The sequence below is a fragment of the Burkholderia puraquae genome (genome assembly GCF_002099195.1).
Taxonomy (GTDB): domain Bacteria; phylum Pseudomonadota; class Gammaproteobacteria; order Burkholderiales; family Burkholderiaceae; genus Burkholderia; species Burkholderia puraquae.
On sequence record NZ_NBYX01000008.1, the window covers coordinates 1 to 56613 of the forward strand.

56 protein-coding genes and 2 pseudogenes are annotated in these 56613 nt (G+C 65.7%); 34 read left to right on the forward strand and 24 right to left on the reverse strand.

The genetic code is table 11. The annotated features are described in order from the left end of the window. Window positions 1–505: ferritin family protein (locus B7G54_RS16905; RefSeq protein WP_482764049.1), on the reverse strand; the 505-nt coding region annotated here is incomplete at its 3' end. A gap of 55 nt (window positions 506–560) precedes the next feature. Further along, complete coding sequence (locus tag B7G54_RS16910) at window positions 561–1508, reverse strand: fatty acid desaturase family protein (protein ID WP_085040103.1); 948 nt, start codon at window positions 1506–1508, stop codon at window positions 561–563. A gap of 410 nt (window positions 1509–1918) precedes the next feature. Here B7G54_RS16910 and B7G54_RS16920 point away from each other — a divergent pair, with 410 nt between their 5' ends. Genes B7G54_RS16920 through B7G54_RS17030 form a run of 23 tightly spaced genes read left to right on the forward strand, consistent with a single transcriptional unit; the run spans window position 1919 to window position 25666 of the window. Beyond that, on the forward strand, window positions 1919–3682 hold the full coding sequence (locus B7G54_RS16920) for a fatty acyl-AMP ligase (RefSeq protein ID WP_244289358.1): 1764 nt from the start codon (window positions 1919–1921) through the stop codon (window positions 3680–3682). Beyond that, entirely contained in the window at window positions 3679–4389 is a 711-nt protein-coding gene (locus B7G54_RS16925) for an ABC transporter ATP-binding protein (RefSeq protein WP_085040105.1), read from the forward strand. The genes B7G54_RS16920 and B7G54_RS16925 overlap by 4 nt, the downstream gene beginning before the upstream one ends. Beyond that, window positions 4361–5578, forward strand: coding sequence for an ABC transporter permease (locus B7G54_RS16930; protein WP_085040106.1), 1218 nt, complete (start codon window positions 4361–4363; stop codon window positions 5576–5578). Before B7G54_RS16925 ends, B7G54_RS16930 begins: the two co-directional genes overlap by 29 nt. Beyond that, the gene (locus B7G54_RS16935; RefSeq protein ID WP_085040107.1) at window positions 5575–6315 is read left to right on the forward strand and encodes an outer membrane lipoprotein-sorting protein; all 741 of its coding nucleotides are present in this window, start codon (window positions 5575–5577) and stop codon (window positions 6313–6315) included. The genes B7G54_RS16930 and B7G54_RS16935 overlap by 4 nt, the downstream gene beginning before the upstream one ends. After that, the gene (locus B7G54_RS16940; protein ID WP_085040108.1) at window positions 6305–7624 is read left to right on the forward strand and encodes a hypothetical protein; all 1320 of its coding nucleotides are present in this window, start codon (window positions 6305–6307) and stop codon (window positions 7622–7624) included. Before B7G54_RS16935 ends, B7G54_RS16940 begins: the two co-directional genes overlap by 11 nt. A 14-nt stretch (window positions 7625–7638) precedes the next feature. Then, on the forward strand, window positions 7639–8748 hold the full coding sequence (locus B7G54_RS16945) for a hypothetical protein (protein WP_085040109.1): 1110 nt from the start codon (window positions 7639–7641) through the stop codon (window positions 8746–8748). Window positions 8749–8806: 58 nt separating this feature from the next. Further along, entirely contained in the window at window positions 8807–9061 is a 255-nt protein-coding gene (locus B7G54_RS16950) for an acyl carrier protein (RefSeq protein ID WP_011350104.1), read from the forward strand. Window positions 9062–9068: 7 nt separating this feature from the next. After that, the gene (locus B7G54_RS16955) at window positions 9069–9953 is read left to right on the forward strand and encodes a hypothetical protein (RefSeq protein ID WP_085040110.1); all 885 of its coding nucleotides are present in this window, start codon (window positions 9069–9071) and stop codon (window positions 9951–9953) included. 1 nt (window position 9954) lies between these two features. Then, window positions 9955–10578: a hypothetical protein gene (locus tag B7G54_RS16960; protein WP_085040111.1), complete on the forward strand. Its 624-nt coding sequence runs from the start codon at window positions 9955–9957 to the stop codon at window positions 10576–10578. Between the two features lies 1 nt (window position 10579). Continuing rightward, the gene (locus B7G54_RS16965; RefSeq protein ID WP_085040112.1) at window positions 10580–11563 is read left to right on the forward strand and encodes a ferritin-like domain-containing protein; all 984 of its coding nucleotides are present in this window, start codon (window positions 10580–10582) and stop codon (window positions 11561–11563) included. Between the two features lie 3 nt (window positions 11564–11566). Further along, window positions 11567–12550, forward strand: a complete 984-nt coding sequence (locus tag B7G54_RS16970; RefSeq protein ID WP_085040113.1) for a ketoacyl-ACP synthase III family protein — start codon at window positions 11567–11569, stop codon at window positions 12548–12550. Then, window positions 12540–13715: a type III PLP-dependent enzyme domain-containing protein gene (locus tag B7G54_RS16975; protein ID WP_085040114.1), complete on the forward strand. Its 1176-nt coding sequence runs from the start codon at window positions 12540–12542 to the stop codon at window positions 13713–13715. The genes B7G54_RS16970 and B7G54_RS16975 overlap by 11 nt, the downstream gene beginning before the upstream one ends. 24 nt (window positions 13716–13739) lie before the next feature. Then, on the forward strand, window positions 13740–15314 hold the full coding sequence (locus B7G54_RS16980) for an acyl-CoA ligase (AMP-forming), exosortase A system-associated (protein WP_085040115.1): 1575 nt from the start codon (window positions 13740–13742) through the stop codon (window positions 15312–15314). Next, on the forward strand, window positions 15311–16402 hold the full coding sequence (locus tag B7G54_RS16985) for a hypothetical protein (protein ID WP_085040116.1): 1092 nt from the start codon (window positions 15311–15313) through the stop codon (window positions 16400–16402). The genes B7G54_RS16980 and B7G54_RS16985 overlap by 4 nt, the downstream gene beginning before the upstream one ends. Then, window positions 16402–18252 carry an acyl-CoA dehydrogenase gene (locus tag B7G54_RS16990; protein WP_085040117.1) on the forward strand — a complete coding sequence of 617 codons (1851 nt, stop codon included), beginning with the start codon at window positions 16402–16404 and terminating at the stop codon, window positions 18250–18252. The genes B7G54_RS16985 and B7G54_RS16990 overlap by 1 nt, the downstream gene beginning before the upstream one ends. Window position 18253: 1 nt before the next feature. Further along, window positions 18254–19510, forward strand: coding sequence for a citrate/2-methylcitrate synthase (locus B7G54_RS16995; protein ID WP_085040118.1), 1257 nt, complete (start codon window positions 18254–18256; stop codon window positions 19508–19510). A 35-nt stretch (window positions 19511–19545) separates the two neighbouring features. Continuing rightward, window positions 19546–20208, forward strand: a complete 663-nt coding sequence (locus B7G54_RS17000) for a class I SAM-dependent methyltransferase (protein WP_085040119.1) — start codon at window positions 19546–19548, stop codon at window positions 20206–20208. 3 nt (window positions 20209–20211) lie between these two features. After that, entirely contained in the window at window positions 20212–21285 is a 1074-nt protein-coding gene (locus B7G54_RS17005) for a TauD/TfdA family dioxygenase (protein ID WP_085040120.1), read from the forward strand. Between the two features lie 13 nt (window positions 21286–21298). Beyond that, on the forward strand, window positions 21299–22312 hold the full coding sequence (locus B7G54_RS17010; RefSeq protein ID WP_085040121.1) for an ATP-binding cassette domain-containing protein: 1014 nt from the start codon (window positions 21299–21301) through the stop codon (window positions 22310–22312). Further along, window positions 22305–23384 (forward strand): ABC transporter permease, encoded by a 1080-nt coding sequence (locus tag B7G54_RS17015; RefSeq protein ID WP_085040122.1) that lies wholly within the window; start codon window positions 22305–22307, stop codon window positions 23382–23384. Before B7G54_RS17010 ends, B7G54_RS17015 begins: the two co-directional genes overlap by 8 nt. A gap of 45 nt (window positions 23385–23429) precedes the next feature. Beyond that, window positions 23430–23972: a permease gene (locus tag B7G54_RS17020; RefSeq protein ID WP_085040123.1), complete on the forward strand. Its 543-nt coding sequence runs from the start codon at window positions 23430–23432 to the stop codon at window positions 23970–23972. Between the two features lie 2 nt (window positions 23973–23974). Continuing rightward, on the forward strand, window positions 23975–25393 hold the full coding sequence (locus B7G54_RS17025) for an FAD-binding oxidoreductase (RefSeq protein ID WP_085040124.1): 1419 nt from the start codon (window positions 23975–23977) through the stop codon (window positions 25391–25393). Between the two features lie 30 nt (window positions 25394–25423). Then, complete coding sequence (locus B7G54_RS17030; RefSeq protein ID WP_085040125.1) at window positions 25424–25666, forward strand: hypothetical protein; 243 nt, start codon at window positions 25424–25426, stop codon at window positions 25664–25666. A 1-nt stretch (window position 25667) separates the two neighbouring features. Here B7G54_RS17030 and B7G54_RS17035 read toward each other — a convergent pair whose 3' ends face one another. The 4 genes from B7G54_RS17035 to B7G54_RS17050 all read right to left on the reverse strand — a co-directional run bounded on the left by B7G54_RS17035 (window position 25668) and on the right by B7G54_RS17050 (window position 29768). Further along, the gene (locus tag B7G54_RS17035) at window positions 25668–26762 is read right to left on the reverse strand and encodes a lactonase family protein (protein ID WP_085040126.1); all 1095 of its coding nucleotides are present in this window, start codon (window positions 26760–26762) and stop codon (window positions 25668–25670) included. Between the two features lie 90 nt (window positions 26763–26852). Further along, on the reverse strand, window positions 26853–28205 hold the full coding sequence (locus tag B7G54_RS17040) for a TRAP transporter large permease (RefSeq protein WP_085040127.1): 1353 nt from the start codon (window positions 28203–28205) through the stop codon (window positions 26853–26855). Between the two features lie 4 nt (window positions 28206–28209). Further along, the gene (locus B7G54_RS17045; protein ID WP_085040128.1) at window positions 28210–28785 is read right to left on the reverse strand and encodes a TRAP transporter small permease; all 576 of its coding nucleotides are present in this window, start codon (window positions 28783–28785) and stop codon (window positions 28210–28212) included. Continuing rightward, a complete protein-coding gene (locus tag B7G54_RS17050) occupies window positions 28782–29768 on the reverse strand; it encodes a TRAP transporter substrate-binding protein (RefSeq protein WP_085040129.1) in 987 nt (328 codons plus the stop codon). Before B7G54_RS17050 ends, B7G54_RS17045 begins: the two co-directional genes overlap by 4 nt. An 832-nt stretch (window positions 29769–30600) precedes the next feature. On the opposite strand from B7G54_RS17050, the gene B7G54_RS38630 reads away from it, so the two are divergent. Then, the gene (locus B7G54_RS38630) at window positions 30601–31809 is read left to right on the forward strand and encodes a hypothetical protein (RefSeq protein WP_133059178.1); all 1209 of its coding nucleotides are present in this window, start codon (window positions 30601–30603) and stop codon (window positions 31807–31809) included. A 663-nt stretch (window positions 31810–32472) separates the two neighbouring features. Here B7G54_RS38630 and B7G54_RS17060 read toward each other — a convergent pair. Further along, window positions 32473–33558, reverse strand: a complete 1086-nt coding sequence (locus B7G54_RS17060) for a helix-turn-helix transcriptional regulator (RefSeq protein ID WP_244289359.1) — start codon at window positions 33556–33558, stop codon at window positions 32473–32475. Between the two features lie 433 nt (window positions 33559–33991). Here B7G54_RS17060 and B7G54_RS17065 point away from each other — a divergent pair, with 433 nt between their 5' ends. Then, complete coding sequence (locus tag B7G54_RS17065; RefSeq protein WP_085040132.1) at window positions 33992–35104, forward strand: histidinol-phosphate transaminase; 1113 nt, start codon at window positions 33992–33994, stop codon at window positions 35102–35104. Between the two features lie 63 nt (window positions 35105–35167). Here B7G54_RS17065 and B7G54_RS17070 read toward each other — a convergent pair whose 3' ends face one another. Both B7G54_RS17070 and B7G54_RS17075 read right to left on the reverse strand, forming a co-directional pair. Beyond that, complete coding sequence (locus tag B7G54_RS17070) at window positions 35168–35419, reverse strand: hypothetical protein (protein ID WP_085040133.1); 252 nt, start codon at window positions 35417–35419, stop codon at window positions 35168–35170. 799 nt (window positions 35420–36218) lie between these two features. Continuing rightward, window positions 36219–36707, reverse strand: coding sequence for a RidA family protein (locus B7G54_RS17075; protein WP_085040134.1), 489 nt, complete (start codon window positions 36705–36707; stop codon window positions 36219–36221). Window positions 36708–36988: 281 nt separating this feature from the next. Between B7G54_RS17075 and B7G54_RS17080 the strand changes: the two genes are divergently transcribed. Then, window positions 36989–37288 (forward strand): H-NS histone family protein, encoded by a 300-nt coding sequence (locus B7G54_RS17080; protein WP_011350136.1) that lies wholly within the window; start codon window positions 36989–36991, stop codon window positions 37286–37288. A 160-nt stretch (window positions 37289–37448) separates the two neighbouring features. Here B7G54_RS17080 and B7G54_RS17085 read toward each other — a convergent pair whose 3' ends face one another. The 4 genes from B7G54_RS17085 to B7G54_RS17100 form a co-directional block, all read right to left on the reverse strand. Next, window positions 37449–37781, reverse strand: coding sequence for a cupin domain-containing protein (locus tag B7G54_RS17085; RefSeq protein WP_085040135.1), 333 nt, complete (start codon window positions 37779–37781; stop codon window positions 37449–37451). Beyond that, on the reverse strand, window positions 37726–38433 hold the full coding sequence (locus B7G54_RS17090) for a nucleotidyltransferase domain-containing protein (protein WP_208864961.1): 708 nt from the start codon (window positions 38431–38433) through the stop codon (window positions 37726–37728). Before B7G54_RS17090 ends, B7G54_RS17085 begins: the two co-directional genes overlap by 56 nt. Window positions 38434–38784: 351 nt before the next feature. Then, the gene (locus tag B7G54_RS17095; protein ID WP_085040136.1) at window positions 38785–39564 is read right to left on the reverse strand and encodes an SDR family oxidoreductase; all 780 of its coding nucleotides are present in this window, start codon (window positions 39562–39564) and stop codon (window positions 38785–38787) included. Beyond that, window positions 39564–39890: a nuclear transport factor 2 family protein gene (locus B7G54_RS17100; RefSeq protein WP_085040137.1), complete on the reverse strand. Its 327-nt coding sequence runs from the start codon at window positions 39888–39890 to the stop codon at window positions 39564–39566. The genes B7G54_RS17095 and B7G54_RS17100 overlap by 1 nt, the downstream gene beginning before the upstream one ends. Window positions 39891–39981: 91 nt before the next feature. Here B7G54_RS17100 and B7G54_RS17105 point away from each other — a divergent pair, with 91 nt between their 5' ends. Together B7G54_RS17105 and B7G54_RS40235 are read left to right on the forward strand one after the other, a co-directional pair. Then, on the forward strand, window positions 39982–40347 hold the full coding sequence (locus B7G54_RS17105; RefSeq protein WP_085040138.1) for a winged helix-turn-helix transcriptional regulator: 366 nt from the start codon (window positions 39982–39984) through the stop codon (window positions 40345–40347). A gap of 57 nt (window positions 40348–40404) precedes the next feature. Further along, a pseudogene (locus tag B7G54_RS40235) lies at window positions 40405–40491 on the forward strand (transposase domain-containing protein); the annotation flags it as partial. A 292-nt stretch (window positions 40492–40783) separates the two neighbouring features. Here B7G54_RS40235 and B7G54_RS17110 read toward each other — a convergent pair. From B7G54_RS17110 to B7G54_RS17145, 7 genes are all read right to left on the reverse strand, one after another. Then, window positions 40784–41950 (reverse strand): porin, encoded by a 1167-nt coding sequence (locus B7G54_RS17110; protein WP_085040139.1) that lies wholly within the window; start codon window positions 41948–41950, stop codon window positions 40784–40786. A gap of 1261 nt (window positions 41951–43211) precedes the next feature. Next, on the reverse strand, window positions 43212–43655 hold the full coding sequence (aroQ, locus tag B7G54_RS17120) for a type II 3-dehydroquinate dehydratase (protein WP_085040140.1): 444 nt from the start codon (window positions 43653–43655) through the stop codon (window positions 43212–43214). Between the two features lie 12 nt (window positions 43656–43667). After that, window positions 43668–44507, reverse strand: a complete 840-nt coding sequence (aroE, locus tag B7G54_RS17125; RefSeq protein WP_085040141.1) for a shikimate dehydrogenase — start codon at window positions 44505–44507, stop codon at window positions 43668–43670. Between the two features lie 7 nt (window positions 44508–44514). Then, the gene (locus tag B7G54_RS17130) at window positions 44515–45729 is read right to left on the reverse strand and encodes a CaiB/BaiF CoA transferase family protein (protein WP_085040142.1); all 1215 of its coding nucleotides are present in this window, start codon (window positions 45727–45729) and stop codon (window positions 44515–44517) included. Then, window positions 45726–46187, reverse strand: coding sequence for a MaoC family dehydratase (locus B7G54_RS17135; protein ID WP_085040143.1), 462 nt, complete (start codon window positions 46185–46187; stop codon window positions 45726–45728). The genes B7G54_RS17130 and B7G54_RS17135 overlap by 4 nt, the downstream gene beginning before the upstream one ends. A 1-nt stretch (window position 46188) precedes the next feature. Then, window positions 46189–46581 carry a VOC family protein gene (locus B7G54_RS17140; protein ID WP_085040144.1) on the reverse strand — a complete coding sequence of 131 codons (393 nt, stop codon included), beginning with the start codon at window positions 46579–46581 and terminating at the stop codon, window positions 46189–46191. Next, window positions 46578–47528 carry a ketopantoate reductase family protein gene (locus B7G54_RS17145; protein WP_085040145.1) on the reverse strand — a complete coding sequence of 317 codons (951 nt, stop codon included), beginning with the start codon at window positions 47526–47528 and terminating at the stop codon, window positions 46578–46580. The genes B7G54_RS17140 and B7G54_RS17145 overlap by 4 nt, the downstream gene beginning before the upstream one ends. Window positions 47529–47632: 104 nt before the next feature. On the opposite strand from B7G54_RS17145, the gene B7G54_RS17150 reads away from it, so the two are divergent. After that, entirely contained in the window at window positions 47633–48553 is a 921-nt protein-coding gene (locus B7G54_RS17150) for a LysR family transcriptional regulator (RefSeq protein ID WP_085040146.1), read from the forward strand. 62 nt (window positions 48554–48615) lie between these two features. Here B7G54_RS17150 and B7G54_RS17155 read toward each other — a convergent pair whose 3' ends face one another. Continuing rightward, a complete protein-coding gene (locus tag B7G54_RS17155; protein ID WP_085040147.1) occupies window positions 48616–49116 on the reverse strand; it encodes a LysR substrate-binding domain-containing protein in 501 nt (166 codons plus the stop codon). Between the two features lie 133 nt (window positions 49117–49249). On the opposite strand from B7G54_RS17155, the gene B7G54_RS38640 reads away from it, so the two are divergent. Continuing rightward, on the forward strand, window positions 49250–50275 hold the full coding sequence (locus B7G54_RS38640) for a hypothetical protein (RefSeq protein ID WP_133059179.1): 1026 nt from the start codon (window positions 49250–49252) through the stop codon (window positions 50273–50275). An 87-nt stretch (window positions 50276–50362) separates the two neighbouring features. On the opposite strand, the gene B7G54_RS17165 is transcribed toward B7G54_RS38640, so the two are convergent. Beyond that, window positions 50363–51286, reverse strand: coding sequence for a LysR family transcriptional regulator (locus B7G54_RS17165; RefSeq protein WP_085040149.1), 924 nt, complete (start codon window positions 51284–51286; stop codon window positions 50363–50365). Between the two features lie 67 nt (window positions 51287–51353). Between B7G54_RS17165 and B7G54_RS17170 the strand changes: the two genes are divergently transcribed. After that, window positions 51354–51971 (forward strand): LysE family translocator, encoded by a 618-nt coding sequence (locus B7G54_RS17170; RefSeq protein WP_085040150.1) that lies wholly within the window; start codon window positions 51354–51356, stop codon window positions 51969–51971. 77 nt (window positions 51972–52048) lie between these two features. On the opposite strand, the gene B7G54_RS17175 is transcribed toward B7G54_RS17170, so the two are convergent. Continuing rightward, a complete protein-coding gene (locus B7G54_RS17175; protein ID WP_085040151.1) occupies window positions 52049–52681 on the reverse strand; it encodes an FMN-dependent NADH-azoreductase in 633 nt (210 codons plus the stop codon). A 132-nt stretch (window positions 52682–52813) separates the two neighbouring features. On the opposite strand from B7G54_RS17175, the gene B7G54_RS17180 reads away from it, so the two are divergent. Beyond that, entirely contained in the window at window positions 52814–53692 is an 879-nt protein-coding gene (locus B7G54_RS17180) for a LysR substrate-binding domain-containing protein (RefSeq protein ID WP_085040152.1), read from the forward strand. A 122-nt stretch (window positions 53693–53814) separates the two neighbouring features. On the opposite strand, the gene B7G54_RS17185 is transcribed toward B7G54_RS17180, so the two are convergent. Beyond that, entirely contained in the window at window positions 53815–55290 is a 1476-nt protein-coding gene (locus tag B7G54_RS17185; protein WP_085040153.1) for a coniferyl aldehyde dehydrogenase, read from the reverse strand. A gap of 99 nt (window positions 55291–55389) precedes the next feature. Here B7G54_RS17185 and B7G54_RS17190 point away from each other — a divergent pair, with 99 nt between their 5' ends. Next, entirely contained in the window at window positions 55390–56043 is a 654-nt protein-coding gene (locus B7G54_RS17190; RefSeq protein ID WP_085040154.1) for a TetR/AcrR family transcriptional regulator, read from the forward strand. Window positions 56044–56174: 131 nt separating this feature from the next. Beyond that, a pseudogene (locus B7G54_RS40125) lies at window positions 56175–56537 on the forward strand (type 1 glutamine amidotransferase family protein); the annotation flags it as partial. Window positions 56538–56613: the final 76 nt, after the last annotated feature.

Genomic DNA, 56613 nt, shown 5'->3' on the forward strand with positions numbered 1-56613 from the left:
TGTAGCGCAGGTACGCGCCGCCGTGGCGTGCCTCATCGCGCGAGATCGTTTCGTAGATCTGCTTGATGACGGGCTCGGTGTGCCAGTCGGCCGCGCAGCGGTACCAGTGGTTCAGGCGGATCTCGCCGCAGAAGTGCAGCATCAGCGTCTCGAGCGGGGGCGCCGGGTCGAACTGGAAACGCACCGCGTGCAGTTCCTCCTCGGTCGGCACCATTTCCGGCCTGAAGCGGCGCAGGTATTCCATCAGCACGAGCGAATGCTTCTGCTCCTCGAAGAACCACACGCTCATGAACGCGGAAAAGTCGCTGTCGTGCTGGTTGTCGCGCAGGAACATTTCCGTCGCGGGCAGCGCCGACCATTCGGTGATCGCGTTCATCTTGATCGTCTTCGCCTGCTCGTCGGTGAGCAGCGAAGCGTCGAACCGGTTCCATGGAATGTCCGTCTCCATGTTCCAGCGCACCGCCTCCAGCGATCTGAAAAGTTCCGGATAGAGCATCGTCGTCACCATCGTTGAGCACGTTCGGGCGCGGCAAGCACACGGGCGCACGGTACCGTCGCGTTCATGCCGATTGCGTGGACGCCGGCACGGCTGCTTCGGCATCAGGCGCGCGGTCGTCCGCCTCGTCTTCCACCGTGCGCGGCGACAGCCTGCCGCGCAGCAGCGCGTAATAGAACTGCCGGTACGTGCGGTGGTAATAGCGGATGCGCGGCCCGATCGCGCCATGCAGATCGTGCAGCCGCTCGATCGGCAGGTTCGGCATCATGTGGTGCTCGACGTGATAGTTGTTGCCGTTCGTGAACCACGTCATGAACGCATTGCTCTCGATCGTCCGCGTATTGCTGAACGGGTCGGTGCTCGTCAGGTCGCAGCGGTAATGCTCGGGCATCTCGACCAGCGCATGCACGGGCGCGGCCACGAACACGAGCGGCACGACCCACACCCACACGACGAACCACGTGTGCAGCGCGAACGACACGCCGGCCAGCAGCGCGATCGCTGCCACCATCAGCAGGTGATCGCGGCGGATCGCGCGCGACACCAACGGGTTGTCGCCGAAACTCGCGCCCGGCACGACGAGCTTCGCGACGTTCTTCGCGAACTGGATATAGTGCGCGGCCATCGACAGCCGCCAGGCCCACAGGCCGAGATTGACGACGGGGCTCGCTCCGTACTGGTCACCGTAATCGAAGAACTCCTTGTTCTCGGGCGTGCCGAGCAGCCGGTGATGACGCAGGTGGCTGTCCTGATATGCATGGAACGACACCAGCATCGGCATGCCGAGCAGCACGCCGAACACCATGTTGAGCCGCTTGCTCCTGAACCCCTGGTAGTGCAGCGCCTGGTGCTGCAGCTCGACGCCGTGCGCGTACATCGCGCCGATCAGCAGGATGCCGACGATCTTCAGGATCACGTACGTCGACAGCGCGAACAGCATGCCGTGCGCAACGAGTGCGACGTAGACCGCCAGCTTCAGCGAGAAGACGACGCCGCTCGGGCGGCTCTTCATGTCTGCAACCGGTTTCGGACGGGCGACAAGCGATGAGGTAACGGACAAAACGCTCTCCTTGGCCGGACCCTGCCCGGCGCCATGACACGGCGACGCTGGCGCGCTGCCGGGTTGCAATTCTTCTGTGAGTCGATGCTTCGGACAAACGAATTTTCCGAACGCATTGCATGCCCCCGGCGCATGAGCGCACCACATCGTGAACTAGACGACCGGTCGAATGCGTACCGACCATTCACCTCGCACGGGTTCACGTGCATGGCAGGCCCGAGTGGATGCGTGCCGCTCATGCATAGCCTGCAAATATTCCGTTTGTCGTGTCATGTCGATCCGGCAAGAATCCTCCTCACTCGACGAACGGCGCCGCCGGCACCGTGGCACGAGCGGCCGTGTTCCTCAAGGGGAGAATCCTCGTGACGAAGTGCGCATCCACCATTCATCGCCTGATCGAATCGCTCGAGGACGTTGCGGGCGCCATGCATCGCATGACGTTCGTCGACGACGCCGGCAACGAGGCGAGCATCACGTACCGGCGCTTCGCGGAAGAGGTGTTTCGCCAGGCCGGCGCGCTGCGCGAACTCGATGTACGCGAGAACGACTTGGTGATGCTTGCATTGCCCGCGTCGGTCGACCACGCGGCCGCGATGATGGCCTGCGTGATGACGGGCGCACTGCCCTGCACCGTGCCCGTTCCCGCGCGGCGCGCCACCGCCGGCCGGCAGGTGATCGACGTCGCATGCGAGCTGTACCGGCCGCGCCTCGTCATCGCCGCGGATGCGCAGTCCGCCGCGTGGCGCGACGATGCGTTTCCCGCCTCGTCCACGCGCGTCGTCGATCTCGAGACGCTGTCGATCGTCGCGGATGCCGGCGCACGCGCGTTGATCAGCGCGAAGCACGGCCGCGATCCGCATCATGTCCAGCTCACGTCCGGCTCGACGTCGCATCCGAAGGCCGCGGTGCTCAGCCACGAGAACGTGATCGCGAACGTGCTCGGCATCGGCGGGTCGGTGCGTTTCGACCTCGCGGCCGGCGACGGCACCGCGTCGTGGCTGCCGCTCTATCACGACATGGGACTGCTCACGCTGCTGTCGAACATGCATTACCGCGCGCCGCTGCTGATGATGCAGCCGAACAGTTTCATCCGGAATCCGCTCGGCTGGTTGAAGCGCATCGCGTCGGCGCGCGCGACGACGACGTCGGTACCGACCTTCGCGTTGCGCTACTGCGTGCGCCGTTTCAATGCCGCCGCGATGGAAGGTGTGGATCTTTCCGCGTGCCGCAACATCTTCATCGGCGGCGAACGCGTGGACGACGCAACGCTGCGCGACTTCGCCGCGACGTTCGCGCCGTACGGTCTCGCGGCATCGGCGCTGCAGCCGTGTTACGGAATGGCCGAATCGACGCTCGCGGTATCGATGCATCGCGCATGGCACGAAGGCACGGTCGACGGCGCGCCGTACGTGATCGCCGACACGCTTGACCGGCGTGCGCTGATCGAGCGCCGCGACGCGCAACCGGCCGCCGCGAACGACAGCGCCGAGACCGACACCGAAACCGTGCTCGCGATGGGCACGCCGATCGAGGGCATGGCGTTCCGGATCCTCGACGACGGCGACCACGCGCTGGCGAATCGCGCGGTGGGCGAAGTCGCGATCCGCGGCACGTCGGTGATGCTCGGCTACCTGAATCCGGACGACGGCTCGATCGCCGCGCCGCTGACGGCCGACGGCTGGTTCCGCACCGGCGACATCGGCTACGTCGCGGACGGCCAGCTCCATATCCTCGGGCGCAAGAAGGAAGTCATCATCATTCGCGGCAGCAACTACTTCCCGCACGAAATCGAGGAGGCGCTTGCTTCGCATCGCACGCTGCGCAAGAGCACGTGCATCGCGTTCGGGCTGCCCGATCCCGAGACCGGCACCGAGCGGCTGGTCGTCGCGATCGAGGCGCGGCCGGTCGATGCGACGCCGCAGACGCGCGCCGAGTGCCAGCAGCTGCTCGCGTCGCGCATCGGCTTCGCCGCGCAGGACCTCTGTTTCGTCGAACCCGGCTCGCTGCCGCGCACCACGAGCGGCAAGCTGCAGCGCCTGAAGTGCCGCGACCTCTATGCGAACGGCGCGCTGTCAGTCATCCACGCGTCGGCGGCAGCCGAAGCCGGCCAGGGAGCGTACGCATGACGACCGCCACGCTCACGCCGGTGCTCGAGCTGCGCGACGTCACACGTGTCTACGAGGGCGCGGGCCGCGTCGTCGCGGTGCGCGGCGCGACGATCTCGATCGGCCGGCGCGACGTCGTCGCGCTCGTCGGCCCGTCGGGCAGCGGCAAGAGCACGCTGCTCAACCTGGCCGGTTTTCTCGACGTGCCGAGCACCGGCGAACGCTGGCTCGAAGGCCGCCGGATCGACGATGCGCCGGACACGCTCGAACGGATTCGCCGCGAGCGCATCGGCTTCGTGTTCCAGCAGTTCAACCTGATTCCGGTGATGTCGGCGCTCGAGAACGTCGAGCTCGGCTGCTTCGCGTGGGGCACGCCGCGCACGCGCCGCGAGCGCGCCCGCGCGATGCTCGACGCGGTGGGGCTCGCCGCGCGCGAACGCCACCGCCCCGGCGAGCTGTCCGGCGGCGAGCAGCAGCGGGTCGCGCTGGCCCGCGCGCTCGCCAAGGAGCCGGCGATCGTGATCGCGGACGAGCCGACCGCCAGCCTCGACAGCACCAACGCACGGGCGGTGGCCGAGCTGATCCTCGACACCAATCGCACGCTGGGCACCGCCTTTCTGATTGCGTCGCACGACGATCGTCTGTGCGCACACCTGCCGCGCCGCATCGAGATGCGCGACGGCATACCGGGAGTGAATCGTGAACTGGTCGACGTTTGCGTGGCGTAACCTCTGGCGCAACAAGCGCCGTACCGTGCTCACGATGGCAATGATCGGCGTCGCCGCGTTCGCGTCGAGCCTCGCGCTCGGCTATGTGATCGCGACCTTCGACGCGGTGCGCGAAGGGTCGATCGACAGCGGCGTCGGCCACGTCCAGGTGCTGCACCACGGCTATCTCGACCTGATCGGCGAGCGGCCGCTGCAGTACGGGCTGACCGCCGACGAGCAGGCCACCGCGACGCACGCGATCGCGGCCCTGCCCGGTGTCGCGACTACCGCACGCGGCGTCGACTTCGACGGGCTGATCTCCAACGGCGATCTCAGCTACGGCTTCGTCGGCGAAGGCATCGAGCCGAACCGCGAGCCGCCGGGCTTCTTCGACTATCACACGGTGCTGTCGGGCCGCTACCTGTCGCCGACGAATGCCGGCACCGAAGTCGTCGTCGGCGCCGAACTCGCGCGCAAGCTCGGCGTGCATGTCGGTTCGGTCGTGCAACTGATGGCGTCGACCGCGCACGGCGGCATCAACGCGACCGACGCGCAGATCGTCGGCGTGATGAGCACCGGCAACAAGGACGTCGACGAGCGGATCGTCAACGTGACGTTCACCGCCGCGCAGGCACTGCTGCGCACCGACCGCGCGTCGCGCATCGCGGTGTTCCTGTCGGATACGGCGCACACGCCGGCCGCCGCCGCGACGCTGCGTGCCGCGCTGCCGGCGCTCGACGTGAAGACCTGGGACCAGCTCGTGTCGCTCTATCACCAGGTCGTCGCGCTGTACAAGAATCAGTTCTCGGTGTTCGGCGCCATTCTCTGCGTAACGATCCTGCTGTCGATGAGCAACTGGATCCTGATGAGCATCGTCGAGCGCCGCCGCGAGATCTCGACGCTGCGTGCCCTGGGCGTGCCGGCTGCAACGGTGCGCGGCGTGCTGATCCAGGAGACCGCCTTCCTCGGCCTGCTAGGGGCTGCCGCCGGCATCGCGGTGGCGCTGCTGACGATGGTCGCGCTCAATCACGCACAGATCCACCTGCCCGCGCCGCCGGGCCGCGTGAAGCCGATCCTGCTCGAATTCACGGTCTCGCCGGCCGCCGTGGCCGCCGTCGAAGGCGCGTTCGTCGTGCTCGGCGTGGCCGCCGCGCTGCTCGCGACACTCGGGCTCGCCAAACGCAACATCCTCGAAGGACTCGCCCCATGATTCGCATTCGCCATCTGGTCGCCGTGCTCGTCGCGTGCGCGCCGCTCGTTCATGCCGCCGACGCACCGACGGCCCAGACCATGCTCGCCCGCGCAGACGCATACCGCAGCACGGCTGCCGATACGCAGACGAACATCCAGATCACGAACGAAGTCGGCGGACAATCCGGCGACGCGACGCGCTATCTCGTCTATACGCGCGGCAACGGCGACACGCTCGCGCTGACGCGCAGCGGCGAGAACGACGGCCAGAAGTATCTCGCGACCACGCGCGGCCACTGGTTCTACGTGCCGAACACGCGCAGCGCGGTACGCATCAACGGAATGCAGCGGCTGCAGGGCGAGGTCGTGATCAGCGACATCACGCGCACGCACTGGGCCGACAGCTATCGCGCATCGGCCGCGCCCGGCGCGACGTCGATCGCCGGCAAGCCCGCGACCGAGCTCGACCTGACCGCGACCGATCCCGACAACGTCTACCCGACGATCAAGCTGTGGGTCACGCCCGACACCGACGTGCCGGTGCGTGCGCAGTTCTTCCTGGCGAGCGGCCTGCTGTTCCGCAGCGCCGACTTCTCCGCGCCGGTCGATGCGAACGGGCGCAAGGTGATCCGCAAGATCACGTATCGCAACGAGATCGAGAAGCAGCGCGCAAGCGTCGTCGACATCCTCGACGGCCAGCCGCACAAGATTCCGTCGGGCTGGTTCAATCCCGACACGCTTGCCGATGGCCAGTGACAACGACGCCCATGTCGACGCCCGTCGTGACCGCCTCCGCCCATCATCCGGCCGAATCTGGCCCGCCGTCGCGCTCGCCGTCCCGCTTGCGCTCGGCTGCACGCTCGCGCACGGAGAATCGCTGATGGAACAGTTGAGCACGCTGAACGGCATCGCGTACGCACGCTCGGTCGACAGCATGGACGGTCATGCGCTGCTCGGCGCCCTGATCGGCGACGAGCCGCGCAACCAGCAGGAAGCGGGCCTGCTCGCGCGCATCGACGGCGAGAACCTGTTCATGAACGTGCGCGCCGTCGCAAGCAGCCACTCGCTCGGCGCGCAGGCCACCCGCTTCAACGAGGCCGGCGTGCGCTACGCATTCGACAACGGCATCACGCTCACGGCCGGCAAGCGGATCGATCCGCTCGACACGTCGCAGGCGTTCTTTCCGCTGGGCTTCTTCCAGAAGCGCGCCGCGACGGCCGACATCTACGACCGCTACGGCGATGTCGAGGGCACGCCGCTCGTCGAAGCGAAATGGACCGGCGAGCAGACCACGCTGCAGTTCATCGCCGGAGAAAACCGCACGCTGCGCAACGACGTCGACAACCGCGACGTGCAGGGCGCGACGCAGCTCGTGCGCGGCGCGTACAACTGGTCGGGCGGCTCGGCCGCGTTGCTCGCCGGCCGTCATGCGGGCCGTGGCGGCGCCGGCGCGACGCTGTCGTTCGACGTCGCGCGCTCGAACACCGTCTATGTGAGCGCGTGGCTCGAGCGCGGCACGACGCGGCCGCTGCCCGCCTTTATCGCGAACGGCACGCCGGTCGATTCGCCGGCCGCGTACGACGCCGTCGATCGCCGCAACGATCGCCAAGTCATGTGGCGCAGCGCGGTCGGCATGCAGAGCGCACTGCCCGGCAACCTGTCGCTGATCGTCGAGTGGTCGCACGATGAAGCGCGTTACGACGCGAACCAGTGGCGCCAGATGGTCGGCGCGGCCCGCGCGAACAACGCGCTGCTGCCCGTCGCGCCCGGCGCCGCACTGGCCGGCCTCGGCGGCACGGCCGATTTCGTGAGCGTCGACGGCAACCTGCGCGACTACCTGTTCGCGCGGCTCGGCAAGAAGATCGGCCGCGTCGAGTATTCGCTGCGCGGCGTCTATTCGCCGCAGGACAAGGGCCTGCTCGCGATCGCGCAGGTCGTCGCCGACCTGAACAAGCGCGTAAGCGTCGATGTCGCGGTCACCCGCGCGTTCTCCGACAGCAACTCCGAGTACCGGATGGTCGGTCTCGGCACCCGCATCGACGCCGCCGTGCGCGTGCGTTTCTGACAGGAACCCTGCCCATGTCCACGCTTTCCGTCCCTGCTTCGTCCGCCGACCCGCTCGCGACTCCACCGCTGCTGCTGCGCGTGGCCGACCAGGCCGCGTATCCGGTGCTGCGCCACTTCGACACGATCGAGTCGCTCGGCACGCCGCCGCGCGCGGCCGCCCGGCTCGTCGAAGCCGCTGCCGTGCGGTTGCTCGACAGCGAGATGGTGATCGCGCTGCATGCCGCCACGTTGGGCGTGCTGCCCGACTCGTCCGCGTCGGCACCGCTTCGGCACGACGAGGCGCCGCTCACCGAAGCGCTGCTCGACCAGATCGAGCGCGAAGGGTTTCATCACCTGTTCAAGCCGTTCATGCGTGCGTTCATCCGCATCATGTTCGGGCTGTTCTTCTCCGACGACCAGAACCGCCGTGCGTGCGACTGCATCGACAGCGGCCACAACTTCGCGTTCCTGATGAGCGACGGCGGCGGCCCGACGCTCGCCGCCTGGCGCACGGTCGTGCGCAGCGACGACAACGGCCTCGCGCTCACCGTCGACAAGGTATGGGGCATCGAAGCGCATCGCGACTGCATGGCGGTCGTCGCCGCGCGGTTGCCCGGCGTGATGTTTCCGGCGGCCTACCTCGTGTGGCCCGACGAGTACCGGAAGCTGAAGCGCACGACCTGCGGCGCGCCGTTCCTCGCGGGCAACCTGCAGCTCGCGAACGTCGGCGGCCAGGTGCGCGCAAGCGCCGAGGATCGCCTGCGGATCGGCGGCCCGACCGTGTTCAACAAGTACCTGACCGTCGTGCGGCCCTACTTCGTCCGCGCGCTGATGGCGCACGTCGGCTGGCTCGAACGCACCGGCCGCGTCGAATTCGATGCCGACGCGCGCGCCGTGCACAGCTTCATCGCCGACGCCGCGCGCAGCCAGACCGACGACGCGCACTACAGCTTCGGCAAGGTGCAGCGCGTGCTCGCGATCAAGCTGCTGTCGAACGAGTTCCTGACGGCACTCGTGCGCGACGGCAAGGTGGCGGCCTTCGACGACCAGCGCGACCTGCTGGCGTTTTCGAAGATGGAAGGCAGTTCGTACCGTTGTTATCACGAGCTTCGCAAGAGCCTGCGCTGCGAAGCCGGCAGTTGACCCACGCGACAGGCCGATCGATCCCGATCAACCCACTTCATTACCAGGAGCTCCTCTCATGACGACCCAGAACGTTCCGGCCGACGCGCTCGACATCCTGTCCCGCGAAGTCGCGAAGATCCTCAACGTCGAGACCGTCGACACCGACGCCGGCATCGGCGAACTCGGCATCGATTCGCTGAACATCGTCGAGCTGATCGTGTTCTGCGAACAGCTCTACGGTTCGATCGACCCGGAAGCGCTGAACATCACGCAGTACACGACGCTGCAGCAGCTCGACGCGCAACTGCGCCGCCAGCAGCACGCCGCCTGATACGACGATGCTCGCGCCCCTTGCGACCGTGGCGGCCCCCGCCGCCCAGCCGGCCCCGGCGACCGCGCTGACCGTGCAGGCGCTCGCGTACCGGCGCGTCGCGCCGTCGCGCGACGGCGCGGCCGTGCCGCTCGACGACACGGCCCGCGCGATCGGCACGCTCGCGTGTGCCGAACGCGAGCGGCTGTGCGGCGCGGTCGGCGCGGACGACTACGTGGTCAGCTCGACGATCCTGTCGATGCTGCTGATGAACGATTCGCCGCAGCATCGCGTGTTCGCGCAGGCACTCGCCGGCGCGAACGACTACACGCCCGACTGGATGACCTGCTCGTACGAATGCGCGGGCTGGGGCTACGTGCTGCGCCGCACGCTGGCAACCGCGGCCGAAACCGGGCCGCGCACGCTGCTACTGCAAATCGTCGACATCGACGTGCACGGCTTTACGTACTGGCACGGCAACCCCGCCTGGGGGCGTTCGGGCTTCGGCGTGTGCACGCTGCTCATCGACGTCGGCCGCGAAGCGTCACCATCAGCACCATCGGTGCTCGCGGACGCCGCGCCGCCGGCCAGCGCGGTCGTGCGGCTGGGCCGCGACATCCGCACCTTCTGCGCCGCCCGCCCCGGCGTTCACGCGGCGCTGCCGTTCTTTCCGGCGACGTCGCGCCGCGCGCTGCTCGCGTCCGTCGGCAAGACGCCGCTGCTGCCGGACGGCCACGGGCTGTTCGGTCATGCGTTCGGCAGCGATCCGTGGCTGTCGGTGCTGCTGGCACATCGCGACGGCGACACGCCGCGCCGCGCGGCCGTCTGCTCGCTCGCGCTGAACGGCTACTACGCGGTCGCCGATGTCGCATTCGCGCCGGACGCGACCTTCTCTCTCGACGGCGAGGCGTGACATGGTGCGACCCGTTCACTTCACCTACCGGATCGAGCGCGATGCGCGGCAGCCGCTCGCGATCGCCGCGAGCGCGTACCGGATGCCGCTCGACACGCCGGCCGACTACGCGCGCGCCGCGCTCGCGGAAGCGGCCGGCGATGCGTACGACGCCGGCGATGCATGCGGCGGCGAGCGCCGCGTGCTGCTCGACCACGTCCAGTACTTCGCATTCCTCGCGGAAATCACTGCTCGAATCCGCGACACCGTGCATCCCGACGTACGCGTGTTCATCGAAGTCTGCGCGCCGTACTTCGGTGCGCTGCCGGCCGAACTGCTCGCGCCGCACGTGCTGCTCGGCGTGCACCTGTACGACGAAGCATTGCGCGATGCCGCGCGCGGCGCGCCCGTCGTGTGGATCGGCGACCGGATCCTGCGCGATGCGGAGTTCGCCGGCGACAACCGCGTGTGCTGCGCGATCTGGCCCGCGCGGCTCGCCGATGCCTTCGACGCGCAGCTGCGCGGCGCGTGGCCGTCGTTTGCGATCCGCCTCGAGCCGCACCCGGCCACACCGCGCGGCGCGGCCGCGACGCTTACCGATTCCGCCCATCATTCCGGCGCCGCCGCGCGGCCGGGGAGACCCTGAAATGACTGACACGCTCACCGTTATGCAGGACACGGCCGACATCCGCTGGTCGATGCCCGTCGACGCACTGATGTCGAACGACTACGCGCTGCGCGAAGAGGCGCTGAACCGGCTGTACGAAAAGGCGAAGGCCGCACAGTGGGACGTCGCGACCGACGTCGACTGGAGCCACGACCTCGATCCGGCGAACCCGCTCGGCATGCCCGACCCGACGCTGCTGATCTACGGCACCGAACTGTGGGGCAAGCTGTCCGACGCCGACAAGCGCGAGGTGCGCCATCACGCGCAGGGCTGGCTGCTCTCGCAGATCCTGCACGGCGAGCAGGCCGCGCTGATCTGCGCGTCGAAGCTCGCATCGGCCGAGGACGGCCTGAGCGCGCGGCTGTGCGCGGCCGCGCAGATGATGGACGAAGCACGCCACGTCGAGGCCTACGCGAAGCTCGTCAACGAAAAGCTCGACGTCAGCTACCCGATGAGCCGCTCGCTGAAGGGGCTGCTGCACGACACGATCACGAGCAGCGCGCTCGACATGACGAACCTCGGGATGCAGGTGCTCGTCGAGGGCATCGCGCTGTCGATCTTCCAGAGCGTCGTCGCGTACAGCACCGATCCGTTCATCAAGGACCTGTTCGCGCGGATCCAGCGCGACGAAGCGCGCCACTTCGCCGTCGGCCGGATCACGCTGTGCCGCGTGTACGCGGAGATGAGTGCGCACGAGCTGCGCGAGCGCGAGCAGTTCGTCTGCGAAGGCGCGGCCGTGCTGTACGAGCACCTGTGCGCGGACGACATCTGGGAACCGATGGGGCTGTCGAAGCGCGAATGCAGCGCGATGGTGCGCGAGTCGCCAGTGTCGAGCTCGATCCGCCGCTCGATCTTCCGGCGCCTGGTGCCGACGATCCGCGAGATGGGCCTGCTCACGCCGACCGTGCAGGCAACCTTCGAAAAACTCGACGTCCTCGACTACGCGGCAATGCCGCTCAACTGAACCATGACGACGAACGCCTCCCAAGCATCACGCGATTTCTGGATCGGCATCGACGCGGTGGCCTACGAGTTGCCCGGCCTGCCCGTCGATATCGAGGCCTGGGCCGCCGAGCGCGACTACCCGGCGCAGCGGGCCGCAGCGATCGCGCAGTCCGGCAGCCGCTATTTCCACATGGCGCTCGACACGAGCGAGACCGAACTCGCGATCGCGGCGGCCGGCCGCCTGCTCGACACGGCGCGCGTGCATCCGTCCGACATCGGCGCGATCGTGCACGTGCACACGCAGCAGTTCAGCGTGCCGCCCGCACCGCGCAGCCTGCCGCACGAACTGGCCGCGCAGCTCGGCATCGAGCCGCTGTGGCTCGGCTCGGTCGCGCAGCTGAACTGCGTGTCGGTCGCGGCCGGCATCGAGACGGTGCGCGCGCTGATGCGCCGCTATCCGCAGCTCGACGCGGCGCTCGTCGTGTCGTCCGACCGCGTGTACGGCGAGGATTACCGGATGCGGCAGATGACGGGCGTGCAGTGCGACGGCGCAGCCGCAATGCTGATCGCACGCAACAGCACGAAGAACCGGCTCGGCGGCATCGCGATCGAGACGCATGCGAAATGGCATCGCGGCTCGGATACCGTCGCGGCCAACGAAGCCGACCTGATCATGATGGAGTGGCCGTACACGCGCAAGGCGATCGACGCAGCGGTCGCGCTCGAACCGCACGCGCTCGACGCGTACGAGCTCGTGCTGCCGCACAACGCCGACCTGCCCGGCTGGAACGCGCTGTGCCGCGCGATGCGCGTGTCGGCCGAGCGGCTCTATGCGGAAAACATCCATGCGCGCGGCCACGCGTGCTGTTCGGATTTTCCGATCAACCTGGCCGACGTCGGGCTCGACGCGGTCGCGCGCGGGCAGCGCGTGCTCGGCGTGATGCAGTCGAACTGCGGGGCGTATGCAGCCGCCACGCTCCATCCGGTGGGCCGCCATGACGCCTGAGCGCCCGCTTCCGCCCGCCGGCGACCACGCGTGGATCGCCGACCTGCGCACGCCGTGCTACGTGTACGAACCGGAAGTCGCGATCGCGCGCTACCGGTCGTTGAAGGCGCGGCTCGGCACGCGGCTGATCGTGTCGCTGAAGGCGAACCCGAACCAGGACATGCTCGCGCGCTGCGCGCACGCGTACGAGGACGGCGTCGAACTTGCGAGCCGCGGCGAACTCGACGCGGTGATCGGCCGGATCAAGACGCCGCGCTACCTGAACAACCCGTCGATGGACGAGATGTTCATGCGGGCCGGGCTCGCGTCGCGCTGCCATTTCGTGCTCGACAACCCGGACGCGGTCGCGCGCTTCGTGCCGCTGGCGCGCGAAGCGGCGGCCGGCGGCAGCACACCGGGCGCCGTCCTGCTGCGCGTGAATGCCGGCGCGCTGGCCGGCGACGATGCGCGCTCGCTGTGGCACGACCACTTCGGGATGACGCCGAACGAGGCGCACGACGCGGTGCGCACGCTCGCCGCCGCCGGCTTGGCCGTAGCCGGACTGCACGTGTTCTCCGGCCCGCATTCGTTCATCCGCCAGGACGCGACACAACCCGACACGCTCGTGCTGCCCGAACGGCTCGCGGCGCTGGCCCGCGATCTCGCGCCCGCCAACGGCGCCCCGCTCGCGTCGCTGAGCCTCGGCGGCGGCTTTGCCGACGATCACCCGGGCGACGCCGCGTTCGGGCGCTATGCCACAGCGCTCGCGCCGCTGGCCGGCCAGTACTCGCTCGCACATGAATCCGGCCGCGCGATCTTCGCCGATGCGGGCGTGTTCGCGACGCGCGTCGTCGCGGTCAAGGCGTGGCAGGACCGCACGATCGCCGTCTGCGACGGCGGGCTGTCGCACGCGTTCCTGCTCGCGCAGACCGAATCGGTGATGCGCCGGCTGGCCGCGCCGTCGCTCGTGCGCCGCACGGCAGCGCCGCCGGTGCGCGGCGTGCCGACGATCTATGTCGGCAGTACGTGCAGCCGCGCGGACGTGATCGGCCGCGACGACACGGGCGCACCGCCGCAGGTCGGCGACATCGCGGTGTTCGCGCGCTGCGGCGCGTATCACCGCACGTACTCGATGGCACATTTCCTGTCCCACGAAGCCGCGCACGTGTACGTGCGGCCCGCCTAGACCAACCAGAGAGAGGAGCCGATCATGAACGCACTGATCAGCGTCGCCGACCTGCTCGAACACGGCGCCGCGCGCTGGCCGCAACATCCCGCGTATGCCGACGGCGGCAGCACGATGACTTACGAACAGCTCGCGCGCGCGGTCCGGCGCGCCGCCGCCGCACTCGCATCGCGCGGCGTGCGGCCCGGCGAGCGCATCGCCATCTACGCGCCGAAACGCATCGAAACCGTGGTTGCGATGCTCGCGGCCAACGCGCTTGGCGCGATCTTCGTGCCGGTCAATCCGCAGTTGAAGGAAGCGCAGATCGAACATATCGTCGCCGACAGCGGCGCGGCACTGTTCATGACCGGCGCGCAGCGGTTGAAGCGCCTGCCTGCGCTCGCCGCGCTCGTCGGCGCTCGCGCGATGCTGATCGAGGAACTGGCCGAGGCGATCAACGCGCCCGGCACCGACGCACCGGCACCGGCCCCCGCCGGCCGGCCGGTGGACGACGATCCCGCCGCCCTGCTCTACACGTCGGGCTCGACCGGCAAGCCGAAAGGCGTGGTCGTGTCGCACCGCAACCTGGTGTCGGGCGCCTTCAGTGTCGCCGCGTACCAGGGGCTGGCCGATGACGACGTCGTGCTCGGCGTGCTGCCGCTCAGCTTCGACGCGGGCCTCAGCCAGCTCACGACCGCGCTGGCGTCCGGCGCGTGCTACGCGCCGCTCGACTTCCTGCAGCCCGCCGAAGTGCCGCGCCATTGCGACGCGTTCGGCGTGACGTCGATCACCGGCGTGCCGCCGTTGTGGATGCAGCTCGCGCCCGCCGGCTGGAGCGATACGGCGCGCACGCGGATCCGCCGCTTCGCGAACACGGGCGGCCATCTGGCGACGCCGCTGCTGCACCGCCTGCAGGCGCTGTTCACGAACGCGTCGCCTTACCTGATGTACGGGCTTACCGAAGCGTTCCGTTCGACGTACCTGCCGCCGGCCGACGCGGCGCTGCGCCCGACGTCGATCGGCAAGGCCGTGCCGAACGCCGACATCCTCGTGCTGCGCGCGGACGGCAGCGAATGCGCGGCCGACGAGCCGGGCGAACTCGTGCATCGCGGCGCGTTCGTCACGCTCGGCTACTGGAACCGGCCCGAGCTGACCGCGCAGCGCTTTCGGCCGCTGCCGCGCCGGCACGGCGAGATCCCGCGCCCCGACGTCGCCGTGTGGTCCGGCGACATCGTGCGGCGCGACGCGGACGGCTACCTGTATTTCGTCGCGCGCGGCGACGACATGATCAAGACGTCCGGCTATCGCGTCAGCCCGACCGAGGTCGAGGACGTGCTGTTCGCGCTGCCCCACATCCGCGAGGCGGCGGTGTTCGGCGTGCCGCATGCAGCGCTCGGCGAGGCGATCGCCGCGTGCGTCGTATCGACGCTCGACGCCGACGCGTGCCGCGCCGACATCGCGCGCGCCTGCCGCGACGCGCTGCCCACCTACATGAGCCCGCTCGTCGTCGAGCCGCTGCCGGCGCTGCCGCGCAACCCGAACGGCAAGATCGACCGCCCCGCGCTGAAAAACCAGTATCGCGACGCGTTCGCGCGCACGAACGAGGAGACCGCCGCATGACCCTGTCGACGCTCGATGAAACCTGCCTCGGCGCGCGCCGCGTCGCCGAGCCCGGCACGCTGGCCCTGTCCGGCGGCGTCGTGGTGCTGCCGCCCGCCGTCGTGTTCAGCGCGATCCAGGCACAGGAACGCCACCCCGGCTACCGGCACCTGCTGCTGCCACAGGCGCGCTTCGCGCGGCCGCGCGGCATGGGTGCGCTGACGCCCGACGAAGGCACGCGCCTCGCGCCGGGCGGCCGGCCCACGCTACGGGTCGCGCCGCCCGGGCGCAGCCTCGCCGATCTCGCCGCCGATGCGGCCCTCGACCTGCGCGACCAGCTCGGCTCCGGGCAGCTGGCCCGCACGACCCACGTGATCGTCGCGAGCTGCGCGCTCAACGAAGGCATCGGCGACTCGGTCGTCGGCCGCATGCAATACGAGCTCGGCCTGCAGCGCGTGACGCCGTTCGCGCTCGGCCAGAACGGCTCGCTCGGCTGGTATTCGGCGCTGATGCTGCTCGACGGGCTGCTCGACGAAGGCGACCAGGCGCTCGTGATTCTCAGCGACAAGTGGCTCTACCCGTTCTTCCGCCAGTTCGGCGACCTGGTCGGCTACGGCGACGCGGCCGCCGCGCTGCTCGTGTCGCGCGCGGGCCAGGCGCCCGAACCGGCCGACTGGGGCGGCGTGCGGTCCGTCGCGGTCGAATTCGGGCCGTCGATCGCCGATCCGTGGGCCGACGCACCGGGCGCACTGCGCGACACGCTCGCGCCGATAGCCGCGCGCGCGATCCGCCGCGCGCTCGACATGGCGAACCTGCGCGCAAACCAGATCGACTGGTGTGTGCCGCCCGGCTTCGATCCCGGCTTCGCCGCGCGCGTGACCGACGCCGCATCGATCCCGGTCGGCGCACGAATCCAGCACGACGGGTCGGGCCACCTGTCGTCGGCCGAATCCGCGGCCGCGCTGATCCGTCTCGCCGGCGCGCTCGACGAAGGCGAACGCCGCACGGTGCTCGTGTGGGATGCGGCACTGCATGGCGCGGCGGCGGCGGCCGTCGTCGACCTCGCCGGCGGCCTCGATGCCGCGCTCGATATCGAAGGAGACGCGTGATGAGCGCCTACAAGGTGAGCCTGCGCGAATTGCGCTTCTTTTTGTGGGAACTGTTCGAAGCCGACCAGCGGTTCCTGACGGAACACAGCCCGTACGGTACGCACGACCGCGCGTCGATCGACGCGCTGCTCGAACGCGCACGCGACTTCGCACTCGAGCTCGGCCGCAGCTACCAGCAGGCGGACGTCGAGGGCTGCACGCTGCTCGACGACGGCCAGGTGCGCATTCCATCGCATTTCCACGCGCTGTGGGCGCGGTTTCGCGACGAATGGTCGAACACGCTGTTCGGCACCGCGCACGGGCTGCCGCCGATCGTCACGCAGATGATCTACGAGATGTTCATGGGCGCGAACCCGTCGTTCATGACGTACGGCGGCTTCACGCGCCCCGCGATCAAGCTGCTGCAGATGCACGGCACGCCGCACCAGAAGGCGCTGATCGCGCCGCTCGAGGCGTACCGCTGGGACGCATGTTTCTGCGCGACCGAGCCGCAGGCCGGCACCGACCTCACCGCAGTCGCGCTGCGCGCGACGCCGCTCGAACGCGACATCTACGCGATCGACGGCGAGAAGGTCTACATCTCGGCCGGCATGCACGAGCTGACCGAGAACACGCTGTATTTCGTGCTCGGCCGCATCGACACCGCATCGCCCGACTCGTTCTCGCTGTCGTGCCTCGTCGTGCCGCGCTTCTGGCCGGACGAGGAAACCGGCGAGTTGCAGCCGAACCATGTCGACTGCATCGGCCTGCCGCGCAAGATGGGGCTCAAGGGCTGCGCGAACACGCACCTCGTGTTCGGCGCGAACGGCACGACCAGAGGCTGGCTGCTCGGCGGCCGGCGCAACGTCGGCCTGCTGCAGCTGATGCCGCTGATGAACCAGGCGCGGATGAGCACCGGGATGTTCGGCGTCGGCGTCGCGTCGAGCGCGTACCTGCATGCGGTCGAGTATGCAGGCCGCCGGCTGCAGGGCCGGCCGATCGAGCGCGCGTCGAACACCCACGCCGCGCGCGTCGCGATCGTCGAGCACGCGGACGTGCAGCGCATGCTGGTCGACATGAAGAGCCGCGTCGACGGCTGCCGCGGCCTGCTCGGCAAGCTCGCCGCGACCGCCACGCGCGCGGCGATGCTCGAAGCCGCGCCCGACGCCGACCCGGCCGAGATCGAGCGTCACCGCAAGCTGCAACTGCTGCTGACGCCGATCTGCAAGGCGTTCATCTCCGACCAGGCGTGGCGGATCTGCGAAACCGCGATCCAGGTGCACGGCGGGCTCGGCTATACCGATGCGAGCCCCGTCGAGCAGAACGCGCGCGACGTGAAGATCCTGTCGATCTGGGAAGGCACGAACTACATCCAGGCGCAGGACCTCGTGCGCGACAAGCTCGGCTTCGGCCGCCATTCGCGGCTGATCCAGTACTACCGCGACGAACTCGACGTGTTTCTCGCGCGCCAGCATCACACAGGCACGCATGCGGAGCTGCGCCCGCTGTTCGATGCGCTGCGCGCGGGTGCCGACCGGATCGCCGCCGCGCTCGACGACATCGCGCGCGACGTGCAGGACGGGCACACGCACCGCAGCAGCCAGTTCTACACGCGCTTTCTCGAGATGTTCGGCATCGTCACGTCGGCGTGGGTATTGCTCGAATCGGCGGCGATCGCCGCGCGCCGACTCGACGCGCCGGACACCGCCGATACGCCGGCCGAACTGGCGTTCTATCGCGGCAAGCTGAAAAGCGCGCGCTACTACTTCGCGAACGTGCTGCCCGTCGTCGACCAGCACGCGGCCGTGATCGCCGCGATGGCGCACGCGGCAATCAGCGTCAGCAGCGAAGAACTCGCGCAGGTGGAATGACATGGATACGACGCTCGATTCCCGTACGACCGCTTCGGCCACCTCGACCACCTCGGCCGGCGACGCGCCGCGCAACCTGCTCGGCCGCCCGGCGACCCGCCATCGCGGCACCGACATCGACGGCGCGACGCTCGAACCCGAAGCGCTGCGCGTACGCGATCTCGACCTGAACGCGCTGATCGGCGCGACGACGTTCGAAGGCGCGCTCGCGCACCTGTGGTTCGACGTCGCACCGGGCAGCGCCGCGCATCATGCGCACGAGGCGACGATCCGGACGCGGCTCGCGGCGTTCGCCGATGCGCTGGCGCCCGGCTCGGCCGCCCAGTCCGTCGCCGCCGATCTCGGCGCGGCGGGCGTCGCGCCAGTGTTCGCGGCTGCGTCCGGCCTGCTGCGCGGCTTCGACGACGTAACGGCTCGCGTGCACGGCGGCGCGCCGGACGACGCCGATCTCGACACGATGCTGCTGTGCGCGGCCGCCGCGCCGTTCCTGCTGCATGCGGCGATCGAAGGCCGCCCGTTCGCCGCGCGCAACGACGAAGCCGGTGCGTCGCTCGCCGGCCCTTCGACCCAGGCGCAACGCATGCTCGTGCTGACCGGCGCGACGCGCACCGACGCGCCGGCGCAAGCGGCAATGGACATGCTGCTCGTCGCGTGGCACGCCGGCTTCGGCTACATCACGCCGACCGTGCTCGCGCCGCGTGTCGCGATCGGCACCGGCGTCACGCTCACGCAGGCGATCGCCTCCGGTTTCCTCGCGAGCGGGCCGTCGCACGTCGGCGCCGCGCTCGAAGCGATGCACTGGCTCGCCGCGCTCGCGCACTCCCTCCCGGGCGGCACCGATGCGCCGCCCGCCGCGCTCGACGCGGCCGGACGCGCGGCGATCGATGCAACGCTCGACGCAAAGCACACGCTGTACGGCTTCGGCCATCCGCTGTTCGTGGCCGACCCGCGTCCGCCGCACATGCGCGGCCTGTTCGCCGCGCAAAGCTTCGACGGCGCGTACGTGACGCTGTTCGACGCGTGCTGCGCGCAGGCCGACGCCCGCCGCGCATTGCGGCCGAACATCGATTTCCTGACGGCCGCGACGCTGCTCGAACTCGGTGTCGCCGCGCCGTCGTGGGGCGTCGGCGTCGGGCTCGGCGCGCGCATCGCGGCGATGGCCGCGCATGCGGTCGAGCGCCGGCGCCGGCCTGCTTTCGGCGTCAACAGCGCGACCGCGCGACGGCTGCTGGCCGCCGTGCCGGTCGGCTGGCTGTGAACCCTCCTCCCTCCGCACTCAGCAAAAGGACCGTCATGCTGCTCAAGAACCTGCGCCCGGCGAACGACTACGATCGATTCGCCACCGAAACGCTCGAACCGTGGGACCTGCTGTTCATCAGCCGCATCCGCCAGCTCGCGCGCGGGATGACGCCCGGCGTGATCGCCGACATCGGCACGGCCACCGGCGTCGTGCCGGTGCGGCTCGCGACCGATCCGGCGATGCGCGGCTGGCGCTACGTCGGCATCGACCTCGATCCGGCGATGCTCGACGAAGGCCGCCCGCGCATCCACGAACTCGATCTCGACGACACGATCGAGATGCGCGTCGGCGACGCGCTCGCACTGCCGTTCGACGACGGCACGCTGACGATGGCGGTCGGCCGCGCGACGCTGCACCACCTGCCCGACAAGGCGTTGAGCCTCACCGAGATGTATCGCGTGCTGGAACCGGGCGGCATCGCGCTCGTGCACGACATGCGCCGCGACGCGCCGCAGCACCTGCTCGACCGCTTCACCGAGATGCGCGCCGCCGCCGACTATCCGCCGACCCACGTCGAGGAAAAGATCACGCTGGACGAAGCGCACGCGCTCGTCGCCGAAGCCGGTCTCGCGGAAGTCGCGTCGATCTACAGCCCGAGCGCCGGGCTCGGCGCACTCGGCTTCGAGATCCTGCTGAAGAAACCGGCGCTGGCCTGAGCGATGACCGACCTCGCCTTCCTCGCCGCGCACGCCGCCGTGCGGCTCGGCGCCGACGACGTGCACTGCGCGGCGGTCGCACCCGGCGCGACGCTGCCGCTGTGCGTGACGCCGCGCAGCGCCGAACTCGCCACCTCGCCGGAGATGTTCGTCGCGTGGTACCGCTCGCGGCTCGACACGATCGACACGCTGCTCGACGCGTGCGGCGCGCTGCTGTGGCGCGGCTTCGCGGTGCCCGACACCGCCGCGTTCGGCCGCCTCGGCGCGCTGTATCCGGCGCACGCGAACGGTTACACGGCGGGCGCCGCACCGCGCAAGCAGATCGACGGCCAGGTGTACGAGTCGACCCGCATGCCGCCACCGTTCAAGATCGGGCTGCACCAGGAAATGGCCTACATGCCCGCGTTCCCGCGCCTCGTCGCATTCTATTGCCGGCAGCCGGCCGACGCGGGCGGCGAAACGCCGCTCTGCGACATGCGGCGCGTGACGGCGCGTGTGCCGGCCGCGTTGCGCGAACGGTTCGCCGAACGCGGCGTGATGTACCTGCGCAATTTCGCGGCGCCCGGCGATCGTGCGGACGGCCTCGCCGCCAACCCGAACCTGCCGTTCGCCGAATACCACCGGCCGTGGCATGACGCATTCGGCACGAGCGACCGTGGCGAGGTCGAGCGGCTGTGCGCGGAACGCGGCGTCGGCTGCCGCTGGCTCGACGACGGCAGCGTGACCGTGTCGCACGTCGGCAGCGCGCTGCGCGCGCATCCGCGTACCGGCGAAACCGTCTGGTTCAACCAGGCGAGTGCGCAGCACCCGAACCCGCGCTCGATGGGCGAGCTCAGCTACCGCTACCTGCAGCGCATGTACGGCGGGCGCGCGGCGTTCCCGTACGAGATCCGCTATGGCGACGGGTCGCCGATGCCGTTCGACGATCTCGTCGCGATCTACGACGCGTTCGACGACGAGGAGCGCGCGTTCCCGTGGCAGGCCGGCGACGTGCTCGTCGTCGACAACATGCTGGTCGCGCACGGCCGCAACCCGTACCGGGGCGCGCGCGACACGCAGGTCATGCTGTTCGACTGACAGGAAGCCGACGATGAGCGATTCGTTCCTCGCCTCCGTGCGCGCGCTGTTCGGCCCGCACACCGCGTTCGACCGGCCGCTGCGCACGGCCACGCAGCCGCTGCCCGATGCGCACGCGCCGGGCGCCGCACTCGGCGCGCGCGCGATCGACGTCGCGGCCGGCGATTTCCGTTTTTCCGCGCGGCACGTCCGGTTCCGGCTCGGCGCCGTCACCGCGATCGTCGGGCCGAACGGCTCCGGCAAGACCACGCTGCTCGAAACGCTGCTCGGCTTCCGACGCGGCGGCACCGACGTGCGCGTGCTCGACGTGCCGGCCGCGCGCTTCATGCGCGATACGCGGTCGCTACGGCGGATCGGCGCGCAGTTGCAGAAGGTCGAGTATCCCGACCACCTGCGCGTATCGGAGATCGTCGCGCTGCACCGCGCGATGTACGTGCAGGCGGACGCCGCGATCACCGACGCGCTCGGCATCGCCGAGCTGCTCGACAAGCCGTGCCGCGCGCTGTCGAAGGGGCAGCGCCAGCGCATCGATCTCTACGTGGCGCTCGCGCACCGGCCCGAACTGGCCGTGCTCGACGAACCGTTCACCGGCCTCGACCGCCGCTATGCGGGCGTCGTGATCGACCTGCTGCGCCACCGCGCGCGCGGCACGAGCGTCGCGATGATCTGCCACGCCGAGGAAGAGCTCGCCGTCGTCGACGATCTCGTATGGGTGCGCGACGGCGGCGTGCGCTACCAGGGGGACAAGGACGCGTTGCGCGCCGAGCTCGTCGGCGATGCGCGCGCGGTCCTGCATTGCCGCGACGAAGGCGACGCGCGTGCGCTGCGCAAGCGGCTCGCGGCACTGCCGGGTGTGACCGGCGTGCGCGTGTCGGCGGCACATGTCGTCGAGGTGTTCGGCGATGCGACGCTGCATCCGAACGTGCACCGCATCGTCGGCGAACAGGGCATCCAGCATCTCGCGCTCGCGCCGAGCACGCCGGGCGACCTGCTGCGCCTCTGTACCGAGGGCCCCACCCATGACTAAGGTGTTCCTGATTCTCGTGCGCAACGAGCTGCTCGGCTACCTGCGCAGCCGCTCGTCGCTGTTCTGGACGCTCGTGTTCCCGGTGTTCCTGCTGAGCGTGATGCTGTTCGCGTTCGGCGGGTCGGGTTCGCTCGGCACCGCAGACATCGCATTCGACGTGCCCGGCGGCGCAACGCCGTACAGCCGCGCATGCGAAGCGCAGATCGTCGCCAGCCTCACGCACAGCGACACGGTGAAGGCAACCTTCGGCGGCCATGGCGCGGCGGCCGATCGCGTGACCGTCGTGCTCGGCAACGACGAGCGCACGCCGGCGACGATCCGCTACGACTTCAACGGCTCGCTCGCGGTCAAGGCCGCGTCGCGCGTCGTAGAGATCGCGCTCGCGCGCTGTGCCGCGCAGCGGCTCGGGCTACCCGCCGCGCAGGCACGCTTCGAGAACGCGGCACCCGCGCGCCGCCCGTTCGACTACGGCGCGTTCTTCGCGACCGGCATTCTCGTGATGGCGTTCATGGCGATCGGCCTCAACTCGACGACGACCGCGATCGCGTCGCTGCGCGAACGCAATACGTTCAAGCTGTACGTGTGCTTCCCGGTCTCGCGCGGCGTGTTCCTCGCCGCGCTGATCGTCGCGCGGATGGTGATGATGGCGCTGTCGGCGCTCGTGCTGCTGACGGTCGCACGCGTCGCGTTCGGCATCGCACTGCCGATCGCGACGCCGGACGGGCTGCGCGCATTGCCGATCGTGCTGCTCGGCGCGGCGATGGTACTCAGCATCGGCGTGCTGCTCGCGAGCCGCACCCGATCCCTGGCGGCCGCCGAACTCGCCTGCAACGTCACCTACTACCCGCTGCTGTTCTTCAGCGACCTGACGATCCCGATGCATGACGCGCCGGCCTGGCTGAAGGCGGTACTCGCGTTCCTGCCGACCAACCAGTTCGCCGTCGCGCTGCGCGGCGCGCTGGTCGACGGCGCCCCGTACGCGCAGCTCGCACCGCAACTGCTCGGCATGACCGCGAGCACGGCGCTGTTCCTGTTCGCCGCCGCGCGACTGTTCCGCTGGCACGACGCTTGACGCGTCGCCCGTTGTTTCGACGTTTCGACGAAGGAGAAACCCCCGATGAAATCGAGCCATCCCATCACCGACTACCTGCTGCACGCGAGCAACTTCCTGCCGGCAATCGTGTTCCTGTTCTATGGCCGGCTCGGCCCCGGACAGCCGGACGTGCGCTGGACACACGCGTTCCTGATCGGCGGCGTGCTCGCGCTCGTGCACGGCGCATGGCTGATCCGCCGCGCGGACCGCAACAGCATCGCGATCGGCGTCGACCTGTTCCTCGTGATCGGCGCGGTGCTCGCGCTCGTGTCGCCGACAGGTAGCCGTTTGTGGGGTGAGGAACTCGGGCCGGCCGCGATGCTCGTCTGCGTGCTGGTCGTCGGCATCGTGCATACCGCGTGGTCGGACGGCGGTTTCGTCGACGGCACGTTCGTCGACCACGGGCGCGCGCGTTCGCTGTCGATCGTGCTGCTCGCCGTCACCGTCGTCGCGCTCGCGGTGTCGATCACGATGCGGCACAGCCCGCTGTGGGGCGGCGTCGTGCCGCTGATCGCGCTGGTCGTCGTGCGCGGCCGCCTGCGCAAGCAGCTCGTGCGGGCCAGCTGACGATGAGCGCGCTGCCCGACCGCGCCGCGCAGCGGCACGCGCTCGCCGCGACGCTCGGCGACGGCTGGCTCGACGGTGCATCGGGCGACGCATGCGAGCCATACGCGACGGACGTGACGCTCCACGGCGGCATCGCACTCGGCGTCGCGCGGCCCGCCTCGACCGCCGGCACGAGTGCGCTCGCACGAGTCGCCTTCACGCACCGCATCGCGCTCGTCGCGCAGGGCGCACGCACCGGGCTCGTCGGCGCCGCCGTGCCCGATCGCAGCGGCACGCAATGCGTGGTGTCGTTCGACCGGATGCGCGCCGTTCGCGCGTTCGACGCGGCGAATCGCAGCATCACGGTCGAAGCCGGCGTGCGGCTGTCCGACATCAACCGCGTGGCAGCCGAAGCCGGCCTCTGCCTGCCGATCGACCTCGGCAGCGATCCGGCGGCCGGCGGCCTCGTCGGCGCCAACGCGGGCGGCAGCCGCCTGATCAAGTACGGCGACGTGCGCCGCAATGTGCTCGGAATCGAAGTCGTGCTCGCCGATGCAGCGGGCACCGTGATCGACGCGCTCGCGCCGCTGCGCAAGCGCAACGCGGGCTTCGACGTCACGCAATGCTTCATCGGCACGAACGGCGCCAACGGGCTCGTGACGGCCGTATCGTTCGCGCTCACCGCGCTCGAACGGTCGTCGTGCGCCGCGTTCGTCGCGTTTGCCTCGTACGACGCGGCACTCGCCGGCCTGCTCGCGTTCGAGCGCGCGTTCGGCGAGATGCTGTCGGCATTCGAATTCATGTCGGCCGCGGCCGTCGGATGCGTCGCGGCCGCGTTTCCGGCGGCGCGCATTCCGTTCGAAGCCGACGCTGCCGCGTGCTATGCGCTGGTCGAGATCGCGACCGGCATGCCGGGGCTCGATGCGCTCCTCGAGGAACGCACGATCGCGACGCTCGATGCGCTGGCGGGCGAACGCGTGGTGCTCGACGCGGCCTGCGCGCCGGCCGAACGGTTCTGGCGGATCCGCGACGCACTGCCGGCCGCGGTTGCGCAGGGCGGCATGCCGCTGTCGTTCGACGTGTCGTTTCCGCGCGGCGCGCTGGCTGCGTTCGTCGCCGACGCCGAGCAATGGATCGCGGCAGCGCATCCATTGCTGCGCTGCCATGCGTTCGGCCATTTCGGCGACGGCGGCTGCCATCTCGTCGTGTCGATCCCGCACGCCAGTGCGGAACGCTACGGGCCGCTGCAGCAGGTGGCGCTGCGCGGCGCGCTGTACGAGCGCGTGGTGCGGGCCGGTGGCTGCTTCAGCGCAGAGCATGGCGTCGGGCCGGTCAACGTCGCGTACTACCGCAAGCACGTGCCGGCCGCGCACCGCCAGGTCGCCGCCGCCGTCCAGCACGCCGTCGACCCGCTGGGTCTGATCGGGCGTGTCCGCTATTGATGCGCCGTCGCGGCGCCACGGAGAATTCGCATGACCCTTCGACACCCGCCCGGCCCGGGACCTGTTTCCGAACCGGATGCCGACCCGCCGCTCTCCGGCATCCCGGCCACGCTGCCCGACTCGGGCGTCGTGGTCAATGTACGAGGGGTGGCGTACGTGATCCAGCTGCCACCGCGCGATCATGCGCGCCCGGCGCTGTGGCGCGAGCTGGCGGATTGGCGCGACGACCGGTCGGGCGATGGCCACCTCGAGCCGGACGGGCGGCGCGATTGATTCAGTTCGCCCCGTCGTACGTGACGATTTCGATCCAGTTCGCGCCCTTGCCGACCGGATACTTGCCGATCGCGTCAAGGCGGCCGGTGTGCCGGTCGATCCTGTACACCGCAAGCGTCGGTGACAGTTGTCCGGCCGCCAGCAGATACGTGCCCGACGGATCGATCGCGAAACCGCGCGGCTGCTGCTCGGTCGCGAACGTACCGATCCGCACGAGCTTGCCCGACGCCGGATCGACACGGTACGCCGCGAGCGTGCTCGACGTGCGTTCCGACGCGTAGAGGAATTTCCCGTCCGGCGTCAGGTGCAGGTCCGCGCCCCACGGCTTGTCGCCATGAAAATCCGGCGGCAGGATCGACACGGTCTGGATCGGCCGCGCATCGGCGCCGCCGCGCGACAGCGCAAGCACGTGCAGCTTGCCGTCGAGCTCGTCGATCAGGTATGCGAACCGCCCGTTCGACGAAAACACGAAATGGCGCGGCCCCGACTTCTCCGGCAGCCGGTACGCGGGCTCGCCCGTATCGGTCAGCTTGCCGGTCGATGCGTCGAACGGCAGGCGCAGCCACGCATCGGCACCGAGCACGGAAGCGAACACGTAGCGACCGTCCGGCGACTGGCGGATCGCGTGTGCCATCGGGCCGGTCTTCACCGTCTGCTGCACGTCTCCGGCCACGCCGTTCTCGCCGATCCGGTTGACCGCGAGCAGGTTACCGCCGTACGACGCGGAGAACAGATAGCGGCCCGACGCATCGGTCGACACATACGCCATGCTGTCCGCGAGCGGCGAGCGGCCGAGCTCGATCAACCGCCCGTCGAGCGGATTGATCGCGAAGCTGACGACGCGATAGGGCGCCGAGCGCAGCGCCGCGTACAACCGGCGATGATCGGGCGACAACGCCATCGGCATCACGGTGCCGTCGACCGGCACGGTTTCGATCGCGGTCAGCGCGCCGTTCGACGGATCGACGCCGAACACCGAGATGTCGCGGCTGTCGCTGTTCGATACGTACGCATACGTCGCGGCGTGCGCAAGCGGTGCAGCCAGCGCGAATGCGGCGGCCGCGACGGCGCGCCGCCATGCCGTTGTCCTGTTCATGTGGAGTCGCTGCGGGTGAAGAAACCGTCGACGTGATTGCGGCGCCGGACAACCCGGATCGTCCGGCGCCGCAACCGGCAAGGCAGGCGGTCAGAACACCGCGTGCCCGCTGATCAGGCTCGGCAGCCACGTCGAGAAGAACGGCAGGTACGTGACGATGTTGATCGCACTGAAGATCGCAAGGTAGTACGGCCACGCCATCTTCGTGGTCTCGCCGATCGACACGTTGCCGATCGCGCAGCCGACGAACTGCACCGAGCCGATCGGCGGGTGCACGAGGCCGAGCGAGCAGTTCAGCAGCAGCATGATCCCGAACTGCACCGGCCCGACGCCGCACGCCATTGCAATCGGCAGGAACAGCGGCGTCGTGATCAGGATATGCGCGGCCATGTCGACGAACGTGCCGAGGAACACCTGGATGATGTTGATGTACAGCAGCATCAGCCACGGCGCGGCGGTCGACTGCTTCAGCAGCCCTTCGATCGCATCCGGAATCTCCAGGTACGACATCTGGAAGCGCAGCATGTTGGACACCGCGATCAGCAGCAGCACGACGCCCGTCGTGCGTGCCGCATGCGACAGCGCGCGGCGCAGCTTCTCGGCCGTCAGCGTGCGGTAGACGACCGCGGTCAGCACGAGCGAGTACACGACGGCGATCGCGGCCGCTTCGGTCGCGGTCGCGATCCCCTTCGCCACGCACACGAGGATGATCGCGATCACCATCAGGCCGGGCACCGCACCGACGAAGCTGCGCAGCACCGCATACCAGCCGGGGAACGCGGGCAGTGCCGACGAACCGTCTTCACGGCGCGGATAGCCGTGACGCACGGCCTGCCAGTACGCGGCGGCGAGCACGAAGCCCATCACCCACAACACCGGCAGCAGCCCCGAGAACAGCAGGTCGCCGATCGACACGCCGCTTACCGGCTGGCCGTGCAGCATTCCGGTGATGCCCTGCGCGGCGAACGCGTAGATGATCATGTTGGTCGACGTCGGCATCAGCGCGCCGGCGAGCGACGCATGCGTCGTCACGTTGACCGCGTACGCGGCGCTGTAGCCTTCGCGCTTCATCAGCGGAATCACCACGCCGCCCATCGCCGACGTATCGGCGGTCGGCGAGCCCGACACGCCGCCGAACAGCGTACAGGCGACGACGTTCGCCATCCCGAGGCCGCCGCGGAAATGGCCGACGGTCGCCTGCGCGAAGCGCAGGATCCGGTCCGCGATGCCGCCGTGCAGCATCAGTTCGCCGGAGAAGATGAAGAACGGTACCGCGAGGAACGAGAACGCATTCATCCCCGAGACCATGGCCTGCATCGCGGTTGCGATCGGCAAACCTTCGACCATATAGGTCAGCACGCAGGCTATCCCGAGCGCGAACGACACGGGCACGCCCAGCACGAGGAAAATCAGAAAACTGACGGACAGGATCGCGAGTTCCATGGCGTTATTGTCCCGGCGAAGAACGACGAAGCGCGAGCAGGTGCTCGAGCGAGAAGAGGATGATGGCGATCGCCGCGGGCATCGCGATCAGGTAGCGCACGCCTTCGGGCAGCCCGATGATCGGAATGCGGTCGCCCATCGTCTCGGCGGCCATGCTGCCGCAGCCGACCATGATCATGATCGCGAACGCGATCAGGCTCAGGTGCTGGATCGCGATCACCACCGTGCGCGATTTCGGCGGCAGCCGGCGCACGAGTGAATCGAGGCCGATATGGCCGCCGTCGCGCACCTTCATCGCGGCACCGAACATCGCGATCACGATCACGAGCAGCAGCGCGATCGGCTCGACGAAATCCGGCGCGTTCTCGAACACGTAGCGCATCACGACCGCGTAGAACACCAGTACCGTGAGCACCGCGAGGCACGCCGACGCGATCACGGCCAGCACGCGGAACAGCACGTCGTTCACGCAGCGCAGCAGCGGCGCGGCATGCGGCCGCGCCGCTGCTGCCGCGCCGTCCGGGGCGGCAGCTGCCCCGCCCGTGGCCGCCGCGCCGTTCAGGGAAGTGCGACGCGTCACTTGGTGGCCTCGATCTCGTCGACGATCTGCTTCATCTGCGGCGTCTTCTCGTACTTGGTCCACAACGGCTGCATCGCCTTCACGAACGCCGCGCGGTCGATCTGCGCGGCCGGCAGGACCTTCGCGCCGCCCTTCGTCACCGTCTGCTGCGCGGACGCTTCGCGCGCCGTCCACAGCTTCTGGTAGTACGGCACGGAATCGGCCGCGGCCTTCCTGATCGCCGCCTGCTCCTGCGGCGACAGCGTGTCCCAGACCTTCTTCGAGAACACCAGCACTTCCGGCGTCATCGCATGCTGCGTCTCCGAGTAGTCGGGCGCCACTTCGTAGTGCTTGGTTTCCTCGTACGACGGCATGTTGTTTTCGGCCGCGTCGACGAGGCCCGTCTTCAGGCCCGTGTAGACCTCGGCGAACGGCATCGGCGTCGGCGTGCCGCCCATCGCCCTGATCTCGTCGACCATCAGGTCCGACGGTTGCACGCGCACCTTCAACCCCTTCATGTCGGCCGGCGAGCGCACCGGGCGCTTCGCGTAGATCGAACGCGCGCCGCTCTCGTAGAACGTCAGCGCGATCATCCCCTTCGCGGTGAATGCGTCCAGGATCTTCTGGCCGGCCGGGCCATACATCGCCTTGCGGAAATGGTCGACGTCACGGAACAGGAACGGGAACGACGGGATCAGCGATTCCGGCACGATCTCGTTGAACGACGCACCGTTCACGCGCGCCATGTCGATCGCGCCGATCCGCACCTGGTCGACCGTGTCCTTCTCCGAGCCGAGCGCGCTGTTGCCGAACACCTTGATCGAATCCTTGCCGCCCGTCTGCTTCGACAGCTCGTCGCCCATGAACTTCACGGCCATGTTGGTCGGGAAGTTGTCGCCATGCACGTCCGCCGAGCGGAACACGCGCGCCTGCGCGGACATCGCGAAGCCGGCCATCAGGGCGACGGCCAGGGCGGTACGGGAGCGGTTGAATCGGTGCTTCATCGTCAGTCTCCTTGATGGTTGTGCTCGTTGTTGCGCGGCGATCCGCCGGCATGCGCATTCTTCGGCGCCGTGCTCGCTGGCCGCAGAGTCATACGTCGTATGATGTGTTGACGCGAATGTACGTCGGTTAATCGTTTAACTCACTTGGTGCATACCCGTAGAGCCGCTGCCATGACGGGTTTTCGGCAAATTTCGGGGAATCGTTTTCTCTGTTTAGGCGAATTCACGCGAAACGTTTTCCGGAAATGCGTGCGCGTTAAAGCCGGATGGCGAGCCGACCGCTTCCGTCGGAATCGGAAATCAAACTGTCACTTTGTTTTCAATTGTCATAGGATGACTGATCACAAAGCCAGCAAGTCAGCGCGATGTCATGAGCACAGGCCGGCCACGCACCGCCGCGTGCGACGCTACCAGGAAGGAACGAAAGGGAGTCCGGGCAGCGGCTGGCGCCAACGCCTGCCCCGCCGTAGGGCGCGAGAGTATTTGCGACTGGCGCCACGGTTTTGCGACCCGGTGTGACTAAGTGACGGCGACCGCCCTACGCATTGTCGACAATACCCCGTGATGTCGCCGGCCGGATTCAAACCGCATAGGTGGCATGTTCGCGTAGGGCGCACGGCTGGCACCATGCTTTTCCGACTTTCGACCAAGTCGACGTAAGCGACTTGGCTCGCAACTCCGACGGCGGCTCCCGGCCAGTTTCGGACGTTCGATGTCCGAATCACGATTGTTGACAAATCGCTCGCGAACCGTAAACGTGCTGCATTGGTGAGCACCTTTGGCCGCGTTGACCTCGGCCTCTCAACATCGTTTTAGCTAAACGGAATGAGCGATGAGCACAGAAAACAAACAAAAAGACCTCGGACGTAGCAGCGCCAGCGCTTGGTATTCAAATGCGTCGAAGGTGCTACTCGCATTACTTGTGGCAAGCCGGATGATCTGCGCCGCAGCGCACGCCGACGATAAATCGCTCAATAAAAGCAACATTGTTGACTACAGGCCCTCGACATTTTCTGAGCTAGCCGATACGCCATTCTTTTTTTCTATCGGCAACAAGCTGAAGTATGGCAGAGCCATTGTGGACTCTGCGCCAACATTATTCGAGGGTGATTTTTCAGATGGCTTGCACAACGCCGTGTACCCATCTCCAAACGAGAAAAGGGCGATCGTAGTTATTGGGAAAAAACTGTACGTGGTCGAGGCGGGAAAAAAACCTTACCTTATCCTGAGCGAAGCCGACAACGAGGTGGGAAGCTTGCATGCGCTCGGAGCCCAATTCTATCGGCACTTTAGACTTCAATGGGATCCGTCATCGCGGTATATATTGATTCAGCGAGATCGAAAACAACTTCAAATATCGCAACAATTTTATTCGCCCGACGAATCACTGGTGCGCATTGACACTGACAATCCCACCGTCGTCCGCGAAGTGATTCCGGCGGGCCAATTTCGAAGCTCATCATTTTTTCTGATCAATAGCGAGACTGTTTGCTTCAATTTTGAAGTAAACGCAAACAAGATAATATGGAAATGTCAGTTGAGTGGAGATGTGAAAGAGGTTAGATCGATTTCTCACGACGAAATCGTATTCGACGATGGCACAATGATTTCCGGAAAACCGTTTGCGTCCTACAACGGGAATATTCACGAAACGGAAATATGGCTAACGCACTATGGCTTCTTCATGCGCAGGCTTCAAGATGGGACTGTCGGCATTTTCCGCAGGAATTATTCCGTCACCCCATACATGCGGTTAAAACCCTATAAAAATATAAAAGGGCAGGAAATGGACGGACTCTGGCAACGAGATGGTCGGGTGCTTCCAGGTGGCCGGTATGCTTTCTTGAATATTTACGGAGAGGCTTTCTTGCTTGACAGTCGCGACGGTTCCTACAAGAAACTCCCCGCCGATACGCATTGCTACATCAATTTCAACTCGGCCGCGCATCAAGGTAGTCTTGGTGTTGTAACTCATGGACCGGACTGGTTCGACGTGGAATTCACACCCGCTTATCCGTTGAGAACGAACTACAGCGAGTAGTGCCGGCCGAACGTCCGCTGCAAAGAAAGCTGGTTGGCCGCTTGGGGTCGATCTGCGCCGGTCGTGCGTTACCGGGCGACAGCCGCCGCCAATTGCGGACATTTGATGCCCCGTCCAAGATTGTTGGCAATCCAGTCACTACCCCAACCGCACTGCTAATGCATTGTCCCTATTGCTCCGCTGAACTCGTCATAGTCGCGGGAGAAGAGCTTCAATGTGCATCGACGGGCGCACTCTTTAGCCGCTCCGTTCGAATGCAGTTCGAAGCACTCAGGACCGGCGGAACGTCCGGTCAATCATCTCGGCCCCACCCGGGGCGATGGTTTTGTCCCTGTTGTGGTGAACAGACCAACAATGGCGTTTGTCTGGGCTGTGGCGTCGTGGTTGCTGTCAAGTTAGCCCGAGAACTCATAGAGCTAAATCCACACGTTCCTCCGCAAATGTCGAGATGACTGTCCGCAATCGAGAATGAGGGCCGACCGCTCCGGGTCGGCTGCAGTCAATCGGGCGCAACGAAATGCCACTCCGTTGGCACCGCAGTAAACCAATCGCACAAACTCCGACGCACCACCCCGGCGCCGTTGGCGCGATTGGCCGTAAATCGCTGATTTTCTGCACACACCGTTGCCGATACCCTAGCGCCCTACGCCTACGCCCGCGCCGTCACGTCTGCATGACCAGCGACGTCAGTTGCGCCGCGCGCGCCACGGTTGTCTTCGCGTAGATCGACTTGATCTGCGTGCGGATCGTGCCGATCGACACGCCGCGCAACGCAGCGCATTCCTGCGGCGACAGCCCGTCGCAGCACAGCAGCACAGCGAGGTCGGCCTCGGCCGACGACAGCCCGTAGAACACGCGCAGCCGCTGCGCGCGGGCCGACGGCGAACGCAGGTCGGCGGCCGTCATCAGCGTCGCGACGCCCGGCCGCTCGCGCATCAGCCGCGACTGCTCGGGCACCGGCATCAACGCCAGCGGCAGCGGTTCGCCCGTGGCGCGCCGCAACAACAGCCCGCCGCGTGCGTATGCGTGCCGCCACTGCGCATCGTCCACGCAGCCTTCCGGCGCGAAACGCCCGTTCACGACCCGCAGCGCCGGTTCCGCCGCGATCAGTTGATCGGCCGCGCGATTCGTGTAGCGCAACTCACGCTGCGCGCCGAGCAGGAACACCGGCACCGGAATCGCATCGAGCGCCGATTCGGCCGCGGCCACGCGCGCTTCGAGCTCGCCGATCCGCGCCTGGATCTGCAACGCGCGGCTGATGTGCATCCCCATGTTTTCGATCGCGTGGCGCTGATCGTCGGAAAGCCCTTGCGATTCGGGGCCGCCCTGGACGCTGAGGAATGCGCCGGCGCCCTCGTTGCGATGGATGTACAGGCCCGAGATGCTGCCGAGCCCGTAAGGGTGAAGGAACTCCTGGTAGAACGCGCTGTGCGCGCGCTGGTGCGCGGACAGGTGCTTGACGTCCTCGAACCAGCGGCCCGCCGGCCAGTTGCCGGCGACCGGCACGACCGGGTCGTACAGGTAGAACTCGGTGTTGTAGGTGTGGTAACACGCGGCGACCCATGACGCGTCGTCGCCCGCCGCCTGCTCGATCGCCGGCACCCTCGCCGCGTCGTCGAACGACAGCAGCGTGACCATGCGCACACCGACCCACGATCGCAGCCCGTCTAGCACCGTTTCCCATCGTTGATCGCCCAGTGCCGCAGCGTAGACGTCATCGATCCATGCCGATGGAATCAACCCGTTCATTTGCATCTGGCCACCCCGCGCCGTGCGTTTTTGTCGAACGTCTTTTGCGCATCTTAGTCAATCGGCGTCATCGTTTAAATCACTCGTTCGCGTTTGGCCGAAATACCACGTTTGTTACGGTTTATCGTCAGACGTAATGGCTGCTTTTACGGCTTCGCAACCCGATCGAATTCCGCGCATGCGGCGGCGCCCGCTTTTCATCCGGATCAGGGTATGCCATGATCCGGCCCATGACGATTCGAAACACCACGATCTCGCTGCACCATCACCACGGACGCCCTCGGTTGCGCCGTGGCTCGTTTCGCATCTAGCAATTGCATCGGGTGAATGCCCGATCAGGACGACAACCAAGGCGCCTCCGGCGCCTTTTTTGTTTTTTGCCGCCTTAAAAACCTGCTGCGCCGATCAATCGATACCGTACGGAGAATTTTCAATGCAACAGCCCTGGAAAGCAGTCGCCTTGCCGGATTTGCCGCTCCGCGAGGACCTCAAGTTGCAGCACGCGTACGGGGCGCCGCAGCTCGATGTGCCGGTCTGCCTGAACGTCAACGAGAATCCCTATCCGCCGTCGCCCTCGCTCGTCGAGCGCATCGCGACCGCGGTGGCCGATGCCGCGCGCGCGGCGAATCGCTATCCCGATCGCGACTTTGCCGGGCTGCGATCGCATCTGGCTGCGTATCTGACGCACGACACCGGCGTGACGGTCGACGCATCGAGCGTCTGGGCAGCCAACGGCTCGAATGAAGTGATCCAGCAGATTCTGCAGGCCTTCGGCGGCCCGGGGCGATCGGCGCTGGCCTTTACGCCCGCGTATCCCATGTATGACGAATACTGCCGCACGACTTTCACGCGCCTGCATACGTTGCCGCGCACCGAGGATTTCGCGCTGGATCTCGATCAGGCGCTCGACGGTATCCGCGAGCACCAGCCGAGCGTGGTGCTGCTGACGTCACCGAACAACCCGACCGGAACCGCACTGCCGGTCGACGATATCCGCGCCATCCTCGACATTGCGCCGGGCGTGGTCGTGGTCGACGAAGCCTATGCCGAGTTCCGGCGTCACGGCGTCCCCAGCGCGGTGACGCTGCTGCCGGAGCATCCGCGGCTCATCGTTACCCGCACGCTGAGCAAGGCGTTCAAGTTCGCGGGCGGCCGCGTCGGGTATTGCGCGTGCGCGCCTGCGGTCGTGGCAGCGCTGAAGCTGGTGCGACTGCCCTATCACCTGTCCGCCTTTACCCAGGCGGCGGCCTGCGCGGCGCTGGTCGCGCGCGACGAGATGCTGTCGCAAGTCGAGGCGATCAAGGCCGAGCGCGATTCGACCGTCGGCTGGCTGCGTGGCCTGGGCCTCACGGTGGCCGATTCCGATGCCAACTTCGTGATGTTCGGCGAGTTTACGGATCGCCACCGGATCTGGAGCGGGCTCCTGCACCACGGCGTCCTGATTCGCGAGTCGGGCCCGCCGGCGTATCTCCGCGTGTCCATCGGCACCCGCGCGGAGATGGCCGCGTTTCGTGCGGCCCTGCTTGACGTGATGGCGCCCGGATAAGCGACCGGCCATCCGGTCGACGACGCGATGGAGCGCGTGCCGGCACCGTATCCGACGATGCACTTACTTCATCGTCGCGAACCGCAATTCCATCGCGTCGATCTTCGCAAGTACCGCTTCGCTGAGCGTTCTGACGTGGCGCGGCACATCGGGCGCCGACAGCAGCTCCTCGATTCGCCCTCGCCAGTAGCTCGGATGCCGTACACGCCCCGCGCCCGACATCGACACATCGTCAGCGTTCGTCTCGCTGTCCAGGAGAGCCACCATTCTCTGGATGTGAGAGAGCTCTCGTTCTGCATAGTCTCGTGCCAGCATATTGATTGAAATTCCCCGAAATACGACAACAGGCCTTCCGTCATCAACGCGCCATCGTGTTGCGATGCAAACGACTCACCGCACACGTCGGTCGTCATCGTACGCAGAAGCTGTGTCAGTCAACCTCGTGGGCATGTGCTGATTCCGACACGGAATGGCGGGCCTATCCGTTTGTTCTGGTGACTTCCGGCCCCGATGCCCGATGGTCAATCGTAGGCTTACCGTCGTGCGATGGCATCTCCCAAAGTGGGGATGTCCGACGATATTGGCGGGGCGGGGTTTCTGGAAATGGCGGGAAGTCGGGAGCCGCGCGGCCGGCATGCGGTTGCCGGCCGGCGACAAATTCGCGATCGGCTTGCTAATTGAACGGCGCGCCGCCGGTGCGTTGTCGCCGGGTGGGCAGGCCGCGAGGATTGGCAGCCTGCACCGGCGTAGTGCAGGGTTCGTAGCACGAATGACGACTGCGGGCGCCACCGTGCAGCACCGTATGCCATAAGCGTCGGCCACGGCAACGTGCGCGCCCTGCCCGACTAACCCGCGCGCAAAATCGCCTGGGCACGGGTCGAACGATAGCGCGGCCCACTTGCCCGGCCCGCCGCGCGCATTCACATCGCAGGCATCGAATACCGCCTGAAGCTTGGCGAGACCCTCTTCGTCGAGCAACCTGTCGGAGTCCTTCGGCAGCAGTCTCCTGTTCTTTCGTCATTGCACGCGCCTGTCGTCACTGGCTGGCGCATCATGCATCGGACATCTGAATGTTTTGCGAAACCGCACACCTGCGAGATACGGTTCGCTGGACTCAGAGATCGGCCTCGCCATGCTTCAGTCCGAAAATGAAATCCGCTTCCACCGATGCGCCTTTGGGTAATTGCAACACACCGACCGACGTACGGGTATGAATACCGGCGTCGCCAAGCACCGCATACAAGACGTCGGACGCGCCGTCGGCGACTTCGCTTTGCATCGTGAAGCCGGCTGCACTTCGCACATACACGGTGATGCGTGGCACCGTCGCTATCGCGTCGAGCGTACCGCAGTGCTTTCTGATCAGCGAGAGCGCACGCAGCGCCGATACGCCGGCGGCCCGGCGACCTTCATCGAGCGAAACGGATTCCCCCACGACGCCCACGAAATGCACCACTTCGCCGATCCGCGGAATCTGGCCGGCGATGTAGGCCGTATTCCCGTCGACCAGAACGGGCGTGTACTTTCCGCCGATCCTGATTTCCTCGTCCGGATTGAAGCCGAATTCAGCCGCAACCTGGCTCAGCTTATTGTCTCTGTTCATTAGTGAATTCCCCGATACTTCAGAAAAATGTAAAGATTAATTGAGTCTTTTCTTCTTGTCTCCAGGCAGAGAACCCGTCGCGAACGGTCAAAGTGACGTGCTGCCGCCGTTAAGAGTTCTCGGGTAATCCTCTACGTTTTCTCAAACATGACACACTTTTCAGGTGTTCGAAGCAGTCCTGCATCGTCTTATCGACCACAAAATGCGTAGTCGAAGAGAATTTCCTCAAAATTTGCCGCTGAAACCGCTATCATGTGTGTACTCAACCTGAAGAGTGATACATGGCAACCTACAAGGAACTGAAAGCCCAAATGGAAGCTTTGGCCGAGAAAGCCGAAGCTGCACGTGCCGCGGAATTCCAGGCGATCGTCGACGACATCCGCACCAAAGTTGCGGAATTCGGCATTACCGAAAAGGACATTTTCGGTACGCGTCGTGGTCGACCGGCCAAGCAAGCGGCCGCCCCCGTGCAGGCAAAGTATCGCGATCCGAAGACCGGGGCAACCTGGTCGGGCCGCGGTCGCGCGCCCGCATGGATCAAGGACGCGAAGAATCGCAATCGATTCCTGATCCAGGAATAAGATTCTCGACGCACACCGGCGCGGTTTGGCGCGCCGTCCTTTATTTGGGCATCGATACCGGCGGTATTCAAAGACCGTTCCGGGGTGATGAAGCTTTGCCTTATTCGGCGCGTGGCGGCATGCTACGCGCCGGATTTCATTCCGCCCAATATTTCCTGATTCAACGTTCGTAATAGATCGCAAGCCAGACGGATTGCGTTTCTTCGTGCGTCCACGCGACGCGATGGCGGCAATGCGGCTCGATCAGCACGTAGTCGCCGGGATGCATTTCATGGCGCGTCGGGCCATCTTCGAATTCGAGCACTGCCGCACCGGACAGCAGGACGACCCATTCTGCGCGCGAGTCGTCATACCAAAAGCCATCGGGGCTCGTGTGGCCCATCGATACGATTCGCTCGACATTCACGCGCTGGCCCGTGACGATGAGGTCGATTTGTTCATCGTCGCCACGCTGGCCTTCGGCAGTGAACAGGTTGCCGGTTTGAAGTTGCATGGGTCGCCTCGTCAGTGGTATTCAGGGGGATGGGCCAGGTTTGAAGGTGGCGGGGAATGGTCACTGTAGTCCAGTGACCGCCAATACCAAGAACGTCGGGACAGCCTTTCAGCCACGCACGTTCGGCAGCCGGCAGTTTTGGCAATGCTTTGTCGAAATCCTGTTGATCTTTCGGGCGCCGGTCCCGAGCCTTGAATAGCAGTACGGCAGATGGGTTCAGATAGGGAATGCCGTCGTTGGTTTTCGTCACCATTTCGGCACGTGGTCGTTTGAACGACGGCTTTCTCTTGTACGCCCACGATTCAACCGTTCCCGGTTCGATCATCATATCTATCCGCCAGCTTCCATCTGCGCGGTCGAATCCCCAGAATTGCATGATCCCCGATGGAGCGTTCTGATTTTCCGGCAGCTTTTCGACCACGCCGGCATGCGCAGTGTAGAACGCCAGATCATCGAACGCTTGGCGGAAGGTGCCAAAGTCTTCTCGTAATATGGTGAATTCCAGATCGCCGTGTTCACGCGTCTGAGCGCCATGCCAAAGATCGAGGGCCCATCCGCCGACGACACACCAGGGCAAATGGACAGCGTTCAATCGCCGGGCGAGTTCGACCGGGTGCCATGCTTTCCATGCATCCAGGTCGGGGATAGCCATTTGAGTACTCATCCTGTTGAAGTGACATGCGCTGAAGCATGCTGACCGAGATCGTTGGCCAATGTTCCAATACATCGACACCTTGTAGCGACACCGATGGGTATTGCGCGTTGCAAGCTGCAATAGATCATCGTCGGTTTCGCATGCCTGCGGGAAACCGAGGTTGCTCTCCGAGATTGAGATGGCCTGGGGAAATCAGGCAGGTCAAGCGTGAGTCGCGGATCGGCACGCCCCACTCGCGGTCGTGATACACCTGCATCGACGGATCGCTGTCAGCCCACCCGCATCGGGCGATTAGTCCCTTGGCGATCATGCTTTTTTCACACCTTGTCGCTTCATGTTTCCGAATGCCTATGCAGTCGGAATCGTGCCCCCATCAATCACATACTCCGTTCCCGTGATCGTTGCGGCGCGCGGGGAAGCCAGGAAGGCAATGAGGTTCGCCACCTCGATGGGTTGCGATGGCCGCCCCAGCGGAATGCCGCCCAGTGAATCCATGATGATCTTTTTCCCACCCTCGTAGTCTGTGCCCGCCTGCAAGGCAAGCCGCTCGGCCAGTGCCACGGATGCCTCTGTTTCAATCCACCCGGGCGCCACCCGAACGACACGAATGCCCTTGGGTGAAACTTCTTTCGACAGGCTTTTGCTGTATGTCGAGAGCGCGGCCTTCGCCGCCGCATAGGCGGTAGTCGATTCCGGCAACGGCAGTTCGCGTTGGATCGAGGTGACATGAATGACCACGCCGGCACCCTGTGCCAGCATGCCGGGCAACAATGCACGATCCAGCCGGACGGCAGGAAGCAGATTGAGGCTCAATTCGCGCCACCATTCGTCTTCACCGGACGCGGCGAAGCCTCCACCCGGTGCCGTCGAACCACCCACGACGTGGACGATGATGTCCACGCCTCCAAAGTGGGCCGTGACGGCCCTTGCCACCGCGTCGCAGCCGTCGATTGTCGTCAAGTCTGCTGCGACGAAGGCGTCAGCCAACGTCTCGGTCGGCTGTCCTCTGGCCGTGGCGAGTACTTTCGCGCCGAGTTCGTGGAGCAGGCCGACGACGGCCTTTCCAACTCCCTTGGTGGCTCCCGTCACCAAGACGCGCTTGCCTTGCAATTCCAAGTTCATGGTCATCAACCGATCTCCAATGACTTGATCTTGTCGCCTTCCAGGCTGAACACATGGTCGAGCTGGACAGGGCTACCGGGAAAGTTGCCCACAACATTGGCCGTGACCGTCAGCCGACCACCTTCTCGGGAAACGCCGACAGGCTCGACGGTGTACTCAAATTTCTTCCGTGACTCCCGTCGCCAGGACTCGATGGCATCGTGGCCCTGGTAGGTCTGGCCTTCGTCAACGACGAGCGCATCGTGCGAGAAGACCCGGGCGATCTGCGCGATGTCCTCGCCATTGCTGATCTTGAAGTAGGTCAAGACCGGATCCGGTAGTGAAAGGGACATGGTTGCGTTCTCGCCATGGTTTGCTGTCCTGGCATTCTCGCCATAGACTATCCATTCATCAAGAACGCACCGAAAAGTAAGTTACTGCGCCATGGGAAAGATATACACGCCGGCGACCGCCGCACGGGGGGTAGAGGAAGTTCTTCGACTGCTGGAAGGTCGATGGAAGCTGATCATCCTCTTCCATTTGTTCGATGGAAAAGTACAACGCTATTCGGACTTCGAGAAATTGATCCCCGGGATTTCCCAGAAGATGCTGGCCCAGCAACTCCGGCAACTGGAATCCGATGGAATCGTGTCGCGAAAGCTGTATCCGCAAGTCCCGCCGAAAGTCGAGTACCGTCTAACGGATTGGGGGCAGGCTTTGTGTCCTGCGTTGGATGCGATGCTGAAATGGGCGGAAAAACGCGAAGCGCTGGTTGCGACGCCCGTCCCGGGCGAGGGCACCGGCGACTGACGATTGAGTTAACCGACAACCCTCTATTCCGCCCGATCTCCCGTGCCCCTGCCTGAAGATCTGGAAGCCTGCCTGCATTACGTCATCGAGCGCATCGCCGATCACCCGGTGAATCGAATCGGCGAACTGTTACCCTGGAACGTCACTCCTTTGCCGCGCGCCGCCTCACACATCGATCCCGTTCGCACGCAGCCGAACGTCTCGCGCGTCAACACAATTCGCGACGGTCAGATCGAATGCTTACGCTGATCCTGAATGACGACGGTTTGCGGAAATCTGAACCGCTCTCCAGGCAACGCTTCGTCACTGCTGCCAGCAAAACCGATCGACTCAAGGAATTTTCAACTCACGGCGCTAGCGTGAGGCGAGGCTCTACTAGCAGAACGCTAATTTTCCGGAGTAATGCCTCCACTACTCCGGACATCCGAGCCGGCGATCAAAAGCCGTGGTACATGCCGATGTTGACTTGAACCTGGTTACCGCCCGATGCGGTGTTGCCAAAGTCGGCAGCCGAAGCCTGGGCGCCCTGAGCATGGACGTAGGCACCCATCGCGTACAGCGAGGTGCTCTTCGACAGCGAGTACGTCGCCCCCAGCGACACCTGGTTGATCGAAGCCATCGTGCGGCCTTCGGCAGCTTGCTTGGGCGTGGGTGCGGAGCCGTAGACGTACGTGTACCCCGTCGCCAGCGCCAGCGCCGGGGTTACCTGGTACTGCAGGAGGGCACCCAGCACGTTGAAGTGGATCGACGGCTGGCCATCGTTGCCCTTGTACTGGGCGTTCGAGTAGCGCAAGCCGGCCGTGTACGGACCAACCTGGTATTGGGCAGCGACTTGCGCGATGCCCGCGCTCTTGAACGCATTGCCACCGTTGTAACCCGAACTCGGATAGCCCAGCGCACCACCGAAACTCGGCTGTGCCGTTGCGTTCAACCACCCGTTCTCGCCCTGGTTCGCAGCATGGAAGTAGCCGCCGGCGACCGTCAGGCCACCTTGAGCGTAGTTCGCAGCCACCGACCACGATTGACCCGAACCCATCGCACCGGCAACGCCGCCGAACGAGTACGCGCCTTCAGCCTGGAAGCCGTGGATGATCGGCGAAATGTACTTCACGGCGTTGTTCTGGTTCGTCGTGTTGTCGTTGTTGTCTACGTCGCCCGGGGTCGAGAATGTCGACGCAGAAATGGCGTCGCCCGTCAGGCCTTGAACCATTTCCGTCACGGCGTCGAGCTGGCGCCCCAGACGCAGGGTACCGTACTGATCGGAAGTGAGGCCTACGTGGGCCTGGCGGTTGAACAGCGAGCGCGTGGAACCAATGGGCCCTTGGCCGCCTATGCCGCCTGTACCGATGTTGAAGCCATTTTCGATCTTGAATACCGCCTTGAGGCCGCCGCCGAGGTCCTCCTGTCCCTTGAGGCCCCACTTGTTCGAACCTGCGGCACCGCCATCGAGACCGAACCTCTTGTGGCCATTGATGTTCGAGGTGTAGCCGATACCCGCGTCGAGCATGCCATACAGGGTGACCGACGACTGTGCCATTGCTGCCGAAGATGCTGCGAAAGCGGCAACAGCGATAACGCTGACGTTGATTTTCTTGTTTTTCATCTGTATTTCACTGTCAGGAGTGGTTTCGGAATTGTTTGAAACGGGTTTTGTTGTATTCGAATGCAGATGACGGCGCACGGCCTGCGCGTCGTCTCAGTTGCAACGGCCGGCGTCATATTCGCCAAATCGGCATAATGGATTCAATCATTTCGTCATCCTTACAATGTCATGCAGGGAGGCACCTCACATCTCGACCTATCCGGTACTTCTCCGATTAGGACAATCGCGGCGTCCCTACCTGGACGAAAGGCGCTTCCTTGCGTTGGTTGTCGCTTCTGCTATACGGCACCGTGGATTGATCATGTGCCGAGTCACCTGTTTGCAGCACAAACACCTTGCCATCCAACTCCAACAACACTGCACCGCCGATCACGCAAAGGAACGCGTCCCTGCATGGTGGCCTCTGAGCGTGTCGTGCTCACCTGCTGGCACACGAGGATCCCCTCTCGAACCGACCTCCTTCCGCCTGACTCGTGATCCGGGCGGACAGATGTGCCGAATCCGCAAAGCCGAAAAACTCGTCCACCCGCGAAAACAAACAGCCTGGCCATGCCGGCCGCCATTGCAGGCTGATCGAGCGTCCGGTACAGCCGCCGGCGAACTACGCGGACCTTTTCGCCGAGCGCCAACGCAGCCGGCCGGGTCGCGCTTTGCACGTGCAAAAAACCATATCAGGAACATAAATCGTCGTCAAAATTTGTTTGATATAAGTTAATCGCGTTTGATAACCCTGACCATTACCGGGATTTCCCTGATAGGAATGGGCACCAAAACAATGCGTCAGCGAGATCTGCGCCGCCGCTCCGATGTACGATCAGCCAAAAACCGGGTGTCGAACGGGATCGCTTATGCGGTGACGACAGACGATCTCTACCCTGACGTCGCGTCACGCCTGAAATGGCGGCGAGAAGCCGGCACCCTGGTTGGGATCGAGGAGAACCACCCGTTGAGACCGAAGATGCGCTCCGTTCTCTTGACGTGCTTGCGGATATCGAAGCCTCGTCCGCATCATGGGGCGTCGAATGGCCGGCTATATGTTGCTTCGAGCGCGTCCCACCGGGACAAGTGGAATCAAACCCGCCGAGATCGCCTCTGTTGGCAATCGACTCGACACGTTTGGCCATAAGCAGCCATTGACGGCAGCCATCGCCGATGGCTGCGCTGAATTGAATAGCAGACTTTTGCCGGGTTTCCGCCGCCTCGTGTCGCACTTTCTCTCGACACGAGGCGATATAAGCGAAGCAACCTGGCGCGCGTCGCTTCAGCGCTGATGCACCGCAGCTACCGCCGCCCGGAGCGCAAGCAGATAGCTTTGCGAACCAAACCCACAGATCTGACCCGTCACGATATCCGCGAAAACCGACCGGTGCCGAAACGGCTCGCGCGCGTGGATATTCGACATATGCAGTTCAATTACCGGGCAGGTCAAAATGGCCAGCGCGTCGCGAATGCCGTAGCTGTAATGCGTCCATGCGCCCGCATTGATCAGCACCGCGGAGACACCGTCTTCAAAGGCCTGATGAATCCGCTCGCACATCGCCGCTTCGCTGTTGCTCTGGAATGACGCCACTTGCACGCCCAGTTCTACTGCGAGTGCCTGCAATTGGGCATCAATCTGTTCGAGCGTGATTGTCCCGTACTGTTTGGGATCGCGCTTGCCGAACATGTTGTGGTTGATGCCGTGCAACATCAGGATGGTCTTCATATCCTCTCCGGTTCACACGCGATCGAGCGGCACGGCAAGCCGGTCGATCACCGCTTGCGTCTCGGGGCGCACGCCGCGCCACCACGCAAAGGCTTCCGCCGCCTGCTCCACCAGCATGCCAACGCCATCGGCCACACCGGCGACACCCGCATTGCGCGCCAGCCGCAAGAATGGTGTGAGACGCTTGCCATAGGCCAGTTCATAGGCCGTGCCACGCGGGCTGAAAACACCGGGCGGCACAGGCGGCAGATCGCCGGTGAGGCTCGCGGACGTCGCGTTGACCACCAGATCGAAGCGCCCCATCCGGTCGAGTTCACCGTAAGCGCACGCGGTTATCGGCCCATACGGAGCCAATTGCAATGCCAGCGCTCGCGCTTTTTCGACATCGCGATTCGCCATCACCAGTTCCGCGGGGCGTGCGCCCAGGAACGGAAGCAATGCGCCGCGGGCCGCGCCGCCCGCACCGAGCAGCAACACGCGCTTGCCAGCGAGCGGTGCGTGAAGATTCGCCTCGATATCGCGCAGCAGACCGATGCCGTCGAAGTTCTCTGCGAGAATCCGACCGCCCTCGAACTTGAACGCGTTCGCCGCGCCTGCGAGCGTCGCACGCTCGCTGCGCTCATCGGCCATGTCGAATGCCGCCAGCTTGAACGGCGCCGTGATGTTCATGCCCTTGCCGCCCGCCGCGATAAATTCCCGCACCGTTGCCGCGAACGCGTCACCCGGTTCGCGCGGCCCCTCGATGGCTGTGTAGTGCATCGCCTGCTGCGTCGCTTCGGCGAAAAGCCCATGAATCAGCGGGGATTTCGTATGGCCAATCGGATTGCCGATCACCGCATAGGTATCGCTCATCGTCGCCTCACTGGTCGAACAGCACGCCATCGGTTTGCATCGCATCGATCTCGGCGGGCGTGAAGCCCAGCGATTGTGCGACTTCGGCATTGTGTTGCCCCAGATCGGGGGCAACCTCGCGGATCGTGGTATCGCACCCGGAAAACCGGAACGGCAGATTCGGCAAGCGCAGCGTGCCGTAACGCGGATGCTCCTGTTCGACGATCATGCCGCGCGCCTGAATCTGCGGATCGGCAATCACTTCGTCGATACGTTGCACCTTCGCGCAAGGCACATCGATGCCATCGAGCAGGTCGAGAATCTGCGTCACCGTGCGCGCTGCGACCCACGGCTCGACCACGGCGAGAATCTCGAGCCGATGAGCGTTGCGTCCCACGCTGTTGTGAAACCGCTCATCGGTGCCAAAGCCGCTCGGCCCGCCGCTCGCTTCGATCAGCGCGGCGAAGCGCTTCCAGGCATCGTCCACCTGCGCGGCGATCACCAGATCGCCGTCGGTCGCGCGAAACACGCCATAAAGCGTCGAGCCGGGCATGTCGTGCCCGGTCTGTTCGGGAAGCACATCTGCAAGCGTGTAGCACTGGACGGCATACTCGTGCATCGATACGAGCGTGTCGTAAAGCGCCATGTCGATGTGCTGCCCTCGCCCGCTTTTCACGCGGCCGAGCAACGCCGCATTGATGGCCGCGACCGCGTGAATGCCCGTGTACATATCCCCGAGCGAAATGCGCAGCAGCGGCGGACGTTCGCCCGGTGTGCCGACCATCTGCATGATGCCGCTCTTGGCCTCGGCGATCAGGCCGAAACCCGCGCGATACGCGTCCGGCCCCGTGTGGCCATACGCAGAGATCGAGCAGTAAACCAGCCCTGGATTGCGCGCGGAAAGCGCTTCGTAGCCCAGCCCGAGTTTGTCGAGCGCGCCGGGGCGATAGTTCTCCACGAATACGTCCGCCGAATGGCAGAGCCGTTCCATAAAGGCCTTGCCGCGCGGGTCTTTCATGTTCACGCTGACGCCGCGCTTGCCCATGTTCAGCTGCAGAAAATAGCCGCTCGAGCGATCGTCAAGCACGGTCGCGTGCTGGCGCCCTGCATCGCCGCTGCCGGGTCGCTCGACCTTGATCACGTCCGCACCCAGCGCCGCGAGGCAACGCCCCACATACGGACCCGCGAGAAAGTGGCTGTAATCGACGACACGAATCCCTTCGAGTGGACGCGCCTGTTTCATCGTTCGGCTCCCGGTCGGCGTGGCACCATCAGACGATGCTCGCCTCGCTGCACGACTTCGCCATGCTGATTGATGAGTTCCGAAGGAAGCGTCACGATGCCCCAGTCGGGACGGCTCTTGCTCGGGCGCATCGCTCCGACGCGAAACTTCACGTGCAGCACGTCGTCGACCCTGATCGGCAGAGCGAAGTCCCAGCTCCAGCCCAGCGACATGCCCGGCAGAAAACGATAATCGCTCTGGGTCTTCAGACCATCGGCAATGGAAAGGCCAAACAGGCCATGCGCGACGAGGCAGCCGAAGTGGCTCGCGTTCGCATACGCTTCATCGACGTGTACGGGCGTGTGATCGCCCGTGAGATCGGCATACGCAAGAATGCGTTCCTTCGTGACGATGTAGTGCGGACTCACGCATTCGTCGCCTTCGCGCGCGTCGTCCCAGTATTTTTCGACGATGGTCATGTCACGCCTCCGCGCGCGGATTGATGGCGAGCGCCTGCGCCACGCAACGCGCGGGTTTCGCCTGAATGAATTCGACGGCAAGACCATCGGGCAAACGCAGCCAGTTCGCACCTTGCGGCATTGGCTGCACGTCGAAGCCGCGGGCGGCGGCGAGCGAGGCTTCGACGTCCTCGCACATGATGCCGAGGTGGCCAAGCCGCCCTTCGGGGCCCGAGAAATCCGGCATGTGGATGAACTGCATGCCGCCGAGCGTCCAGTACTGGCGCGGCGCTTCAGTCGTGCCGTCGACTTCGCGCATCGTCATGCCGAACACCTCCTCGAAAAAGCGGATGTGCCAGTGGATATCGCGCACGAAGACGGCGACATGTTCGAGATAGGCTTTCGGTTCGCTCATGCTTGCGCCTCCGCTTTCTGGCGGTCGACCATCGCACGCTCGATGCCCTTGATGCACGCCACGAGCGTGGCGTTGACGGGCGTCGGCACACCGTGGCGCGCGCCCCAACGCACGACCGAGCCGTTGATGAAGTCGATTTCGGTCATGGAACCCTTTTCGAGGCTTTGCAGCATCGACGTTTTGAACGCTGCGGGCAAACCCTCGGCGGCAAGCGTCCACGCCTGCTCCGGATCGGTCATCGACAGTGTCACGCCCGCCGCCTTTGCGGCCGCGATCGCTTCAGCGACGGCCGCCAGTGAAGTGGCCTTGAGCAGTGGCTCGTCATAAAGCTGGCCGTAGGTCAGCGACGTGATGCCGGTCAGCGCGCCCGTCGCAACATTCACGAGCAGCTTGTCCCACATGGTACCGACGATGTTGCCGCTTACCCGCGTTTCGAGACCCGCGTTGCTGAATGCCTCGGCAATGCGTCGAACGCGATCTGTCACGCGTCCGTCCAGTTCGCCAATGATGGTTTGCTTGCCCACGACGCCCGACTCGATATGCCCCGCGCCGCGCAGTACGCCGCCCACATAGGTCTTGCCCGCGAGCACGCGTTCGCGGCCCACGGCGTCGGCAAGAATGTCTTCGTGACCGAGGCCGTTTTGCAGCGACAGCACCTGTGTTTCAGGCCCCACGAGCGCTTGCGCGCTGCGAATCGCCGCGTCGGTATGGAACGATTTGACGAGCACGATGACGACCTCGGCCGCCCCCGCTTCGTCCGGCTGGGTAGTCGCGCGGACTTGCACCTTGCGAGAGCCGCTTGCGTCGTCGACGCGCAGGCCGTGGGTTCGCATCGCATCGACATGAGCGGGCGAGCGGTCGATCAGCCAGGTCTCGTGACCGCCTTCGGTGAGCGTCGCGCCGATCGCGCAGCCCAGCGCGCCGGCACCCAGAATGGCAATTTTCAAGAGCGTCTCCTTAATGTGTGACGTCACGATAAGAGGCGCTGCATCATGTCGCAATGCAATGGTTACAATGGCATCATTGCCTCACGCAATAATGGTGCCCTGCGATGATCCCGGCCGATCTGCCCGACCTCAAACTGCTGCAATTGTTCGACCTGCTCTATGACACGCGCAGCGTCACGCGCGTGGCCGAGCAACTCGGCCAGAGCCAGCCGACCATCAGCATCTGGCTCGCGCGGTTGCGCGATCATTTGCACGATCCGCTCTTTATCCGGACGCCCGGCGGCATGGCGCCCACACCGCAAGCGGATGCGCTGATCGGCCCATGCCGGGAGATACTCGAATCGCTGCGACGCTTCTCGGCCTGGGAAGTCGCGTTCGATCCGGCGACTGCGCAGAGACGGTTTCGCATCTGCATGACCGATGCGAGCCACGTGACGCTGCTGCCGCGCCTGCTCGCTCATGTGCGCGCGCAAGCGCCTGGCGTGCGCCTGGAAGCTGCGCGGATCGACGGCAATACCGAACGGGCGCTCGAATCGGGCGAGGCCGATCTTGCGATTGGCTACGTGCCGTGGCTGAGCGGCGGCATCTATCAGCAACAGCTATACGAGCAGGATTGGGTGTGCCTTGCCAATCGCAATCATCCGCGTATTCACAAGCGGCTCAGCGTCAACGCGTATCGCACCGAAGGCCATGTGGCGATCACGGCTGGAACGGGCACGGCGCTGCTCGAGCAGGCGCTCATGCGCGAGCGCATTGAACGGCAGGTGGTGCTTGAATTGCCCGGTTTTCTGGGGCTTGGAGCGATTGTGCAGACCACCGACCTGATCACGACCTTGCCGCGCCATATCGGCGAGACGCTGGCTCAGGCCAGCGATCTTTCGGTACATCCATGCCCCATTCCCGTCGCGGGCTTCGCCGTTCGTCAACACTGGCACGCGCGCTACCATCAGGAGGCAGGCAATCGCTGGCTGCGTTCGGTCGTCGCCCGGCTGTTTGGCATGTCGGGAGCCAACGTTATCGGCTGACGATTTCATCAATCCGTTGCATCGACGGATTGCATCCGCAGTCGACCATGACCGCCCGCCCGCTAAGCCTCCTCCCGCCCCGCCACATGCTCGAGCATATGCTCGACAAAGCGGGTCAGCTTCGGCAGTGGCCGCCGGTCTTGCCGATACACGACATGAATCGGGTGCGGCTCGGGCAAATAAGCTTGCAACACCGGCACCAGCGCCCCGCTCGCCGGATCGTGCGCCACCAGAACCTCAGGCTGCAACAACAGCCCCGCCCCCGCGATCGCGGCCATGCGCAGGCCGTTGTCATCGTCGCACGTGAAGACCGGATCCGGCGAAACCTGCGGCCCATCCCGGCCTCCGAGCTTCCACCCGTGACGGCCGTTCCACACCGAATGAGACAGGCAGTGATGCAAGCCCAGATCGTGCGGCGTCTCCGGACGCCCATGTCGCGCGAGATAACCGGGCGATGCACGGATCACCATGCGATACAGGGCCAACGGCTTCGCGATCAGATCGACATCGCCCGTCACGATGGTGATTGGCTGGATTTCCCTGCATATCGACGGCAAGCGCATTGAGGCAATTTGGGGTGAAGTAGAATAACTCGCGAAAATTCGGCGTGTGGCGAGTTGAAGCCGGAGAAAATACGGGTAACCGGTAAAACAGCCCTCTAACTCAAGCAACCAAAATCAATAACAGCAATGCACCATGAGAAAAAAGACAACAACAGCTGAATCAAGTTACTTGAAAATATCCAGATGGCTTGCACTGGCGCCGATTGGCGCGTTGCTGGCTGGTTGCCCACCCATGATCGTGCCGAATGTTCAGACACAACAATATGACAAGGTTTACCACTTTTCCGCCGACCCGCATCCGTGGCTGACGCTGGAAAATGAAGACATCAGCCTTTACCTGTATCAGGGATGCGACAACCCGCCGAGCGAGTGTCGCCTGCAGAATCTGGTTGCGTTGAAAAGCGGGACGCCGCCAGACTGGAAAAGCCTTCTGGATGCCCGCGCGGTCAGTTGGAGAGTCCAGGGGGCGAATATACCCATGCGCCGCCCACTCTCCGCGTATGTACCCGGCACGCAATATCGCTTGATGGGCTCGTTCGACAATTACCCGGAAATCGTGTTTTCGATTCCGAAAAATCTGACCGACCACAAGAACTACGACAAGGCCGACAACAACAACCGCTACGTCAAGATCGAGGAATTCAACACGCTCGCTTACCCACAAGACCTGAACGTGAAGCTGGTGATCTATGACGACACGCATCAGTGGATTTTCATCGATCAACCCAAATTCAAATCGGACAGAAGCGACAACCCCACCGACCTGTTCATTCCCAGCAAACTGTTTCGCTTTGAAGCCGGCGACGATGCACGCCTGAATCAACCCATGGCGCTCTACTACGTCTCGCCAGCGACAAGGCCCACCGGCTATCGCGTCGTATCCGGCAAAGCAGCAGAAACGTGGATCGACAAATACAAGATCAAACATCCCGCCCGCCAGATCGGGCTAGCTGATGTCACGTTTCCTTCAGCGCCACTCACGCTGGATACCCGGACAGTGGATAGCAAGACCGTGTCCGGCAAGCCGACCCTGCAATGCCATTACAGCTCCACCCAGTTCAACCTGGGCTGGATGGATGCAGCCCAGCATGGTGCACCGTCGGAGACCGAACGGAAAAGCTGCACGCCCTATCAAGACCCAGCAGGGACGAAGGGATAATCGAGCCCGCGACATCGAACGTTTCGCTGCCGACTCACCCGAGCGGGCCGGCAGCAGCCGATCGTGCGCTTCGCCAACGTCCTGCCATCAAACCACCGCCTTCAACCACCCCAGCAAATCCCCCTGCGCACTCTCCGCCACCACCGGTTCCGGCGTCAGTAGGCAATAGTGCGAACCATCGTCGACGAACCCCATCGGCGCGACCAGCACACCGCTTTCGATGTCGTCGCGAACGAGGTGCCACGGGCCGATGGCGACACCGAGCCCCGCGACGGCCGCCTGCAGGCTGAAGTAGAAATGATCGAACATCTGCCCGCGCCCACTCACGCCCGGCTGATTCGCAGCCATCGCCCATTCCTTCCAGGCGTCCGGCCGCGTCCGCGTATGTAATTGCGGCACGTCCGGCTTCAACGAGCAATGACCGCGGCGCGCGGAAAACCACGCATCGACCTTATCCGGCCGGCAAACCGGCCCCACCTTCTCTGCGAACAGACGCTCCGCGTGATAACCCGCTGGCCACGCAAAGTCATCGCGCCGAATCGCCATGTCGATACCGCTGTCGAATGAAAACGGGCCGCCCGCCGCAGCCAGGTGGATGTCGACGCCCGCATGTCGCGCCTGAAAATCCGGCCAGCGCGGAATCAGCCAGCGCATCAGAAGTGTCGGCTCGCACGACAGGACCCAACGCCGCGCCCGCGCAGCCTCGGTACGCAATTCCTGCGCGGCGTGACGCATCAGCCCAAGCCCGTCATGGACGGCCTGGGCCAGCTTGCGGCCTGCATCGGTCAGGAAGACACGACGGCTGCGCCGCTGGAACAGCGCCACGCCGAGGTCATCCTCGAGCAGGCGCACCGCGCGACTGACCGCACCATGGGTCAGGCACAGCTCGTCGGCGGCACGGCTGAAATTCTCGTGACGCGCCGCCGCCTCGAAGCAACGCAGGGCCATCAGCGACGGCAGGTTTGCTCGAGTTGATTGTGAGTCAATCTCACCATTCTGGTCAGAAATCATCGCTTTTCCCGATGAAACATGACCCATAAGATTGCGCCATCAAGTCACAAATCGCAAGGACAAGACCATGACCGAATGGATAGTTGTAGTCACCATCACGCTGCTGGCCGTCATCAGCCCCGGCCCGGACTTCGCGATGGTCACGCGCAACAGCCTGATGCTGTCGCGCCGGTCGGGCGTGCTCACCGCACTGGGTATCGGGCTCGGCGTGACGGTTCACGTGAGCTACACGCTGCTCGGCGTCGGCCTGCTGATCCGCCAGTCCCTGTGGCTATTCAATGCCGTCAAGCTGATCGGCGCGGTCTACCTGATCTACCTGGGCGTGAAGATGCTCATGACGAAGGCCGGCAACGGGCAGCCCGCGGCACGGGCCGCTCCGCTGTCCGACCTGGCCGCGCTGCGCACCGGTTTCCTGACGAATGCGCTGAACCCCAAGACCACGGTGTTCATCGTCAGCCTGTTCATGCAGGCCGTGCGGCCCGACACGCCGTTGATCGTGCAGATCGGCTACGGTGCGTTCATCGCCGTCGCGCATGCCGGCTGGTTCAGCCTGGTGGCCCTCTGCTTCTCCGCCACGGCCGTCCGCGATCGCCTGCTGGCGCTGCGCCACTGGATCGATCGCACCTTCGGATGCCTGCTCGTCGGCTTCGGCGTCGCGCTCGCCATCGCGCGCGGCGGGCGCTGACTCGACACTCCGCGCCACGCGCCGATACAACCGCCGGGCGCACGCCGCTGGCGCGCCGCATGCGCCGTTCGGCAGTGTCAGAACGTGCGCGCGATCGTGCGGGCCTCGTCGATCGCGCGACTGCGGTCGACCTTTCCGTCGGGACCGAACAAGGTGCGCTCGACGACGATGCCGGTGACGTCCTTCACGCCCACGAACCGGAGCCAGGTCTCCATGTACGGGCGCTGAAGATCGAACTCGGCGGCCGGTGTAAACGAGCCCGGCGACTGATAGCCGAGCCCGCGCGCGTAGACCACCGCCGCCTTTTTCCCGGCCAGCTTGCCGGCGAAACCTGCGCCGTCGAACGTGAACAGCACGTCCTTCTGCGAGATCGCATCGATCAGGTGCTTGAGTTTGTACGGAATGCTGAAATTCCACAGCGGCACGCCGAACAGGAACTTGTCCGCTTCGTGGAACGGTGCCGCAAGCTGCTCGATCCGCTGCCATGCCGCCGCCTGATACGGCGTCAATGCGGTGCCGCTCAGCCCCGCATATTTTGCAGCCAGCGCGGCTTCGTCGAATTCGGGCATCGCCAGATTCCAGATGTCGAGCTTCTGTATCTCGTGATCGGGATGGGCGAGCCGGTACGCATCGAGAAAGGCATTGCACACTTCGATGGATGCCGAATAGTCCTTGTTGGGTGAGCCTTCGATATAGAGCACGCGTGTCATGAAACCGGTCCTTGCCGAAAGTGACGGCGACGCGCGGGATGCGCGGTCGCCCACTGCACTTGGCAGCCTATCGGATCGACTTATAATTTGGAAACGATATGAATTGATCGAATTAACCCGAATTGGTGATCAATGAACCCTCCCCTCGACACGACACTGCTTCATACGTTTGTCGCCATCGCCGACGTGCGGAGCTTTACCGGCGCAGGTCGCAGGCTGAATCTCTCCCAATCCGCGGTCAGCGCCCAGGTCGCTCGCCTCGAGGAGCAGGTCGGCCGGGCGCTGCTCGCGCGCAATACGCGCAGCGTCACGCTCACCGAGCATGGCCAGATGCTGCTCGGCTACGCACGCGCGATGCTCAATCTGAGCGAGGAAGCGAAGGCGAAGCTGGGTACCGGCGACGCAGTCGACGTCACGCTGCGTATCGGCGCATCGGAGGATTTCGCGGGAGGCTGGCTTCCCGGCGCAATGCGCCGCTATGGCGCCGCGCGGCGCGGCTTGCGGCTGGACCTGACGGTCGACATCGGCGACAGCCTGTTTCGCCGGCACGCCAACGGCGAGTTCGATCTCGTGATCGGCAGCCGGTGCGCGCACACGGGCCAGGGCGCGACGCTGTGGCGAGAGCCGCTCGCCTGGGCGTTTGCGCGCCACGAGCCGCTGCCGGAAGGCGACGTGCCGCTCGCGTGCTTCCCGGATCCCTGCCCGTACCGGGGCGCCGCCATCAAGGTGCTCGCGCTGGCCGGCATGCCCTATCGCATGGCATGCGAAAGCCCGAGCGTCACGGGCATCCTGACGTTCGCACGCGCCGGCATCGCGATCGCGCCGGTGCCACGCAGCGCGATCGACGATACGCTCCGCGAGCTGGGCGTGTCCGAAGGCTTGCCGGAGCTGCCGGAAATGGAATTCGTGATGATGCACGACGCAGGGATGCCGGCCGCCGTCGAATTCGCCGCGACGATTTTCGATGAAACCGCCATTCGCAACGGGGCAGGCACGCGCAACAGGCCCTAGCGGGCATCCTCCGCGCTTGAGGTTCGATCGAGGCACGCAGCGACGCATTTACGTTCGCGTTCGACCACAACGGCGCGCTGCCTGTGAAGCAGCTGCGCCCCGGTCGAGATGCATCGTCGTCCTTAGCGCTTCGTACTCCATTCGACGCGCCCGCCCGCGGGATCCCGGCTGCGCCCGAGCAACGCCGCCAGCGACAGATCCGCGAGCTTGCCGAACGGCGCGCGCAGCAGGCTCGGCAGGTTCCAGCGCCCCAGCGCGAACACGCCCTTGGCATGGCTCATCGCTCGGAATCCCTCGATGCCGTGATACGCGCCCATCCCGCTCGGGCCGACACCGCCGAACGGCAAGTCTTCCTGTGCGACATGCAGGAGCGTGTTGTTGATGCCGACATTGCCCGACGTGGTGCGCTTCAGCAACGACTCGCAATCGCCGTCCCGCGCGCCGAAGTAATACAGCGCAAGCGGCCGCGGACGCGCATTCACGTAGTCGACGACTTCGTCGATCGTGCGATACGTGCGCACCGGCAGGATCGGCCCGAAGATTTCTTCCTGCATGACGGTCGTATCGTCGCCGGCCCCGACGATCAGCGTGGGTGCGAGCGTCCGCTTGCGGGTGGCCGCCTGCTGCGGGTTCACGCCCGCCTCGATCACGCGCGCGCCCTTGCTGCGCGCTTCGTCGACGAGCCTTTTCAGGCGATCGTAATGCCGGTCGCTGACGATCGACGTGTAGTCCGGGCTGGTTGGCCCGTCCGGATAGAAGCGCGCGACGGCCGCATCGTATTGCGTGACGAACGCGTCCAGGTCGTCTTCATGCACAAGCGCGTAGTCGGGCGCGACGCAGGTCTGCCCGCCGTTCGACAGCTTGCCGAACACGATGCTGGACATCGTCCGGCCGTCGACGTGCCCCCGCGCGACGATCGCCGGGCTCTTGCCGCCGAGTTCGAGCGTCACCGGCACCAGATTGTCGCTGGCCGCCTTCATGACCTTGCGGCCCACCTGCGTGCTGCCGGTAAACAGCAGATGGTCGAACGGCAAGCCGCTGAAGGCGGCGCCGACTTCCGGGCCGCCGAGCACGACCGCGACTTCTTCGCTCGGGAATGTCTCCGCGAGCATCCGGCACATCACCTCGCTGGTGCGCGGCGTCAGCTCCGACGGCTTGAGCATCGCGCGGTTGCCCGCGGCCAGCGCGGTGGCCAGCGGAATGAACGTGAGCGCGAACGGGTAATTCCACGGTGCCATCACGCCGATGACCCCCAGCGGCTGGTATTCCACATGAGCCTGCCCGGCCCGATAAAGAAGCCCGACGTGCCGGCGCTGCGGCTTCATGAAGCGGCGCAGGTTGCTGGTCAGGTAGTCGATCGCCTGGATCACGCCGACCAGTTCCATGATCGCGGTCTCGTGTCGCGAGCGATGCCCGAAATCGGCGCTGACCGCCTCCTCCACTTCGCGGCGATACGCCAGCACCACCGCGCGCAGCCGCGCGAGCCGAGCCTTGCGCTGCTGCACGCTCGGCGGCCCCTCGCTGACGAACGCGGTGCGCTGGCGGGCCAGCAATGCCGCCGGGTCGAAGCTCGAGCTGGATTCTGCGGAAATCGCCATGGGACACCTCACGAGGTTGCGTCGATGTAGACACTGTCAACTTGCATGCGGCGGATCATAGGGCGACAATGTGTTCCCTGTCAACATGGGAGCAACGCGATGTCGTCGGATGGGGAGGCGGACGCCGGGCAAAAGGCTTATCACCACGGGGATCTGCGTCGCGCGATCATCGAAACGGCGCTCGACACGCTGCAGGAGCAACAGGGCTGGCAGTTCACGCTGCGCGAAATCGCGCGGCGCGCAAACGTCAGCCACTCGGCGCCGTACCGGCATTTCCCGGACAAGGCGGCGTTGCTGCACGAGCTCGCACTGATCGGCTTCGATCGCTTGCGCGACGATCTCGCCGCGTCCGTCGATCCCGCGGCGGACGCACCGGACGTGCTGCTCGCGCTGGCCTACGCCCATCTCGCATTCGGCCAGCGCAACCCGGATCTCTATCGACTGATGTTTGCCGCGGATGCCGGGGAACCCACGGACATCCATCTCGATCCGCGCGTGCAGGCGCCGTTCCTGCTGGTCGTCGACATCCTGGAGCGCGGCCAGCACGCCGGCACGATCCGCCCGCGCCCGGCGCTCGGCCAGGCGACGGCCTGCTGGGCGCATCTGCACGGCCTGACGATGCTGGCGATCGACGGGCGGCTGGTGCGCGAGAAGGTCGGCGATCACGCGATCGAAGATGCGCTGACCACCCTGCTGGATGGACTCGTGCTGCCCGCCATCCCTGCGCGGGTAGCGAAGGCGAAAAGGCCTTGACCTTCAGCTTTGCTTGAAGGTTATGGTTTGCGTCGGCAGCGTATCGAGGCCAGGGGTGTGGGTACTGCCATCCGACAATCCGGCGGCGCGTCGACAACGCCCGCCCGTGGCCGATGAAAGGGAACCGCCTCATGAGCAAGCGCATCCTTCATGTGGTCAGCAACGTCGCGCACTACGCCGATTCGTCGCAACCGACCGGCCTGTGGCTGTCCGAACTGACCCATGCCCATCACATCTTCGCGGCGCAAGGCTACGAGCAGCGGCTCGTGAGCCCCAAGGGCGGCATGTCGCCGCTGGAGCCGCGCTCGCTCAAATGGCCGCATGCGGACGCCGCCGCGAAAGCGTGGCGCGCCGACAAAGCCAACGCGGCGCTACTGGCCAGCACCGCGTGCCCCGGCGAGATCGATCCAGCCGATTTCGATGCGATCTACTTCACCGGCGGTCACGCGGTGATGTGGGACTACCCGGACGATGCGGCGCTGCAGCGGCTCACCGAAGGCGCGAGGCCGGTGCGTTCCGCCAGTTCCCCGATCTTCACGTTCCGATACTCGCTGGCCGGATCGCCTCCGG

Coding starts and splice junctions, on each gene's coding strand:
- B7G54_RS17080 (WP_011350136.1), top strand. CDS start 36,989: ATGGCAACCTACAAGGAACTGAAAGCCCAAATGGAAGCTTTGGCCGAG.
- B7G54_RS17060 (WP_244289359.1), bottom strand. CDS start 33,558: ATGAACGGGTTGATTCCATCGGCATGGATCGATGACGTCTACGCTGCG.
- B7G54_RS17070 (WP_085040133.1), bottom strand. CDS start 35,419: ATGCTGGCACGAGACTATGCAGAACGAGAGCTCTCTCACATCCAGAGA.
- B7G54_RS17010 (WP_085040121.1), top strand. CDS start 21,299: ATGAGCGATTCGTTCCTCGCCTCCGTGCGCGCGCTGTTCGGCCCGCAC.
- B7G54_RS17040 (WP_085040127.1), bottom strand. CDS start 28,205: ATGGAACTCGCGATCCTGTCCGTCAGTTTTCTGATTTTCCTCGTGCTG.
- B7G54_RS17140 (WP_085040144.1), bottom strand. CDS start 46,581: ATGAGCGAACCGAAAGCCTATCTCGAACATGTCGCCGTCTTCGTGCGC.
- B7G54_RS17000 (WP_085040119.1), top strand. CDS start 19,546: ATGCTGCTCAAGAACCTGCGCCCGGCGAACGACTACGATCGATTCGCC.
- B7G54_RS17165 (WP_085040149.1), bottom strand. CDS start 51,286: ATGATTTCTGACCAGAATGGTGAGATTGACTCACAATCAACTCGAGCA.
- B7G54_RS17170 (WP_085040150.1), top strand. CDS start 51,354: ATGACCGAATGGATAGTTGTAGTCACCATCACGCTGCTGGCCGTCATC.
- B7G54_RS17065 (WP_085040132.1), top strand. CDS start 33,992: ATGCAACAGCCCTGGAAAGCAGTCGCCTTGCCGGATTTGCCGCTCCGC.
- aroQ (WP_085040140.1), bottom strand. CDS start 43,655: ATGAAGACCATCCTGATGTTGCACGGCATCAACCACAACATGTTCGGC.
- B7G54_RS16955 (WP_085040110.1), top strand. CDS start 9,069: ATGCTCGCGCCCCTTGCGACCGTGGCGGCCCCCGCCGCCCAGCCGGCC.
- B7G54_RS17135 (WP_085040143.1), bottom strand. CDS start 46,187: ATGACCATCGTCGAAAAATACTGGGACGACGCGCGCGAAGGCGACGAA.
- B7G54_RS17095 (WP_085040136.1), bottom strand. CDS start 39,564: ATGACCATGAACTTGGAATTGCAAGGCAAGCGCGTCTTGGTGACGGGA.
- B7G54_RS17155 (WP_085040147.1), bottom strand. CDS start 49,116: ATGCGCTTGCCGTCGATATGCAGGGAAATCCAGCCAATCACCATCGTG.
- B7G54_RS17190 (WP_085040154.1), top strand. CDS start 55,390: ATGTCGTCGGATGGGGAGGCGGACGCCGGGCAAAAGGCTTATCACCAC.
- B7G54_RS17015 (WP_085040122.1), top strand. CDS start 22,305: ATGACTAAGGTGTTCCTGATTCTCGTGCGCAACGAGCTGCTCGGCTAC.
- B7G54_RS16935 (WP_085040107.1), top strand. CDS start 5,575: ATGATTCGCATTCGCCATCTGGTCGCCGTGCTCGTCGCGTGCGCGCCG.
- B7G54_RS38630 (WP_133059178.1), top strand. CDS start 30,601: ATGAGCACAGAAAACAAACAAAAAGACCTCGGACGTAGCAGCGCCAGC.
- B7G54_RS16945 (WP_085040109.1), top strand. CDS start 7,639: ATGTCCACGCTTTCCGTCCCTGCTTCGTCCGCCGACCCGCTCGCGACT.
- B7G54_RS17005 (WP_085040120.1), top strand. CDS start 20,212: ATGACCGACCTCGCCTTCCTCGCCGCGCACGCCGCCGTGCGGCTCGGC.
- B7G54_RS17020 (WP_085040123.1), top strand. CDS start 23,430: ATGAAATCGAGCCATCCCATCACCGACTACCTGCTGCACGCGAGCAAC.
- B7G54_RS17035 (WP_085040126.1), bottom strand. CDS start 26,762: ATGAACAGGACAACGGCATGGCGGCGCGCCGTCGCGGCCGCCGCATTC.
- B7G54_RS16995 (WP_085040118.1), top strand. CDS start 18,254: ATGGATACGACGCTCGATTCCCGTACGACCGCTTCGGCCACCTCGACC.
- B7G54_RS16965 (WP_085040112.1), top strand. CDS start 10,580: ATGACTGACACGCTCACCGTTATGCAGGACACGGCCGACATCCGCTGG.
- B7G54_RS17025 (WP_085040124.1), top strand. CDS start 23,975: ATGAGCGCGCTGCCCGACCGCGCCGCGCAGCGGCACGCGCTCGCCGCG.
- B7G54_RS16970 (WP_085040113.1), top strand. CDS start 11,567: ATGACGACGAACGCCTCCCAAGCATCACGCGATTTCTGGATCGGCATC.
- B7G54_RS17180 (WP_085040152.1), top strand. CDS start 52,814: ATGAACCCTCCCCTCGACACGACACTGCTTCATACGTTTGTCGCCATC.
- B7G54_RS17030 (WP_085040125.1), top strand. CDS start 25,424: ATGACCCTTCGACACCCGCCCGGCCCGGGACCTGTTTCCGAACCGGAT.
- B7G54_RS17130 (WP_085040142.1), bottom strand. CDS start 45,729: ATGAAACAGGCGCGTCCACTCGAAGGGATTCGTGTCGTCGATTACAGC.
- B7G54_RS16910 (WP_085040103.1), bottom strand. CDS start 1,508: ATGAAGAGCCGCCCGAGCGGCGTCGTCTTCTCGCTGAAGCTGGCGGTC.
- B7G54_RS16950 (WP_011350104.1), top strand. CDS start 8,807: ATGACGACCCAGAACGTTCCGGCCGACGCGCTCGACATCCTGTCCCGC.
- B7G54_RS16975 (WP_085040114.1), top strand. CDS start 12,540: ATGACGCCTGAGCGCCCGCTTCCGCCCGCCGGCGACCACGCGTGGATC.
- B7G54_RS17105 (WP_085040138.1), top strand. CDS start 39,982: ATGGGAAAGATATACACGCCGGCGACCGCCGCACGGGGGGTAGAGGAA.
- B7G54_RS16980 (WP_085040115.1), top strand. CDS start 13,740: ATGAACGCACTGATCAGCGTCGCCGACCTGCTCGAACACGGCGCCGCG.
- B7G54_RS17175 (WP_085040151.1), bottom strand. CDS start 52,681: ATGACACGCGTGCTCTATATCGAAGGCTCACCCAACAAGGACTATTCG.
- B7G54_RS38640 (WP_133059179.1), top strand. CDS start 49,250: ATGAGAAAAAAGACAACAACAGCTGAATCAAGTTACTTGAAAATATCC.
- B7G54_RS17110 (WP_085040139.1), bottom strand. CDS start 41,950: ATGAAAAACAAGAAAATCAACGTCAGCGTTATCGCTGTTGCCGCTTTC.
- B7G54_RS16940 (WP_085040108.1), top strand. CDS start 6,305: ATGGCCAGTGACAACGACGCCCATGTCGACGCCCGTCGTGACCGCCTC.
- B7G54_RS17150 (WP_085040146.1), top strand. CDS start 47,633: ATGATCCCGGCCGATCTGCCCGACCTCAAACTGCTGCAATTGTTCGAC.
- B7G54_RS17050 (WP_085040129.1), bottom strand. CDS start 29,768: ATGAAGCACCGATTCAACCGCTCCCGTACCGCCCTGGCCGTCGCCCTG.
- B7G54_RS17085 (WP_085040135.1), bottom strand. CDS start 37,781: ATGCAACTTCAAACCGGCAACCTGTTCACTGCCGAAGGCCAGCGTGGC.
- B7G54_RS17090 (WP_208864961.1), bottom strand. CDS start 38,433: ATGGCTATCCCCGACCTGGATGCATGGAAAGCATGGCACCCGGTCGAA.
- B7G54_RS17185 (WP_085040153.1), bottom strand. CDS start 55,290: ATGGCGATTTCCGCAGAATCCAGCTCGAGCTTCGACCCGGCGGCATTG.
- B7G54_RS17100 (WP_085040137.1), bottom strand. CDS start 39,890: ATGTCCCTTTCACTACCGGATCCGGTCTTGACCTACTTCAAGATCAGC.
- B7G54_RS17075 (WP_085040134.1), bottom strand. CDS start 36,707: ATGAACAGAGACAATAAGCTGAGCCAGGTTGCGGCTGAATTCGGCTTC.
- aroE (WP_085040141.1), bottom strand. CDS start 44,507: ATGAGCGATACCTATGCGGTGATCGGCAATCCGATTGGCCATACGAAA.
- B7G54_RS16960 (WP_085040111.1), top strand. CDS start 9,955: ATGGTGCGACCCGTTCACTTCACCTACCGGATCGAGCGCGATGCGCGG.
- B7G54_RS16990 (WP_085040117.1), top strand. CDS start 16,402: ATGAGCGCCTACAAGGTGAGCCTGCGCGAATTGCGCTTCTTTTTGTGG.
- B7G54_RS16985 (WP_085040116.1), top strand. CDS start 15,311: ATGACCCTGTCGACGCTCGATGAAACCTGCCTCGGCGCGCGCCGCGTC.
- B7G54_RS16925 (WP_085040105.1), top strand. CDS start 3,679: ATGACGACCGCCACGCTCACGCCGGTGCTCGAGCTGCGCGACGTCACA.